Source organism: Buttiauxella cochleicola (assembly GCF_021282405.1).
Lineage (GTDB): Bacteria > Pseudomonadota > Gammaproteobacteria > Enterobacterales > Enterobacteriaceae > Buttiauxella > Buttiauxella massiliensis.
In genome coordinates, this window is the sequence record NZ_JAJSOU010000019.1 from 1 (window position 1) to 57,671 (window position 57,671).

54 protein-coding genes (1 of these 54 running past the window's edge) are annotated in these 57,671 nt (G+C 49.3%); 21 read left to right on the forward strand and 33 right to left on the reverse strand.

The genetic code is table 11. The features are described 5' to 3' along the window. Positions 1–157: 157 nt before the first annotated feature. The 7 genes from murA to mlaF form a co-directional block, all read right to left on the reverse strand. Complete coding sequence (murA, locus tag LVQ79_RS19795) at positions 158–1,426, reverse strand: UDP-N-acetylglucosamine 1-carboxyvinyltransferase (RefSeq protein WP_034459732.1); 1,269 nt, start codon at positions 1,424–1,426, stop codon at positions 158–160. Positions 1,427–1,479: 53 nt separating this feature from the next. Then, positions 1,480–1,734, reverse strand: coding sequence for a BolA family iron metabolism protein IbaG (gene ibaG, locus LVQ79_RS19800; protein ID WP_151992983.1), 255 nt, complete (start codon positions 1,732–1,734; stop codon positions 1,480–1,482). 125 nt (positions 1,735–1,859) lie between these two features. After that, a complete protein-coding gene (gene mlaB / locus LVQ79_RS19805) occupies positions 1,860–2,162 on the reverse strand; it encodes a lipid asymmetry maintenance protein MlaB (protein ID WP_232866286.1) in 303 nt (100 codons plus the stop codon). Further along, positions 2,162–2,791, reverse strand: coding sequence for a phospholipid-binding protein MlaC (gene mlaC, locus LVQ79_RS19810; RefSeq protein ID WP_232866288.1), 630 nt, complete (start codon positions 2,789–2,791; stop codon positions 2,162–2,164). Before mlaC ends, mlaB begins: the two co-directional genes overlap by 1 nt. A gap of 18 nt (positions 2,792–2,809) precedes the next feature. Then, a complete protein-coding gene (gene mlaD / locus LVQ79_RS19815) occupies positions 2,810–3,361 on the reverse strand; it encodes an outer membrane lipid asymmetry maintenance protein MlaD (protein WP_134184814.1) in 552 nt (183 codons plus the stop codon). 4 nt (positions 3,362–3,365) lie between these two features. Then, positions 3,366–4,148: a lipid asymmetry maintenance ABC transporter permease subunit MlaE gene (gene mlaE, locus LVQ79_RS19820; RefSeq protein WP_232866342.1), complete on the reverse strand. Its 783-nt coding sequence runs from the start codon at positions 4,146–4,148 to the stop codon at positions 3,366–3,368. Positions 4,149–4,155: 7 nt separating this feature from the next. Continuing rightward, positions 4,156–4,971 (reverse strand): phospholipid ABC transporter ATP-binding protein MlaF, encoded by an 816-nt coding sequence (mlaF, locus tag LVQ79_RS19825; protein WP_064514090.1) that lies wholly within the window; start codon positions 4,969–4,971, stop codon positions 4,156–4,158. A gap of 229 nt (positions 4,972–5,200) precedes the next feature. Between mlaF and LVQ79_RS19830 the strand changes: the two genes are divergently transcribed. The 11 genes from LVQ79_RS19830 (at position 5,201) to npr (ending at position 13,191) form a co-directional block, all read left to right on the forward strand. Then, positions 5,201–6,178 carry a calcium/sodium antiporter gene (locus LVQ79_RS19830; protein WP_232866289.1) on the forward strand — a complete coding sequence of 326 codons (978 nt, stop codon included), beginning with the start codon at positions 5,201–5,203 and terminating at the stop codon, positions 6,176–6,178. Positions 6,179–6,193: 15 nt separating this feature from the next. Further along, on the forward strand, positions 6,194–7,180 hold the full coding sequence (gene kdsD / locus LVQ79_RS19835) for an arabinose-5-phosphate isomerase KdsD (RefSeq protein WP_151992978.1): 987 nt from the start codon (positions 6,194–6,196) through the stop codon (positions 7,178–7,180). A 16-nt stretch (positions 7,181–7,196) separates the two neighbouring features. Further along, positions 7,197–7,763, forward strand: coding sequence for a 3-deoxy-manno-octulosonate-8-phosphatase KdsC (kdsC, locus tag LVQ79_RS19840; protein WP_232866291.1), 567 nt, complete (start codon positions 7,197–7,199; stop codon positions 7,761–7,763). Beyond that, on the forward strand, positions 7,760–8,335 hold the full coding sequence (gene lptC / locus LVQ79_RS19845; protein WP_064514098.1) for an LPS export ABC transporter periplasmic protein LptC: 576 nt from the start codon (positions 7,760–7,762) through the stop codon (positions 8,333–8,335). The genes kdsC and lptC overlap by 4 nt, the downstream gene beginning before the upstream one ends. Further along, the gene (gene lptA / locus LVQ79_RS19850; RefSeq protein WP_151992975.1) at positions 8,304–8,864 is read left to right on the forward strand and encodes a lipopolysaccharide ABC transporter substrate-binding protein LptA; all 561 of its coding nucleotides are present in this window, start codon (positions 8,304–8,306) and stop codon (positions 8,862–8,864) included. The genes lptC and lptA overlap by 32 nt, the downstream gene beginning before the upstream one ends. 6 nt (positions 8,865–8,870) lie before the next feature. Next, positions 8,871–9,596, forward strand: a complete 726-nt coding sequence (lptB, locus tag LVQ79_RS19855; RefSeq protein WP_034459758.1) for an LPS export ABC transporter ATP-binding protein — start codon at positions 8,871–8,873, stop codon at positions 9,594–9,596. Positions 9,597–9,700: 104 nt separating this feature from the next. Next, a complete protein-coding gene (gene rpoN / locus LVQ79_RS19860) occupies positions 9,701–11,134 on the forward strand; it encodes an RNA polymerase factor sigma-54 (RefSeq protein WP_232866293.1) in 1,434 nt (477 codons plus the stop codon). Positions 11,135–11,156: 22 nt separating this feature from the next. Then, on the forward strand, positions 11,157–11,444 hold the full coding sequence (hpf, locus tag LVQ79_RS19865; protein WP_151992972.1) for a ribosome hibernation promoting factor: 288 nt from the start codon (positions 11,157–11,159) through the stop codon (positions 11,442–11,444). A gap of 78 nt (positions 11,445–11,522) precedes the next feature. Beyond that, on the forward strand, positions 11,523–12,014 hold the full coding sequence (gene ptsN, locus LVQ79_RS19870; RefSeq protein ID WP_151992971.1) for a PTS IIA-like nitrogen regulatory protein PtsN: 492 nt from the start codon (positions 11,523–11,525) through the stop codon (positions 12,012–12,014). A 53-nt stretch (positions 12,015–12,067) separates the two neighbouring features. Beyond that, the gene (gene rapZ / locus LVQ79_RS19875; RefSeq protein WP_034459766.1) at positions 12,068–12,922 is read left to right on the forward strand and encodes an RNase adapter RapZ; all 855 of its coding nucleotides are present in this window, start codon (positions 12,068–12,070) and stop codon (positions 12,920–12,922) included. After that, positions 12,919–13,191 (forward strand): PTS phosphocarrier protein NPr, encoded by a 273-nt coding sequence (gene npr, locus LVQ79_RS19880; protein WP_034459769.1) that lies wholly within the window; start codon positions 12,919–12,921, stop codon positions 13,189–13,191. The genes rapZ and npr overlap by 4 nt, the downstream gene beginning before the upstream one ends. A 1-nt stretch (position 13,192) precedes the next feature. Here the strand turns inward: npr and mtgA are convergent, their stop codons facing one another. The 4 genes from mtgA to mnmL all read right to left on the reverse strand — a co-directional run bounded on the left by mtgA (position 13,193) and on the right by mnmL (position 18,136). Next, a complete protein-coding gene (mtgA, locus tag LVQ79_RS19885) occupies positions 13,193–13,921 on the reverse strand; it encodes a monofunctional biosynthetic peptidoglycan transglycosylase (RefSeq protein WP_232866295.1) in 729 nt (242 codons plus the stop codon). Beyond that, positions 13,918–14,571: an isoprenoid biosynthesis glyoxalase ElbB gene (gene elbB, locus LVQ79_RS19890; RefSeq protein WP_232866297.1), complete on the reverse strand. Its 654-nt coding sequence runs from the start codon at positions 14,569–14,571 to the stop codon at positions 13,918–13,920. The genes mtgA and elbB overlap by 4 nt, the downstream gene beginning before the upstream one ends. 233 nt (positions 14,572–14,804) lie before the next feature. Further along, positions 14,805–17,153 carry an aerobic respiration two-component sensor histidine kinase ArcB gene (gene arcB, locus LVQ79_RS19895; protein WP_232866299.1) on the reverse strand — a complete coding sequence of 783 codons (2,349 nt, stop codon included), beginning with the start codon at positions 17,151–17,153 and terminating at the stop codon, positions 14,805–14,807. Between the two features lie 50 nt (positions 17,154–17,203). Next, positions 17,204–18,136, reverse strand: coding sequence for a tRNA modification radical SAM protein MnmL/YtqA (gene mnmL, locus LVQ79_RS19900; protein WP_232866301.1), 933 nt, complete (start codon positions 18,134–18,136; stop codon positions 17,204–17,206). A gap of 680 nt (positions 18,137–18,816) precedes the next feature. Here mnmL and gltB point away from each other — a divergent pair. Both gltB and LVQ79_RS19910 read left to right on the forward strand, forming a co-directional pair. Beyond that, on the forward strand, positions 18,817–23,274 hold the full coding sequence (gene gltB / locus LVQ79_RS19905) for a glutamate synthase large subunit (protein ID WP_232866302.1): 4,458 nt from the start codon (positions 18,817–18,819) through the stop codon (positions 23,272–23,274). Between the two features lie 9 nt (positions 23,275–23,283). Next, positions 23,284–24,702, forward strand: a complete 1,419-nt coding sequence (locus LVQ79_RS19910) for a glutamate synthase small subunit (protein WP_232866303.1) — start codon at positions 23,284–23,286, stop codon at positions 24,700–24,702. Positions 24,703–24,799: 97 nt separating this feature from the next. Here the strand turns inward: LVQ79_RS19910 and LVQ79_RS19915 are convergent, their stop codons facing one another. The 8 genes from LVQ79_RS19915 to zapE form a co-directional block, all read right to left on the reverse strand. Beyond that, the gene (locus LVQ79_RS19915; protein WP_232866305.1) at positions 24,800–26,299 is read right to left on the reverse strand and encodes an MFS transporter; all 1,500 of its coding nucleotides are present in this window, start codon (positions 26,297–26,299) and stop codon (positions 24,800–24,802) included. A 90-nt stretch (positions 26,300–26,389) separates the two neighbouring features. Further along, positions 26,390–27,289, reverse strand: coding sequence for an N-acetylneuraminate lyase (gene nanA / locus LVQ79_RS19920; RefSeq protein WP_232866307.1), 900 nt, complete (start codon positions 27,287–27,289; stop codon positions 26,390–26,392). A 180-nt stretch (positions 27,290–27,469) separates the two neighbouring features. After that, complete coding sequence (locus LVQ79_RS19925) at positions 27,470–28,252, reverse strand: transcriptional regulator NanR (protein WP_151992962.1); 783 nt, start codon at positions 28,250–28,252, stop codon at positions 27,470–27,472. Positions 28,253–28,423: 171 nt separating this feature from the next. Next, entirely contained in the window at positions 28,424–28,921 is a 498-nt protein-coding gene (gene sspB, locus LVQ79_RS19930; protein WP_151992961.1) for a ClpXP protease specificity-enhancing factor, read from the reverse strand. A gap of 3 nt (positions 28,922–28,924) precedes the next feature. After that, positions 28,925–29,566, reverse strand: coding sequence for a stringent starvation protein SspA (gene sspA, locus LVQ79_RS19935; protein ID WP_034498882.1), 642 nt, complete (start codon positions 29,564–29,566; stop codon positions 28,925–28,927). Between the two features lie 320 nt (positions 29,567–29,886). Then, positions 29,887–30,279 (reverse strand): 30S ribosomal protein S9, encoded by a 393-nt coding sequence (rpsI, locus tag LVQ79_RS19940; RefSeq protein WP_034459799.1) that lies wholly within the window; start codon positions 30,277–30,279, stop codon positions 29,887–29,889. 14 nt (positions 30,280–30,293) lie between these two features. Beyond that, positions 30,294–30,722, reverse strand: a complete 429-nt coding sequence (gene rplM, locus LVQ79_RS19945; protein ID WP_064514126.1) for a 50S ribosomal protein L13 — start codon at positions 30,720–30,722, stop codon at positions 30,294–30,296. Positions 30,723–30,970: 248 nt separating this feature from the next. Continuing rightward, positions 30,971–32,089 (reverse strand): cell division protein ZapE, encoded by a 1,119-nt coding sequence (gene zapE, locus LVQ79_RS19950; protein WP_232866308.1) that lies wholly within the window; start codon positions 32,087–32,089, stop codon positions 30,971–30,973. 180 nt (positions 32,090–32,269) lie between these two features. Here zapE and zapG point away from each other — a divergent pair, with 180 nt between their 5' ends. The 3 genes from zapG to degS all read left to right on the forward strand — a co-directional run bounded on the left by zapG (position 32,270) and on the right by degS (position 35,404). Beyond that, positions 32,270–32,671, forward strand: coding sequence for a Z-ring associated protein ZapG (zapG, locus tag LVQ79_RS19955; RefSeq protein WP_064514130.1), 402 nt, complete (start codon positions 32,270–32,272; stop codon positions 32,669–32,671). Positions 32,672–32,879: 208 nt separating this feature from the next. Beyond that, positions 32,880–34,250: a serine endoprotease DegQ gene (degQ, locus tag LVQ79_RS19960; RefSeq protein WP_232866310.1), complete on the forward strand. Its 1,371-nt coding sequence runs from the start codon at positions 32,880–32,882 to the stop codon at positions 34,248–34,250. An 86-nt stretch (positions 34,251–34,336) separates the two neighbouring features. After that, complete coding sequence (gene degS, locus LVQ79_RS19965) at positions 34,337–35,404, forward strand: outer membrane-stress sensor serine endopeptidase DegS (protein ID WP_232866311.1); 1,068 nt, start codon at positions 34,337–34,339, stop codon at positions 35,402–35,404. A gap of 70 nt (positions 35,405–35,474) precedes the next feature. On the opposite strand, the gene mdh is transcribed toward degS, so the two are convergent. Beyond that, the gene (gene mdh, locus LVQ79_RS19970; protein ID WP_232866313.1) at positions 35,475–36,413 is read right to left on the reverse strand and encodes a malate dehydrogenase; all 939 of its coding nucleotides are present in this window, start codon (positions 36,411–36,413) and stop codon (positions 35,475–35,477) included. A gap of 434 nt (positions 36,414–36,847) precedes the next feature. Between mdh and argR the strand changes: the two genes are divergently transcribed. The 3 genes from argR to yhcN (LVQ79_RS19985) all read left to right on the forward strand — a co-directional run bounded on the left by argR (position 36,848) and on the right by yhcN (LVQ79_RS19985) (position 38,342). Then, positions 36,848–37,318 carry a transcriptional regulator ArgR gene (gene argR, locus LVQ79_RS19975; protein WP_154150925.1) on the forward strand — a complete coding sequence of 157 codons (471 nt, stop codon included), beginning with the start codon at positions 36,848–36,850 and terminating at the stop codon, positions 37,316–37,318. Positions 37,319–37,704: 386 nt separating this feature from the next. After that, entirely contained in the window at positions 37,705–37,968 is a 264-nt protein-coding gene (gene yhcN, locus LVQ79_RS19980; protein ID WP_034459813.1) for a peroxide/acid stress response protein YhcN, read from the forward strand. A gap of 107 nt (positions 37,969–38,075) precedes the next feature. Beyond that, a complete protein-coding gene (gene yhcN, locus LVQ79_RS19985; RefSeq protein ID WP_064555458.1) occupies positions 38,076–38,342 on the forward strand; it encodes a peroxide/acid stress response protein YhcN in 267 nt (88 codons plus the stop codon). Between the two features lie 67 nt (positions 38,343–38,409). On the opposite strand, the gene LVQ79_RS19990 is transcribed toward yhcN (LVQ79_RS19985), so the two are convergent. The 5 genes from LVQ79_RS19990 to aaeX all read right to left on the reverse strand — a co-directional run bounded on the left by LVQ79_RS19990 (position 38,410) and on the right by aaeX (position 43,484). Further along, positions 38,410–38,682, reverse strand: coding sequence for a barstar family protein (locus LVQ79_RS19990; RefSeq protein ID WP_064561030.1), 273 nt, complete (start codon positions 38,680–38,682; stop codon positions 38,410–38,412). A 30-nt stretch (positions 38,683–38,712) separates the two neighbouring features. Then, complete coding sequence (locus LVQ79_RS19995; protein ID WP_232866314.1) at positions 38,713–40,167, reverse strand: NAD-dependent succinate-semialdehyde dehydrogenase; 1,455 nt, start codon at positions 40,165–40,167, stop codon at positions 38,713–38,715. 199 nt (positions 40,168–40,366) lie between these two features. Then, a complete protein-coding gene (gene aaeB / locus LVQ79_RS20000) occupies positions 40,367–42,328 on the reverse strand; it encodes a p-hydroxybenzoic acid efflux pump subunit AaeB (protein ID WP_232866315.1) in 1,962 nt (653 codons plus the stop codon). A 12-nt stretch (positions 42,329–42,340) separates the two neighbouring features. Further along, positions 42,341–43,252, reverse strand: coding sequence for a p-hydroxybenzoic acid efflux pump subunit AaeA (aaeA, locus tag LVQ79_RS20005; RefSeq protein WP_233338178.1), 912 nt, complete (start codon positions 43,250–43,252; stop codon positions 42,341–42,343). Positions 43,253–43,280: 28 nt separating this feature from the next. Next, complete coding sequence (gene aaeX / locus LVQ79_RS20010) at positions 43,281–43,484, reverse strand: p-hydroxybenzoic acid efflux pump operon protein AaeX (protein WP_034498893.1); 204 nt, start codon at positions 43,482–43,484, stop codon at positions 43,281–43,283. 159 nt (positions 43,485–43,643) lie between these two features. On the opposite strand from aaeX, the gene aaeR reads away from it, so the two are divergent. Beyond that, on the forward strand, positions 43,644–44,585 hold the full coding sequence (aaeR, locus tag LVQ79_RS20015) for an HTH-type transcriptional activator AaeR (protein WP_232866319.1): 942 nt from the start codon (positions 43,644–43,646) through the stop codon (positions 44,583–44,585). A gap of 64 nt (positions 44,586–44,649) precedes the next feature. On the opposite strand, the gene tldD is transcribed toward aaeR, so the two are convergent. From tldD to csrD, 8 genes are all read right to left on the reverse strand, one after another. Beyond that, positions 44,650–46,095: a metalloprotease TldD gene (tldD, locus tag LVQ79_RS20020; RefSeq protein ID WP_232866321.1), complete on the reverse strand. Its 1,446-nt coding sequence runs from the start codon at positions 46,093–46,095 to the stop codon at positions 44,650–44,652. Between the two features lie 74 nt (positions 46,096–46,169). Next, a complete protein-coding gene (yhdP, locus tag LVQ79_RS20025; RefSeq protein ID WP_232866323.1) occupies positions 46,170–49,970 on the reverse strand; it encodes an AsmA2 domain-containing protein YhdP in 3,801 nt (1,266 codons plus the stop codon). 59 nt (positions 49,971–50,029) lie between these two features. Further along, positions 50,030–51,499, reverse strand: a complete 1,470-nt coding sequence (rng, locus tag LVQ79_RS20030; RefSeq protein WP_151992950.1) for a ribonuclease G — start codon at positions 51,497–51,499, stop codon at positions 50,030–50,032. Then, positions 51,489–52,082 carry a Maf family protein gene (locus LVQ79_RS20035; RefSeq protein ID WP_232866325.1) on the reverse strand — a complete coding sequence of 198 codons (594 nt, stop codon included), beginning with the start codon at positions 52,080–52,082 and terminating at the stop codon, positions 51,489–51,491. Before LVQ79_RS20035 ends, rng begins: the two co-directional genes overlap by 11 nt. An 8-nt stretch (positions 52,083–52,090) precedes the next feature. Next, entirely contained in the window at positions 52,091–52,579 is a 489-nt protein-coding gene (gene mreD, locus LVQ79_RS20040) for a rod shape-determining protein MreD (RefSeq protein WP_034459838.1), read from the reverse strand. Continuing rightward, a complete protein-coding gene (gene mreC / locus LVQ79_RS20045) occupies positions 52,579–53,604 on the reverse strand; it encodes a rod shape-determining protein MreC (RefSeq protein WP_151992948.1) in 1,026 nt (341 codons plus the stop codon). The genes mreD and mreC overlap by 1 nt, the downstream gene beginning before the upstream one ends. Positions 53,605–53,672: 68 nt before the next feature. Continuing rightward, the gene (mreB, locus tag LVQ79_RS20050; RefSeq protein WP_000913396.1) at positions 53,673–54,716 is read right to left on the reverse strand and encodes a rod shape-determining protein MreB; all 1,044 of its coding nucleotides are present in this window, start codon (positions 54,714–54,716) and stop codon (positions 53,673–53,675) included. Between the two features lie 307 nt (positions 54,717–55,023). Beyond that, a complete protein-coding gene (csrD, locus tag LVQ79_RS20055) occupies positions 55,024–56,964 on the reverse strand; it encodes an RNase E specificity factor CsrD (RefSeq protein ID WP_232866327.1) in 1,941 nt (646 codons plus the stop codon). Positions 56,965–57,249: 285 nt separating this feature from the next. On the opposite strand from csrD, the gene msrP reads away from it, so the two are divergent. Further along, positions 57,250–57,671, forward strand: partial view of a protein-methionine-sulfoxide reductase catalytic subunit MsrP gene (gene msrP, locus LVQ79_RS20060; RefSeq protein WP_232866329.1) — the start only. The gene runs 583 nt beyond the window's last position; 422 of the gene's 1,005 nt are visible here — the first part of the coding sequence; the start codon lies at positions 57,250–57,252; its stop codon lies off the right edge, out of view.

Genomic DNA, 57,671 nt, shown 5'->3' on the forward strand with positions numbered 1-57,671 from the left:
CAGCAACGCAGCGATGCTAAAACTCCCCTCGAGGCGTGAGCGTGAATATGCAAGGGAAGTGAGAGAAAAAAGGTCGAAATATCCCTTAAAAAACAATGCCGGTCACCTTAAGTGACCGGCATTAGGCAAGCCCGGTTTTTCTTTTTAACAACGAATTTTATTCGCCGCTATTACCTTTCACACGTTCAATCTTCGCACCTAACGCCTGAAGTTTATCTTCAATGCGCTCGTAGCCACGATCGATGTGGTAAATACGATCAACCACGGTGGTACCTTCTGCGATACAACCCGCCAGAACGAGGCTTGCTGACGCGCGCAGGTCGGTTGCCATTACTTGTGCACCAGACAGCTTCTCAACGCCGTGGCAAATCACTGTATTGCTCTCAATCTCTGCATGTGCGCCCATACGGATAAGTTCCGGGACGTGCATGAAGCGATTTTCAAAAATAGTTTCAGTGATAACACCAGTACCTTCCGCCACGAGGTTCAACAAAGTGAACTGAGCCTGCATGTCAGTAGGGAAGCCTGGGTGCGGCGCAGTACGGATTGTCACGCCTTTCGGACGCTTACCGTGCATATCGAGGCTAACCCAATCTTCGCCAACTTCAACATCGGCACCCGCTTCGCGCAGTTTCGCCAACACAGCATCAAGCGTGTCTGGTTGAGCATTGCGGCAAACAATTTTCCCACCAGAAATCGCAGCTGCTACCAGGAAAGTACCGGTTTCGATACGATCCGGCACCACACGATAAACACCGCCACCCAGGCGTTCAACACCCTGGATAGTAATGCGATCGGTGCCTGCACCAGTGATTTTCGCACCCAGCGTGTTGAGGAAGTTCGCTGTATCAACGATCTCCGGCTCACGGGCTGCGTTTTCAATGATAGTTGTACCTTCAGCAAGAGTTGCAGCACTCATGATGGTGACAGTGGCACCTACGCTCACTTTATCCATCACAATATGCGCGCCCTTCAGACGGCCCTGAACAGAAGCTTTAACGTAGCCTTCTTCCAGTTTGATTTCCGCACCGAGCTGTTCAAGACCTGTAATGTGCAAATCAACCGGACGTGCGCCAATGGCACAGCCGCCAGGTAAAGAAACCTGACCCTGGCCAAAGCGTGCGACCAGCGGACCAAGCGCCCAGATAGAAGCACGCATGGTTTTAACCAGATCATAAGGCGCACAGAAGATATTTACTTCACTGGCATCAATCCACACTGAACCGTTACGTTCAACTTTGGTACCCAACTGGCTTAACAGCTTCATTGTGGTATCAATGTCTTTCAGTTTTGGAACGTTTTGAATCTCAACTGGCTCTTCGGCCAACAGTGCTGCGAAGAGGATCGGCAGCGCGGCGTTCTTCGCCCCGGAGATCGTCACTTCACCACTCAGTCGGGTTGGCCCCTGAACTCGAAATTTATCCATTGCAACTGCTCTCTATTAAATTCAAATCGTTACAACCCGCCGTGGCGAATTGCTCAAAGACCATTAAGTTTACGATCGCGATCCCACTCTTGCGGAGTATAGGTCTTGATGGAAACCGCATGGATACGGTTATCAGCAATCAGCTCCATCAATGGCGCATAAACTGTTTGTTGCTTCTTCACGCGACTTAACTCGGCGAATAACTCACCCACCGCAATCACCTGAAAATGGCTGCCATCGCCTGAGACGTGGACTTCCTGGAGGGGCAGTGCGTTCATCAGCACTGTCTGAATTTCATGATTTTCCATGGGATATAATTCGTCGGTTAAGGAAACAAGCCACACATCTTAGAGGAAAGTGGCGCAGGCTTAAATAAGCAAAAAGCCCCTGATCCAATTAGATCAGGGGCAATGATAGTAACGTTATGAAAACACTAGCCTGCAAATGCAGGAAGGATGTCTTCTGGCAGGTTATAAAGTTTAGTCAGCGTCTGTAAGTTCTCGCTGGCGCCCTGGAGTTCTATCTCGACATTTTGACACCTGGCGAAATCCACAAGATGAATCAAAAGCGCTAAACCTGAAGTATCAACACGCGATAAACCAGAGAGGTTCAACACTTTGATACCTGCCATGATTTGCTCACGCTGGCGCCATACTGACCCCACCGTATCGCTATCTAACTCACCCGCCAGGTGCAACGTTGCGGCTTCACGCTGCCAGTTAAGTTCGTCAGCCATTACTTTTTATTTTCCAGGGTAATTGGCAGTTTAGAGATTGATTGCAGCTGAGAAGTCAAACCATCAATCCCTTTGGTACGCAGGATATCGCTCCACTCGTTTTGCTTAGTGGTAATCATGCTGACACCTTCAGCAATCATGTCGTAAGCCTGCCAGTTACCAGTTTGTGTGTTTTTGCGCCACTGGAAATCAAGACGCACAGGTGGACGGCCGTTCGGATCAACGATCGTTACACGAATCGCCACAATGGTGGCATCACCCAGAGGCTGCTCAGGTGCGATTTGGTAGGATTGCCCGTTATACATCGCAAGCGCCTGGCCATAGGCCTGTTTCAGATACGCTTCGAACGCTTTGAAGTAGGCATCACGCTGTGCAGGGGTTGCATCTTTGTAGTAACGGCCCAGTACCAGTGCACCCGCGTATTTCACCTGCACATATGGCAGAAGTTCTTGCCCCACAACTTCACGCAAATAATCGGGATTTTGACGAATTTTAGGCTGCTCATTTTTCAATCGGTCAAATGTTTTTTGCGCCGCTTCGCCCATCAGTTTGTATGGGTTGCTTTGATCCGCAGCATTCGCCAGTGGTGCGATAACCAACATGGCAATCATAATAAGTCTTTTAAACATTAAACTTTTCCTCTTAGATTAGTGCGTCGTGCCAGGCTGTGGCGCTGCACTATTATTCTCTGAATCCTGCGATGAGGAATCCTCTGATTTCTGATTATCGCCATTACCGCTCTTATACAAGAATTGGCCAATCAGATCTTCCAGCACCAGGGCTGATTTAGTGTCCTGAATCGTGCCGCCCTCTTTAAGGATAGATGAACCGAGTTCAGGGTCATCAAAACCAAGGTTCAGTGCGAGGTATTGCTCACCGAGTAAACCTGAAGTGCGGATAGCCAACGAACTGGTGTCTGGAATATGGTTATAGCGTTCTTCGATATCCAGAGTGACTCGCGGTAAGTAAGTTTTTGGATCAAGCGTAATGTCATCAACGCGTCCAATCACCACGCCACCAAGGCGTAATGGAGAACCGGTTTTCAGGCTACCGATGTTATCAAACGTCGCGTAAACCCGATACGTTGGCTCACTGCGCAGCGAAGTGACATTAGCCACTTTGAGACACAAGAAGACGATGGCTGCCAATGCAATAATTAAAAATGCCCCAACCCCAGTTTCAAATTTCTTAGTTTGCATGAACTTAATTCCCAAACATCAGTGCAGTGAGCACAAAATCCAGCCCTAAAACGGCCAATGAAGCGTGCACAACGGTTCGTGTTGTTGCCCGGCTAATCCCTGCGGACGTAGGAATAGCATCGTAGCCATTGAATAACGCAATCCAGGTCACGGTTATCGCAAACACTACGCTCTTGATAACACAGTAAATCAGATCGGTACGCCAGTTGACGGCATCTTGCATGGCAGACCAGAAGAACCCAGAGTCGATTCCCTTCCAGTTCACACCAACCAGTGCCCCTCCCCATACCCCTACTGCGACAAAGATAAGCGTCAGTAATGGCAAGGAAATTACACCAGCCCAGAAACGAGGAGAAATGACACGGCGCAAAGGATCAACCGCCATCATCTCCATACTGGAAAGCTGTTCTGTTGCTTTCATCAGGCCAATTTCTGCGGTCAAAGCCGAACCTGCGCGTCCGGCAAACAACAGCGCTGCCACGACAGGCCCAAGCTCACGCAATAGAGACAAGGCAACCAGCATCCCCAGGCTTGATTCCGCACTATAAGTAGTCAGAACTAAGTAGCCCTGCAAGCCAAGAACCATGCCGATAAACAGACCAGAAACGATAATAATCAGCAGCGACAATACGCCGACGTTATACAGCTGGCGAATCAGCAATGGCGCATGTTTGCGGAATTCCGGTTTCCCCACCAGCGCATTAAAAAGCATTATCCCGGCCCGGCCGAATGACGCGCAGGTTTTCAGTCCCCGCTGCCCGAACGATGCCAGTGCATTAAAGAGCATGAGTAACTTAACTCCCTGTTTTTGATAATAAGTCATTCCGATAATCCGTTGCCGGATAGCGGAACGGTACTGGCCCATCGGCTATACCATCAAGGAACTGACGAACCCGAGGGTCACAATTTTCGCGCAAGGCGGTTGGAGTCCCTTCAGCGACGATATGCTGATCTGCTGCAATATAGGCGTAATCCGCGATGCTCAGCACTTCAGGTACATCATGCGAAACCACAATACAGGTCACACCCAGTGCGCTGTTTAATTCTGAAATGAGTTTAACCAGCACACCCATTGTAATAGGGTCCTGACCAACGAATGGCTCATCAAACATAATAAGGTCAGGTTCGAGAGCTATGGCACGCGCAAGTGCGGCTCGTCGAGCCATACCGCCAGAGAGTTCGTTTGGCATCAGTTTAGCGGCCCCACGTAATCCCACCGCCTCCAGCTTCATCATAACGGTGCTATGCAGCAACTCCTCCGGTAAGCGGCGATGTTCGCGAAGCGGATACGCCACATTTTCGAAGACGTTGAGATCGGTAAATAACGCGCCGGATTGAAACAGCATGCTCATACGTTTACGCACGTTATATAGTCGTGAGCGCGACATTGCCGGCACGTTTTCACCGTCGAACAGGATTTCGCCATTGTCAGGCTGAATTTGACCACCAATCAGCCGCAGCAATGTCGTTTTACCAATGCCCGATGGCCCCATGATGGCTGTAATTTTGCCACGGGGCACGTTCAGGGAAATATTGTCAAAGATGCGCCGACTGCCGCGAGTAAAACTAACATCGCGAATTTCGACCAGATTCGTCTGCGTCTGGCTCATCATCTTTCCTTTTATCAAGTTCACGGACGAAGCATTGGATAGCAACTCAGTTCCAACCCAACATTTTCACAGAATGTTATCAGCCCTGATTAGCGAAAACTGGCATTTGTTTTACTTTTCTGCCACATAAAGTCAGAATTAAGAATTCATCATGGCCTACAGATCTGTATGCTCTGCCGGTACTTTCACAGCAAGAGACCGGCGATTATACCTGAATAAAGGATTTTGCATGCTGTTAGCTACAGCTCTGTTAATTATCGGTTTGCTTTTGGTCGTCTATGGCGCGGATCGTCTGGTGTTCGCCGCCTCGATACTTTGCCGTAGTTTCGGCGTTCCGCCACTCCTTATCGGTTTAACCGTTGTTAGCATCGGGACATCCTTACCTGAACTGCTCGTCGCAAGCTCTGCTGCTCTAAATGGCCAATTGAATTTAGCGGTGGGGACAGCATTAGGTTCGAATATCACCAATATCTTACTGATTCTCGGCTTAGCGGCACTTTTGCATCCATTTACCGTGAATTCCGATATTCTACGGCGTGAATTACCCCTAATGTTAGTCGTCAGTGGCGTGATCGGCTGGCTTCTTTTTGATAACCAGCTTAGCCGCATTGATGGCGTAATACTGATTGCTGTCGCAGTAGCTTATCTGCTGTTTACGATTAAAATAGCTCGCCTTGCCGGAAATGAAGGTGCTGACAACCTGACCCGCGAACAGCTGGCAGAGCTTCCTCGTGAAGGGAGCCGTCCCGTCGCATTTTTATGGCTCGCCGTGGCTTTAATTATTATGCCGATGGCCACTCGCATGGTTATCGATAACGCCAGCGTACTGGCACATTACTTTGGCATAAGCGAGTTAGTGATTGGCCTGACGATTATTGCTGTGGGCACGAGCCTGCCTGAACTTGCAACGACCATAGCAGGTGCACGTAAAGGTGAAGATGATATTGCGATTGGCAATATCATCGGCTCGAACATATTCAATATTGTTTTGGTATTGGGTATTCCTGCCTTGATTGCACCGGGTGAAATTGACCCACATGCCTTTGCTCGTGACTATTGGGTCATGTTGGTAGTCAGTGCCATTTTTGCAGTACTTTGCTGGCGTAAATCACGCTCTATCGGCAAGGCAGCAGGTGCTCTGTTAACATGTAGTTTCTTCGTATGGATTGTGATGCTGTGGTTTATTGCATCACCTGTCGTAGGGTAAAGCGGAACGGAAATTATGTCACAGATAGAATTACAACCGGGTTTTGACTTTCAGCAAGCAGGTAAAGAAGTACTGAAGATCGAACGTGAAGGCCTGGATCAGCTTGGGCAATACATCAACACAGACTTCTCTGCGGCCTGTGAAAAAATGTTTTATTGCCAGGGCAAAGTCGTTGTCATGGGTATGGGCAAATCAGGTCACATCGGTAAAAAGATGGCGGCAACTTTTGCAAGTACCGGTACACCTTCGTTTTTCGTTCACCCAGGTGAAGCAAGCCATGGCGACCTCGGCATGGTTAGCACACAAGATATTGTTATCGCTATTTCTAACTCTGGCGAATCTAACGAAATTCTGGCGCTGATTCCGGTTCTTAAACGATTGCAGGTGCCACTGATTTGCATCACCAGTCGCCCGGAAAGCTCAATGGGCAAAGCGGCCGACGTCCATCTTTGTGTCAAGGTTCCCCAGGAAGCTTGTCCGTTAGGACTGGCTCCAACGTCCAGCACCACGGCAACGCTTGTGATGGGTGACGCGCTTGCTGTTGCTCTGCTGAAAGCTCGTGGCTTTACTGCAGAAGATTTTGCTCTTTCTCACCCAGGCGGTGCATTGGGACGTAAACTGTTATTACGTGTCAGCGATATTATGCACACTGGCGATGAGATCCCGCATGTCAGTAAAGATGCTTCATTGCGCGATGCATTACTGGAAATAACGCGCAAAAATATGGGTATGACCGTAATCTGTGACTCCCTGATGAAAATTGAAGGGATCTTTACTGATGGTGATTTACGTCGGGTCTTTGATATGGGCGTTGATCTCCACTCCCTGAATATCGCAGATGTCATGACTGTCGGCGGAATTCGTGTTCGCCCAACGTTATTGGCGGTTGATGCACTGAACTTGATGCAGTCCCGCCATATAACCTCAGTACTGGTTGCAGATGGCGAGCAACTACTGGGTGTGGTACATATGCATGACATGCTACGCGCAGGCGTGGTTTAACAAAGGATTAGCCTTAATGAGTAACCATGAAGCGTCTCTTGCCACTTGTTATGGGCCGGTAAGCACGCGCGTGATGGAGCAGGCAGCAAACGTGCGCCTGCTTATTTTAGACGTTGACGGTGTAATGTCTGACGGCCTGATTTATATGGGTAATAGCGGCGAAGAGCTGAAAGCATTCAACGTCCGTGATGGCTATGGAATTCGCTGTGCACTAACCTCTAATATCGAAGTGGCGATTATTACTGGCCGGAAAGCAAAACTTCTTGAGGACAGGTGCGAAACGCTTGGCATCACCCATCTTTATCAAGGGCAATCTGACAAGCTGCTGGCTTTTCAGGATCTATTAGATAAGCTCGCCATTCCAGCTGAGCAAGTGGCTTATGTCGGGGATGATTTAATCGACTGGCCTGTAATGGCTAAAGTAGGCTTGAGTGTCGCGGTTGCGGATGCTCATCCTTTACTTATTCCTCGTGCCGACTACGTTACACGTATTGCTGGCGGACGAGGAGCAGTACGCGAAGTCTGCGATCTCCTTTTACTGGCTCAAGGAAAGCTTGATGAGGCCAAAGGGCTATCTATATGAGTAAGACCAGACGTTGGGTTATCATCCTGCTTTCATTGCTGGCACTGGTATTGATTGGTGTAAATCTGGTCGATAAAGACACTGTTGCACCACAAACAGTGAATAGTAACGAGCCAACCTATAAAAGTGAACATTCTACGACCCTCGCCTACAGTCCTGAAGGGGCTTTAAATTACCGGCTGGTCGCAGAACACGTTGAATACTTTTCCGATACCGCTGTTTCGTGGTTCACCAATCCGGTGATGACACAGTACGACGAAAACAAAGTAGCAACCTGGTCATTACGGGCAGATCGCGCCAAACTGACTAACGATCGGATGCTGTATTTGTACGGAAATGTGGTGCTGACAGCCCTGACACCAGATTCACAGCTACGCAAAATTACCACGGACAATGCGCAGGTTAATTTAGTCACTCAGGATGTTGCCTCTGATGACCAGGTAACCTTGTACGGAACCAGCTTTAACTCTACCGGCCTCAAAATGCGTGGAAACTTACGCAGCAAAAATGCCGAGCTGATTGAAAAGGTTAGAACATCCTATGAAATCCAGAATAAACAAACTCAGCCGTAATTTAGTACTGACCAGTACGCTTTTAGCCGCCAGTTTTTCGGCATTTGCGCTGACCGGTGATACCGATCAGCCGATTCACATTGAATCTGACCAACAGTCGCTGGATATGCAAGGCAACGTCGTCACCTTCACCGGCAATGTGATCGTGACGCAAGGCAGTATCAAAATTAACGCCGATAAAGTCGTTGTAACCCGCCCAGGCGGTGAACAAGGCAAAGAAGTGATTGATGGTTATGGTAACCCCGCCACTTTCTATCAGATGCAGGATAGCGGTAAGCCTGTAAGCGGCCACTCAGCGACCATGCACTATGAGTTACAAAACGACTTTGTGGTTCTGACCGGTAATGCATATCTGGAACAGGTAGATAGCAATATCAAGGGTGACAAAATTACCTATCTGGTTAAAGAACAGAAGATGCAGGCCTTTAGCGAAAAAGGTAAACGTGTCACCACCGTTCTGGTTCCTTCTCAGTTGCAGAAGAAAGACGGCAAAGCTGCTCCAGCACCTGCCCCGAAAAAGAGTAACTAATTCGTTATGGCTACTTTAATTGCAAAACATCTCGCCAAAGCCTACAAAGGCCGCCGCGTTGTTGAAGATGTCAGCCTGACCGTTAAATCAGGTGAAATTGTCGGTTTACTTGGACCTAACGGTGCAGGCAAAACCACGACTTTTTACATGGTTGTTGGCATTGTTCCGCGTGATGCTGGCAACATCATTATTGATGACGAAGACATTAGTCTTCTGCCGCTTCATGCTCGCGCACGTCGTGGGATTGGGTATTTACCGCAAGAAGCGTCAATTTTCCGTCGTTTGAGCGTGTTCGATAACTTGATGGCAGTCCTGCAAATTCGTGATGACCTTAGCGCTGAACAGCGTGAAGACCGCGCGAATGAGTTGATGGAAGAGTTTCACATTGAGCATTTGCGCAATAACCTCGGGCAGTCTCTGTCTGGTGGTGAGCGCCGTCGTGTTGAAATTGCCCGCGCTTTGGCTGCAAACCCGAAATTTATTCTTTTGGACGAACCTTTTGCAGGTGTTGACCCAATCTCCGTCATCGACATCAAGCGGATTATCGAGCACTTGCGCGATAGCGGGCTTGGTGTGCTGATTACTGACCATAACGTACGCGAAACGTTGGCCGTGTGTGAACGAGCCTATATCGTAAGCCAGGGCCAGTTAATTGCCCATGGCACGCCTGCGGAAATCCTGGAAGATGAGCATGTTAAGCGCGTCTATCTGGGCGAAGAGTTCAGACTCTGATAGGGTAGGAAGTATAATTATTAATACTCTGGGTAATTCGAGTTGCCCACGTTCCTGCAACTTGAAGTATGCCGGGTATATACCTGAGGAAGCTCGCTCTGAATATGAAGCAAGGTTTGCAATTACGGCTTAGCCAACAACTTGCTATGACTCCACAGTTACAGCAGGCAATTCGCCTGTTGCAGCTGTCAACGTTAGAGCTGCAGCAAGAACTCCAACAAGCCCTGGAAAGTAACCCACTGCTTGAGCAAACCGATCTGCATGAAGAAATTGAAACTCAGGAAGTTCGTGAAAATGAAGCTTTAGACACTCGTGAGGCGCTTGAACAAAAAGAGATGCCTGACGAATTGCCGTTAGATACCAGCTGGGACGAAATCTATACCGCCGGTTCCCCATCGGGCGCCGGTTCAGATTATAGTGACGATGAGTTGCCGATTTATCAGGGGGAAACGACTCAGTCACTCCAGGATTACCTGATGTGGCAGGTCGATTTAACCCCGTTCTCTGATACCGACACTGCCATTGCGACATCTATTGTTGATGCCGTTGACGAAATGGGCTATCTCACGGTTTCGCTGGAAGAAATTCTGGAAAGCATGGGCGATGAAGAAATCACCATCGACGAAGTGGAGGCGGTACTTAAACGCGTCCAGCGTTTTGATCCTGTTGGAGTTGCCGCACGCGATCTACGCGATTGCTTACTCATCCAGCTTTCTCAATTTGCCCGTGAAACACCGTGGCTGACCGAGGCACGACTGATTGTCAGCGATCATCTGGATCTGCTCGCCAATCATGATTTCCGTAGCCTGATGCGCGTCACTCGCCTGAAAGAAGAAGTTCTGAAAGAGGCAATGTGCCTGATTCAGTCTCTTGATCCACGCCCAGGCCAATCGATTCAAACCAGTGAACCCGAATATGTCATTCCCGATATTCTGGTCAAAAAGATTCAGGGGCGCTGGACGGTAGAATTAAACGCCGACAGCATTCCACGCCTTAAAATCAATCAGCAGTACGCTGCGATGGGTACCAATGCCCGCAATGACAGCGACTCGCAATTTATTCGCAGTAACCTGCAAGAAGCGAAGTGGTTGATTAAAAGTCTTGAAAGTCGCAACGATACGCTGCTGCGCGTCAGTCGCTGTATCGTTGAGCAGCAACAAGGTTTTTTTGAGCACGGCGAAGAGCACATGAAACCGATGGTTCTTGCTGATATCGCCCAGGTAGTCGAGATGCATGAATCGACTATTTCCCGTGTGACCACGCAAAAATATTTGCACAGTCCACGCGGCATTTTTGAATTGAAGTATTTCTTCTCCAGCCATGTGAATACCGAAGGCGGAGGCGAAGCCTCCTCTACGGCGATTCGGGCACTGGTGAAGAAATTAATTGCTGCGGAAAACCCAGCGAAACCTCTGAGTGATAGCAAGTTAACGACTATGCTATCCGATCAGGGGATCATGGTGGCACGCCGCACTGTTGCGAAGTACCGAGAGTCTTTATCCATACCACCGTCAAATCAGCGTAAACAGCTGGTATGACTTAACCGATAAGGAAGACACTATGCAGCTCAACATTACAGGACATAACGTCGAAATCACTGACGCACTGCGCGATTTTGTGAGTACGAAGTTTGCCAAACTGGAGCAGTACTTCGATAGAATTAACCAAGTCTACATTGTGTTAAAAGTGGAAAAAGTCACGCATATTGCCGATGCAACGCTTCATGTGAATGGTGGTGAAATCCATGCAAGCTCTGATGGCCAGGATATGTATGCGGCAATTGATGGCTTAATTGATAAACTGGCGCGCCAGTTAACCAAACATAAAGATAAACTAAAACAACACTGATAATCCGGGCAACTGTTCCAGCATAGACGGCTCGTTACTTAACGGGCCGTTAGCATAACAGGGTGCTTAGGTGAACTTATGATGAACAACGATTCTGCTCTACAACTTAGTAATGTCCTGAACAAGGAATGTACTCGTACCAACGTACATTGCCAGAGTAAAAAACGTGCACTGGAAATCATCAGTGAGCTGGCAGCAAAGCAACTCGGCCTGCCACCACAAGTGGTTTTTGAAGCCGTGCTGACGCGCGAACGTATGGGGAGCACCGGTATCGGTAACGGTATCGCTATACCTCATGGGAAGCTGGAAGAAGATACCACCCGCGCCGTTGGGGTGTTTATTAAACTGGAGACCCCGATCGCATTTGATGCGATTGATAACCAGCCTGTAGACCTCATGTTTGCGCTGCTTGTACCTGCGGATCAAACAAAAACGCATTTGCACACTTTATCTCTGGTGGCAAAGCGTCTGGCAGACAAAACAATTTGTCGACGCCTGCGTTCTGCGCAAAGCGATGAAGAGCTTTATCAGATCATTACCGAAACAGAAAATGGTAGTGAAAGTGAATAATCTGGCTGTGGTTGTGTTGAAATCACAGCAAGAGAAGTTGGGGGAGTGAAAAAATGGTGCTGATGATCGTCAGCGGCCGCTCTGGTTCAGGGAAGTCTGTAGCCTTGCGTGCACTAGAAGATATGGGATTCTACTGTGTAGATAATCTACCAGTGGTGCTGTTACCTGATCTTGCCAAAACTCTCGCGGAGCGAAAAATTTCTGCGGCAGTGAGCATCGACGTGCGTAACATGCCGGAAAACCCGGAAATTTTTGAACAGGCGATGAGTAATCTGCCTGACTCATTCTCGCCACAATTGTTATTCCTCGACGCCGATCGCAATACGCTGATCCGTCGTTACAGCGACACGCGTCGATTGCATCCACTTTCCAGCAAAAATCTTTCATTAGAAAGTGCTATTGATGAAGAAAGTGACCTGCTGGAACCACTGAAATCCAGAGCTGATCTGATTATTGATACCTCTGAAATGTCAGTGCACGAACTTGCGGAAATGTTGCGTACACGTCTGCTCGGCAAGCGTGAGCGCGAATTGACTATGGTATTCGAGTCCTTCGGCTTTAAACACGGTATTCCAATCGATGCTGACTACGTGTTCGACGTGCGCTTCCTGCCAAACCCGCACTGGGATCCTAAGCTCCGTCCGATGACCGGTCTCGACAGACCCGTCGCTGCGTTCCTTGACCGTCACACTGAAGTGCACAATTTTATCTACCAGACACGCAGCTATCTTGAGCAGTGGTTACCAATGCTGGAGACCAACAACCGCAGCTATTTGACTGTAGCAATTGGTTGTACAGGCGGTAAACACCGTTCAGTTTATATTGCTGAGCAACTGGCAGACTATTTCCGTTCGCGCGGCAAAAATGTGCAATCCCGTCACCGTACGCTGGAAAAACGCAAAACATGACCGTAAAACAGACCGTTGAGATCACCAACAAACTGGGCATGCACGCGCGCCCAGCAATGAAGCTGTTCGAACTGGTGCAAAGCTTTGATGCCGAGGTGATGCTGCGTAACGAGGCAGGCACGGAGGCGGAAGCCAACAGCGTGATTGCATTGCTGATGCTGGATTCCGCTAAAGGTGGACACATAGAAATTGAAGTTACCGGGCCTGAAGAAGAGCAAGCCTTGAATGCGGTTATCGCCCTGTTTAATTCAGGTTTTGACGAAGACTAATTTACTTCAGCTCATTGTGCGCCATGAATGACTCGCCACCCAACTGGCGCATCTGGCGCAATATCCATTGCTGCCGCTGGCGTACATAGCCAGAAGGTGCATTCGCTTTAAAGCGAATCGGATTGGGCAATACAGCAGCCAGTAATGCCGCTTCTGATGCCGTCAGACGGCTTGCTGGTTTGTGGAAATAGCGCTGTGAAGCGGCTTCGACACCAAAAATCCCCTCGCCAAATTCCGCGATATTTAGATAAACCGTGAGAATGCGGCGTTTAGTCCAGACGGCTTCCATTCCCAGCGTTAACCCAGCCTCAAGACCTTTACGGACATAGCTACGTCCATCCCATAAAAACAAGTTCTTGGCAGTTTGCTGAGAAAGTGTCGATGCGCCGCGAACGCGATTTTCATTACGTTCATTATGGGCAATGGCCTTTTCGATAGCATTAACGTCAAACCCCCAGTGGTCGGGAAATTTCTGGTCTTCTGCCGCAATAACTGCAAGCCCCATCAATGGTGAGATCTCATCCATGCTCACCCAATCCGAGTGAGCGACGTAACCAAAATCACCGCTAAACCAGGCGCTGAGCTGCCGCTCTACCATTACGGCTGAAAACGGCACAGGCAAAAAGCTAAACAGAATAATCCCCGCCAGCCAGACTCCAGCGAAAGCCAGTACACCGCGCAACAACCAGCGCTTCAGGGTACTCAAGAGCGCAATTCGCCCTTTCTTCATGCAGTCATATCCACAACGCGAGCGACCAATTTCTCGATGCCCAATGCGGCTTCATCAATACGTGTTGCCAACATATAAGCTGGCGTAGTCACTACTTTTTGCTCTTCATCAACCACGATATCATCCACCGGGCAAGGGACATGTTCTGCCCCCATCTCTTCAACGATTTCTGCGGTGTCGATATCCGTGCCAATGGTCAAACGCACTGGTACATCAAGAATCTTTGGCAACATCACAGGAGCAATACAGATAAAACCAAGAGGCTTACCCTGCGCGTGACAATCCCTGGCAAGGCGGCGTAAATCGCCATCAATCTGGCACTCACTACCTTTACAGGCAAAATCGCACAGATTTTTTGCCGCACCAAAGCCACCCGGAACAATCAACGCATCCAGTTCGTTGGCATCGGCCTGCTCCAGAGGGGTAATAGCCCCACGGGTAATTCGAGCAGCTTCAACCAGTACATTACGATGCTCATTAGACTTATTATTAGTCAGGTGATTAATAACATCTGCTTGAGGTTTATCAGGTGCAAAACAAACAGCTTCAGCGCCAGAGCGAGCGATTGCCAATAGAGTTATAACAGCTTCTTGAATCTCGCTACCGTCGTAAACCCCACTGCCACTAAGCACCACACCAATCTTCTTCATTCGCCATTCCTATTGATCATGCGATAATTATCATCAGTTATTATGATTTGATCGCTATGCTTCACACATTTTACTGATTCACGTAACAAATCATTTAAGATTTGCTATCTTAATGCCTGAGCAGCATACGAGATTATCGGCTGCGCCGACTGGATAAAAACTTATAACTTACGGCGCAACCGGGCTTTTCCCTGGTGTTGGCGCAGAATTCGCGCACCCCGGTTTATCCGGGGTCATTTTTTGGGGGCGTTCGCAACCCAGGCTTTCAGAACATCAACATCGTGTTGCCATTCCTGCTTCAATTCTTCAATCCACTCACCCACATTTTCTGACCAGGCTGGTAAGTCCGGCGACTGAATTTGCTGAGCAACTTGCTGCAAATGACGTAGCCCAATAGAGCCCGCAGCACCTTTAATTTTATGGCCTTCTTCCACCACACCTTTCTGGTCGCGAGCGGTCATATTGGAATCCAGCACACTCAGGTAACCCGGCATCATTTTTTCGAACATCGCCAGTCCATCAGTAATCAGTTTTGGTCCTACTAAGTCCATGTACTGCTCAAGCATCGGAATATCGAGCAAGGCTTGTTGCTTTTCACTATTAACTTGAGACATTGGAGACTCCTTTTCAGACTCTGACTTTTGGTTGTCCCAGAATTTTTGGATCATCGCCATCAACGCCGGAACTGCGAGTGGTTTGCTCAGCACGTCATCCATGCCAGCATCCAGATACTCTTTTTTATCTTTCAATACGTTAGCCGTCAAGGCCACCAGCGGCGGTAAATCTTCGCGGGGGTAACGAGTTGTCAGCTGACGGGAAATATCCAGCCCCGTCATATCAGGCAACTGAATATCCAACAGCACCAGGTCATATTCTCCTGGGGTGAATTTTTCTAACGCCTCTTTGCCCGTCATTGCGACATCTACGCTATTACCGAGCTTCTCAAGCACCGAGCGTGCAACAATCACGTTGAGCTCAATGTCTTCCACCAGCAACACGTGCAACGCTGGCAGCGGCATTTCGTCGTCTTCGAGGGTATCTTCAACTTCATCCGCCACACGCGGTGCCTGAATAGTCAGGGTAAACAGAGAGCCTTCACCCGGCTTACTGCTAACGGTAATATCGCCACCCATGCTCTTAGCCAGACGGCGCGATACCGCAAGACCAATCCCCGTACCGGTTGCTGGTTTACCACCATGGCTATCTTTCACCTGATAATACATGGCGAAGATCTTGTCCTGCTCATCCTGAGGAATACCAATGCCGGAATCCTGCACTTCAAAGCGCAGCGTATTTTCTTCTTCATAACGCACACGAACCGCTACCAGTCCGCCTTTCGGCGTAAACTTCACCGCATTGCTAATCAGGTTCCAGAGAATCTGGCGCAAACGCGTACCGTCCGTCACCACTTTATGCGGCAACGGCAAGGTTGGGTTCATTTCGAGCGTCAGCCCCTTTTGCTGCGCCTGCAAGCCGGAGAGGTTTTCAAGATCAGCAAGGAAGCTGGTGAAATCAATCGGTTGGTTATCAAGCTGAACCTTACGGCGCTCAAGCTTATCCATATCAATGATATCGTTGAAAATATTACCAAGCGTAATCGCGGATACGTGGATGGTTTTAAGGTAGTTCGTTTGTTCAGGATTGAGCTCGGTATCAAGCAAGATACGGCTTAAACCGACTATACCGTTCAACGGTGTACGTAGTTCGTGGCTGATCGTAGAAATGAAGGTAGTTTTGTCACGGCTGGCGCGCTCAAGCGCATCCTGATAACGCTTACGCTCAGTAATATCGCGACCAAAGCCCATCAAGCCATGGCGTTTGCCGACACGGTCGTAGTAGGGAACTTTACGGATTTCAAAACAGGCTTTACGCCCATCAGGGTAATCCAGCCATTGTTCGTAGGTGAGGGAAACATTATGACGGAATACTTTCTCGTCGGTTTCGATAACCTTCTGCGCCGCTTCTGGCGAATAAACATCTTCCGGTTTCAGGCTAATCAGCTGTTTTTCGCTTTTGCCCGTCAACAGTTCCATCGCACGGTTACAACCGGAAAACTCTTTGTCTTCATTACGATAAAAAACAAGGTCAGGAGATGCGTCGAGAAATGAGCGTAAAAACGACGATTGCTGCTCAAGCTGTAGTTGCGTCTCTTCACGTTCCTGCATCTCAACTTTAAGTTGCTCCAGCATCGTCTGGCGTTCATCTTCCGCTTTAACGCGGTCGGCGATTTCCTGGTTCAGTTGGGCAATATTGTCTTTGAGCTGCACATTGAGTTTTAGATCTCGTTCGCGCATCTCCTCGAGTTTTTGCACAAGCTTAGAAAGCCGCTGGCGCGACTCTTCAAGTTGCTCAACCACCACAGAAAGGAAATAGACGGCCCAGGGAGTAATTAGCAGGCCAAAGAAGATAGAACGGACGACATCAATACTTTCAACCTGGCCGCGTAATAACATCGTCACGGCCATTTGTACCACGATAGCCAACACCACCAGGGCTGAGGCCAGTAACAAAGAGAAGCGCACTAATCCGAGCTTCACCATCAAATCAACGTAATATTGCGCCAGTAACCGGATTTGCTTCATGGAACGTTTCCCTCGTCATCAATCAGCTAAATATACCGCACGCTTAGGGATTACAACAGAATTGCCGGGCTCCATGGTGTACCTATCGCCGAACCTTGTGTGCCATGCTCAGTCAGATACTTATCGATAGCGCCCATCCCGGCCCAACGATTCTCACACCACAGTGGTGCCAACAGGGTTGGTTGCCGAGCGTTAGCCGAAATTCGGTGGAACACGACATCAAGCGGGGTATGGCGAATCATTTCACCGGCCGTTGTCGCATACTCTTCTAATTCAATCGCCTGCAAGCGTCCTGCCTGCCAGCTTTTGGCCATCGTGCTGCCGTTGACGATATGCAATGGGTGGAGTTTGATACCGTCCACGCCTGTCTCAACGACTTTTTCCAGCGTCTCCATGGAGTGTGATTTCGTTTCACCCGGCAAGCCGACAATAAGATGACTGCAAACTTTCAACCCACGTGCTCGTGCTCGGCGTGTGGTTTCCTGGTAACAGGCAAAATCATGCCCACGATTAATACGATGCAATGTTTTGTCATGAGCCGTCTGTAAACCTAACTCCAGCCAAACTTCGTAGCCTTTATCGTGATACTCACTTAACAGATCCAGCACACTATCCGGTACGCAGTCAGGACGAGTCCCCACGCATAAACCAACGATACTGGCCTTGCTGACCGCTTGTTGGTACATCGAACGTAGAACCTGAACTTCAGCCCATGTGCTGGTGTACGCCTGGAAATAGGCCAGATAATGTTGAGCACGATTCACTAACTGTGATTGGCGCTCCAGTTGGTCGGCGATAGAGTGGTTTTGTTGGGTTTCATCGGCAAAAGAGGCAACATTGCAAAAAGTACACCCCCCACGCCCAATGGTGCCGTCGCGGTTTGGGCAACTGAAACCGCCATGCAGCACGAGTTTATGGACCTTATGGCCATAACGACGCTGAAGATCGCCACCAAACATATTGACTAATTTTTGTAACTGCATAATCTGATGGGCCGCCCTGTAAAAGGGACGTAGCCTGCCATTATCTGCCCAATTTAGCGATGACCTGGATCAATCGCTTTGGCGCAGCTTTATCCATTGCATAACAATGCAAAATTAGTGCAAGTTTACGCACGCAAAAGATGATTACTTTTCCTTATGTTGACTCCCTATTTTTAAAGAATATGTGACCTTGTGAAAAACAGTGTCATACAACACGCCAACCCGCATTGATAGCACAAGATCCTGCCAACTTAGATATTGCCAGCACGGTCTGGAATTTTGCAGCCCGCCAGATAGTGAGAGAGATCACAATACCCAAGCGATTCCCCTGCCGCTTAAATACGATAAAAATGATAATAAAATGTTTACATTCATGATGTTAAATACCATTTAGCACATAATCGTATAAATAAGAATGCCATTTGACCTGTGTGCGCTTTCCCGATAACTTGGAAATCCGCTGGAAGCTTTCTGGATGGGTACTGTGCCCATCATATTTATGCAGTAATTTAGATTCCCTCTAAAGCAAGTCCTCAACACTTGTGAAACCGGATGCGTTAGACATCAAGAGGGCGACACACGCGGTAAGCGTAGATTCGCAAACCCCGTCGCCATGCCCTTGCTGCGTCTGGACGCAAACGGTATCGGGAATCACGTAGAGCCTGGGGAGGTTCACTGATATGTTGTACGATAAATCCCTTGAGAAGGATAACTGTGGTTTCGGCCTGATCGCCCACATAGAAGGCGAACCTAGCCACAAGGTAGTGCGTACTGCTATTCACGCACTGGCCCGAATGCAGCACCGTGGAGCAATCCTCGCCGATGGTAAAACCGGTGATGGTTGTGGCCTGCTGTTGCAAAAACCTGACCGTTTCTTCCGAATCGTTGCGGAAGAACGTGGTTGGCGTTTGGCAAAAAATTATGCGGTAGGCATGATTTTCTTAAACAAAGACGACGCGCTGGCAAGTGCAAGCCGCCGCATCGTTGAAGAAGAGTTGCAAAACGAGACCTTGTCGATTGTCGGCTGGCGCGAAGTGCCAACCAATGAAGACGTACTCGGTGAAATCGCCCTCTCCTCAAAACCTCGCATCGAACAAATTTTTGTTAATGCTCCGGCTGGCTGGCGCCCACGTGATATGGAACGTCGCCTGTTTATCGCCCGTCGCCGCATTGAGAAACGCATCCAGGATAAAGAATTCTACGTTTGTAGTCTCTCCAACCTGGTTAACATCTATAAAGGTCTGTGTATGCCGGCAGACTTGCCGCGCTTTTACCTGGACCTGGCGGACTTACGTCTGGAATCAGCTATTTGCCTGTTCCACCAACGTTTCTCCACCAACACAGTGCCACGCTGGCCGCTGGCTCAGCCGTTCCGCTACCTGGCGCACAACGGTGAAATCAACACCATCACCGGTAACCGCCAGTGGGCACGCGCCCGTACCTACAAGTTCCAGACTCCATTGATTCCGGACTTGCATGACGCAGCACCATTCGTGAATGAAACCGGTTCCGACTCAAGCTCCATGGATAACATGCTCGAGCTGCTATTAGCTGGCGGTATGGACATCGTTCGCGCCATGCGTTTACTGGTTCCACCAGCCTGGCAGAACAACCCGAACATGGACCCAGAGTTGCGCGCCTTCTTCGACTTTAACTCCATGCATATGGAGCCATGGGATGGCCCGGCCGGTATCGTTATGTCCGATGGTCGCTATGCGGCTTGTAACCTGGACCGTAACGGTCTGCGTCCAGCACGCTACGTCATCACTAAAGATAAGCTGATCACTTGTGCTTCTGAAGTTGGGATCTGGGATTACCAGCCTGACGAAGTCCTCGAGAAAGGCCGTGTCGGTCCTGGCGAGTTGATGGTTATCGATACGCGTATTGGCCGAATTCTGCATTCAGCTGAAACCGATGCCGATTTGAAGAGTCGCCACCCGTATAAAGAGTGGATGGAAAACAACGTCCGTCGCCTGGTGCCGTTTGAAGATTTACCAGACGAAGAAGTTGGCTCCCGTGAAATGGATGACGATACCCTCGCAAGCTTCCAGAAACAGTTTAACTACAGCGTAGAAGAGCTGGATTCGGTGATTCGTGTGCTGGGTGAGAATGGCCAGGAAGCTGTGGGTTCAATGGGTGATGATACCCCGTTTGCCGTACTTTCTAGCCAGCCACGCATCATTTATGACTACTTCCGTCAGCAGTTTGCGCAGGTAACTAACCCGCCAATCGACCCGCTGCGTGAAGCGCACGTTATGTCACTGGCAACCAGCATTGGCCGTGAAATGAACGTCTTCTGTGAAGCAGAAGGCCAGGCACACCGCCTGAGCTTCAAATCGCCAATTCTGTTGTGGTCTGATTTCCAACAGCTGACAACGCTTGAAGAAGAGCATTACCGCGCTGACACGCTGGACATCACTTACGACGCTTCCACCCAGTCGCTACACGAAACCGTCAATGCACTGTGCGACGAAGCTGAACGCATGGTTCGCAACGGCACCGTTTTGCTGGTGCTGTCTGACCGTAACATCGCGAAAGATCGCCTGCCAGTTCCGGCTCCGATGGCGGTTGGCGCGATACAGACTCGCCTGGTCGAGAAAAATCTGCGTTGCGATGCGAACATTATCGTCGAAACGGCAAGTGCGCGTGACCCGCACCACTTCGCTGTTCTGCTCGGTTTTGGCGCAACGGCGATCTATCCATACCTCGCCTACGAAACACTGGCGAAGTTAGTCGACAGCACGGCTATCGAAAAACCGTACCGTGAAGTGATGCAGAACTACCGCAACGGCATCAACAAAGGGCTGTACAAGATCATGTCCAAAATGGGCATCTCGACTATCGCCTCTTATCGTTGCTCGAAACTGTTTGAAGCGGTCGGCCTGCATAAAGAAGTTTCTGAGCTGTGCTTCCAGGGCGTTGTCAGCCGTATCGGTGGCGCAGGCTTTAATGACTTCCAGCAAGATTTGCTGAACCTGTCCAAGCGCGCGTGGTTAGCTCGTAAACCTTTGGATCAGGGTGGTCAACTCAAATACGTCCACGGTGGCGAATATCACGCTTACAACCCTGACGTGGTTCAGACGCTGCAAAAAGCCGTAAACAGCGGCGAGTACAAAGATTATCAAGAATACGCGAAGCTGGTGAACGAGCGTCCGGTGGCAACGCTGCGCGATATGCTCGCACTCGACCCGCAAGGCGAAACCGTTCGTATTGAAGACGTTGAGCCAGCAACTGAACTGTACAAACGCTTTGATACCGCGGCGATGTCTATCGGTGCGTTAAGCCCGGAAGCACACGAATCGCTGGCAGAAGCGATGAACAGCATCGGCGGCAACTCCAACTCCGGTGAAGGTGGTGAAGACCCTGCGCGTTACGGCACCAATAAAGTGTCGCGTATCAAACAGGTGGCTTCTGGTCGCTTCGGTGTGACCCCGGCTTACCTGGTGAACGCCGATGTTATCCAGATTAAAGTCGCGCAGGGTGCAAAACCGGGTGAAGGCGGTCAGTTACCGGGTGATAAAGTTACACCGTATATCGCCAAGCTGCGTTATTCCGTGCCTGGCGTTACGCTGATTTCACCTCCGCCGCACCACGATATTTACTCTATCGAAGACCTGGCGCAGCTGATTTTCGACCTGAAACAGGTCAACCCTAAAGCGATGATCTCCGTCAAACTGGTTTCCGAACCAGGCGTTGGCACCATCGCAACGGGTGTGGCAAAAGCTTATGCCGACCTGATTACTATCGCCGGTTACGACGGTGGTACAGGTGCAAGCCCACTGTCATCAGTGAAATATGCTGGCTGCCCATGGGAACTGGGTCTGGTGGAAACACAACAGGCACTGGTTGCGAACGGCCTGCGTCATAAGATTCGCCTGCAAGTTGATGGCGGCCTGAAAACTGGCTTAGACATTATCAAAGCCGCGATTCTTGGCGCAGAAAGCTTTGGTTTCGGTACTGGTCCAATGGTTGCATTGGGTTGTAAATACCTGCGTATTTGCCACCTGAACAACTGCGCAACCGGTGTTGCAACTCAGGATGAAAAACTGCGTAAAAACCACTATCACGGCCTGCCATTCAAAGTGACAAACTACTTTGAATTCATTGCCCGTGAAACGCGTGAGTTGATGGCGCAGTTAGGCGTGAAGCGCCTGGTTGACTTGATTGGTCGTACTGACTTGCTCAAAGAGCTGGACGGTTTCACTGCCAAACAACAAAACCTGGATCTGTCGAATCTGCTGAAAACAGCTGAGCCTATGCCGGGCAAAGCAGTCTACTGGACCGAAACGAACCCACCATTTGATAAAGGTGACCTGAACGCTCAACTGCTCGCTCAGGCGAAGCAGTATGTGGATGACAAGCAGAGCAAAACGTTCTGGTTTGATATCCGCAACACTGACCGTTCAGTCGGTGCCACATTGTCTGGTTATATTGCACAGCACAATGGCGACCAGGGGCTTGCAGCGGATCCGATTAAAGCGCATTTCAGCGGTACTGCCGGGCAAAGCTTTGGTGTATGGAACGCCGGTGGCGTTGAGTTACACCTGACTGGCGATGCCAACGACTATGTCGGTAAAGGTATGGCTGGCGGTTTGATCTCACTGCGTCCTCCGGTCGGTTCATTCTTCCGCAGCCACGAAGCAACCATCATAGGCAACACCTGCTTGTACGGTGCAACAGGCGGCAAACTTTATGCTGCAGGCCGTGCGGGTGAGCGTTTCGCTGTGCGTAACTCCGGTGCGATTACCGTTGTAGAAGGCATTGGCGATAACGGTTGTGAATACATGACTGGCGGTATTGTCTGTGTCATCGGCAAGACGGGCGTGAACTTTGGTGCAGGTATGACCGGTGGTTTCGCTTACGTGCTTGATGAAGATGGTGATTTCCGTAAACGCGTTAACCCTGAGTTGGTTGAACTGCTCAACGTTGATGAGCTGGCTATTCACGAAGAACACCTGCGCGGGATGATTACCGAGCATGTGCAACTGACGGGTTCCCAGCGCGGCGAAGAAATACTGGCTAACTGGCCGGAATTTGCCTCAAAATTCACGTTGGTTAAACCGAAGTCCAGTGATGTTAAAGCATTGTTGGGTCACCGCAGTCGTTCCGCAGCTGAGCTGCGGGTGCAGGCGCAGTAAGAGGTCACGATGAGTCAAAACGTTTATCAATTTATCGACTTACAGCGCGTTGATCCGCCAAAGAAACCGCTCAAGATCCGTAAAATTGAATTTGTGGAAATTTACGAGCCGTTCTCAGAAGGCCAGGCCAAAGCACAGGCAGACCGCTGCTTGTCTTGCGGCAACCCGTACTGTGAATGGAAATGCCCAGTTCATAACTACATTCCAAACTGGCTGAAGCTTGCCAACGAAGGGCGCATTATTGAAGCGGCTGAACTGTCTCACCAGACAAACAGCCTGCCGGAAGTGTGTGGCCGTGTTTGCCCACAAGACCGTCTTTGCGAAGGCTCTTGTACGCTGAACGACGAGTTTGGTGCCGTTACCATTGGTAATATCGAGCGCTATATCAACGATAAAGCGCTCGAGATGGGCTGGAAACCAGACCTGACGGGCGTTAAGCAAACCGGCAAACGTGTTGCCATCATCGGTGCTGGCCCTGCTGGGCTGGCATGTGCTGATGTGCTGGCACGTAACGGTGTGAAAGCTGTGGTTTACGACCGTCACCCAGAAATTGGTGGCCTGCTGACCTTCGGTATTCCAGCGTTCAAGCTGGAAAAAGAAGTGATGACCAAACGTCGCGAGATCTTCAGTGGCATGGGCATCGAATTCAAACTGAACACTGAAGTAGGCCGTGACGTTCAGATCGACGAGCTGCTGAAAGAGTATGATTCCGTGTTCCTGGGTGTTGGCACTTATCAGTCAATGCGCGGTGGTTTAGAGAATGAAGATGCGACAGGCGTATTCGACGCACTGCCGTTCCTCATCGCTAATACCAAAAAGATCATGGGCTTCGGCGACTCACCAGAAGAGCCGTATGTGAATATGGAAGGCAAACGCGTTGTGGTACTTGGCGGTGGTGATACCGCGATGGACTGCGTACGTAGTTCTATTCGCCAGGGTGCAACGCACGTCATCTGTGCTTACCGCCGTGATGAAGAGAACATGCCGGGTTCTAAACGCGAAGTGAAAAATGCGCGTGAAGAAGGAGTCGAGTTCCAGTTCAACGTGCAGCCACTGGGTGTCGAAGTGAATGGCAACGGTCGCGTATCGGGTGTGAAAGTGGCTCGTACTGAACTGGGTGCGCCGGATGCAAATGGCCGCCGTCGCCCGGAAATCGTTGCGGGTTCCGAGCACGTAGTGCCTGCCGATGCGGTGATTATGGCGTTTGGTTTCCGCCCACATGCCATGCAGTGGCTGGAAAAACACAGCGTTGAGCTGGACAGCCAGGGCCGTATTCTGGCACCGGAAGGTAGCGATAATCCATTCCAGACCAGCAACCCGAAAATCTTTGCTGGCGGTGACGCCGTTCGTGGTTCCGACCTGGTGGTTACAGCGATTGCTGAAGGCCGTAAAGCGGCTGACGGGATCCTGAACTTCCTCGAAGTGTAATTTGTCTGTCAGGTAGCTATCCGCTTACCTGACTTATCAATACGAAAAGCCCGGTGATATGAAAATCACCGGGCTTTTTATGTTTTATCAGACTGCTTTATTTCACTGCTTTGTGCATCATCGGCCCCTTAACCGCCCCTTCTTTAACAACACCAGCCCCACTAAACGGTTTCCCATCTATGGCATCGTGAGTCCGTACTGCTTCAGGGTGAATCCAGCGCTGGATCCGTGATGGCATATCCAGGCCAATCAACAGAATGACTACAAAGGTCAGGCTGAATGAGAGCGACGCCAGTGCAGTGCCTAAATCGAGACGCTGAGCGATAGTGGCGCCAATTATCGGAGCCAGTGCACCACCCAGCGCACCAACGTTATAGGTAAAGCCCAGACCCGCGGCACGCTGTTCGGTATCGAAATAACCACCAATCAGTTTTGGTAAAATCCCCGCGATCCCTTGCCCCAACATCTGCTGTAAGAACAACAGCAGACCCAGCACCCAAATGTTACCGCCACCGATGGCAAATACCGGAATAATCAATAATTGCGACGCCAGGAGGCTGCAGACATAAGCTTTGCGTGTTCCTAACCAATCACCGAGGAAACCACCTACGCAACAACCAACTGCAGCACCAAAACCGCTAAAGAACAGAATATGTGCAACGGTTTTTGGGTCGTAGGCCAGCTCAGTTTTAAGATATGTTGGTAACAATGCCTGAATAGGCCATGAATAAAGGAAGGCAAAGAACACCACGACCATCAGTGTGACACCTGTTGGCCAGCGCTTACCGCTGCTCTGAACCATGAAACTGATGAACACTGCAGCACATATCAAACCCAGTACAGCAATAAGTACCGCGTTGCCAAGGTTACCGGCAAAGCAGAAGTAAAGCGCCGTTGCGACGACAACTGTCAGGCCAATATTAATAAACCGATGCTCGCCACGGTACAAAATATCCACCATGGTTTTGGTTGGTTTTGTATCAGCAAACTTCTCTTTCCAGTCTTCTGCTTCCGGAATATTTTTACGCAGCCAGAGCGCAAAGATAATAGGCAAAATGCCGATGAAGAACAGCGCACGCCAGCCCCATGCCGGTACCACAACGCTATATACTTGAGCTGCAATCACTGCTCCTACAGAGAAGCCTGAGATAAGAAAGCCACTCGCCTTATTACGCATATGTTTCGGCCAGCTTTCGATGACATAGGTGGCACTAGACCCATATTCGCCAGCCATCCCCATGCCAATCAGCAGACGAGCAAGAAACATCGTCGTAAAACCCGGAGCAAAGCCACACGCCAGCGTACCGAACGAAAACAACACGATGCTGGTTATCATCGCAAGCTTGCGACCATAACGATCGCCCATTGCACCTAGAACCAGGCCACCAAACCAGCGCGAGATAAAGGCCGCAGAGATCAAACTCGCCGCCTGAACAGTGGTAAGGCCAAATTCACTTTGAATTTCAGTTAGTACTAATGCTATCAAGACAAAATCAAAACCATCCAATAAGTAGCCAATCCAGGCAGCTGAAAATGCTTTCCATTGCGGCTTAGTCAAATGGCGATACCACGGGATCCTTTGGGCAGTGTTGTTCATAAAGCACTCCCGGTACGAGTTCGTTAAAACCCGTCCTTTTGTTGGGTCTGATTAGGTATGGTTTACAGCACCATGGTTTATTTATGTCATTCAGAACGCTGCACGTTCTTCCTGAAGCTGGACTGCGAGTGCTTTAAGCTCTGGCAGATAATGCTCTTCCACTGGCGAGAATGGTTTGCGACACAGCGGTACAGCAACAACATCCATGTAATGCAGTAAAGTTTTCAGTCCACGGAAAACACCCACTTTAATCAGTACATCAATAACTTTATTACATTCACTTTGAAGCAGGCTGGCACGTTGCATATCCCCGCTCTGAACCGCTTGCTTAATTGCCTGGTAGCGCCACCCCATTACGTTGTAAGTACTACCAATCCCACCATCGGCTCCTGCAACCAGCCCAGATGCGAAGATCTCGTCATAGCCGTTGTAGAGCACAAGATCCGGATGAGCGCGACGGATCTGTTCCATTTGGTAGAGATCGCCAGAAGTCTGTTTTAATGCTCCCACACCCGGTAAATTGATTAAGGTATCAATTTGCTCGAGAGTGAGTTTCACGCCACTTAATGCAGGTATGTTGTAAACCACCATTGGCAAACCGTCAGATGCATCAATTACTGCGCGGTAGTGATCGCAATGTTCATTGAAACTAAACGGATAATAGAATGGTGTTACGGCAGAGACAGCATCAAAACCGTAGCGGTGTGCGGCACTCGCCAGCACCTGGCTCTCATGAGTACTGATACTGCCTACGTGCGCAATCAGAGTTACTTTCCCTCTGGCTTCTTCAGCAACGATTTCCAGCACTTGCTCACGTTCCTGTGCACTTTGTAGAAAGGCCTCTCCGGTCGAACCACCTACGTAGATACCATCAATACCCTGCTCAATATTGAAACGAACCAGACGGCGCAAGCTGTCGGTATCTACCTGTTGTTGCTTATTGAATGGAGTAAGCAGTGCGGGCATCACACCGCGAAGATTCTGTGTCATATACGCCTCTATTGTTGTCTGGTTTCTTAACATAACGATATACCTTTATACCTGTTATACCAGATCAAAAAGTAAACACCACATCACTAAGCGCTCAGGATGCGATCTTGGTCATATGAAATTATGATGGCTAATGAGACGTACTAAAAATTCGTGCGAGGGATCTCAGATTAAAGTTGGTTACTTTTTGGAAGTGCGTTTGCGCGGCGTGGGATAGTAGGAGGCGAATACGCTTTTCAAATGAGCTTTTAATGCCGCGTCAGCAGCATCAGGATCACGAGCCTGAATCGCGTTATAAATCTCAATGTGCTGTTGATAGCTAATATTGTTGTGAGCATGAAGAACGTCCTGAGAAACCGTTGGGCGTGCCGCAATCAACCAGTCTAGCAATGCGACATGTACTGCCATAAAGATCGGATTATCAGGGATCTCCGCTAATTCCCGGTGGAATTCGATATCGGATCGAATAAACAGATCGTTATCATCCAGGGCCTGGTTGTTCATCTCCAGCGCTTTCCCAAGCCGAGCGATTTGCTCGTCTGTGGCAAACTCAGCGGCATAGCGAACCAGGCTAGATTCAAAGAACATACGCAGTTGTTCAAAGTGCGCAATCCCGCCTGGGCGCGAAAGGAAATCTTTTGCTACCCCAGACAACTCACCAATGATGGTATCTGCAGAAGGACGAGAAACGCGAGCGCGCTCTCCGTTACTAATTTGCACCAGACCTTTTCTTTTAAGTGCCGCCAGTGCTTCACGAACTGAAGGACGACCAACATTGAAAAAGGCCATAAGTTCGCGTTCGGAAGGCAGTTGTTCACCTTCAGCAAACTCTCGTCTGCGAATCATTTGCTCAAGCTCTTCTTCCACCATTTCAGAGAGTTTTTTACGTGCAAGCGGGCGACGTCGCATCGTATGTCCGATGGTTTCAGTCGTCTCAGGTGGTTGCTCGTCAAATGTACTCATAGCGTCAGAATCGGCCGTTTATGGAAGAAGCATCGCAAATAATATAGCCGAATCATAACACAGCAAATCATGTCTTACGTAAAGATGCAGTCTGTCGGCTTGTTTAAGACAATAAAAAGCCAGTCATATGACTGGCTTCGATTTGCTCTTTGACGGGCATGATTTCGCGAGTTACTTCACTACGCGTAATGCCGGACGGCCACCACGTGGAGGGGGTTCGTCATCCGGACCATCGTCATCTTCATCATGATCGGGGCGTGAGCCATCGATCACCTGCATCACCATTTCTGAATCCGATGGTTGCTGCTCATTATCGTTATGACTTTCGCCATCTTCGTCATAGCTGGCTTCCGGCTCGAACATGGTGCCAGCACCATTTTCACGCGCGTAAATAGCCAGAACCGCAGCCATAGGAACAAACACCTGACGTGGCACACCACCGAAACGCGCATTAAAACGCACATCACTGTTGGCTAACTCCAGGTTTCCTACCGCACGCGGCGCGATATTGAGGACAATTTGCCCGTCACGTGCATATTCCATAGGCACATGCACGCCTGGCAATGTCACATCCACAACCAAGTGCGGTGTGAGCTGGTTATCCAGTAGCCACTCGTAAAAAGCACGAAGCAGATAAGGACGACGTGGTGACAATTGCGACATTTCCATCAATTAGCCCCGGGTCTGAAGACGCATTTCGCGCTCAGGTTCGGTCAAAGAAGCGAGGAATGAATCACGCTCAAACACGCGAGTCATATAACCTTTCATCTCTTTAGAACCCGCGCCTGTCAACTCAATACCCATCTGCGGCAAACGCCACAGCAACGGTGCCAGGTAGCAATCTACCAGGCTGAATTCATCACTCAGGAAGAACGGTTTCTGAGTAAATACAGGTGCGATGGCCAGCAGTTCTTCACGTAATTGCTTACGTGCAGCATCAGCTTCTTGAGCAGAACCGTTCATCACGATGTGCATCAGTGAATACCAGTCTTTCTGGATACGATGCATGTACAGGCGACTTTCACCACGTGCAACCGGATAAACCGGCATTAATGGTGGGTGCGGGAAACGCTCATCAAGATATTCCATGATGATGCGGGATTCCCACAGGGTAAGTTCGCGGTCAACCAGGGTCGGTACGCTGTGATTTGGGTTGAGGTCAATCAGATCCTGAGGCAGGTTATCCGTTTCCACATGCTCAATTTCAACGCTAACACCTTTTTCAGCCAGTACGATACGCACCTGGTGGCTATAGATGTCAGTAGGACCGGAAAACAGCGTCATCACCGAACGTTTGTTGGCAGCGACAGCCATGAAAACCTCCAAGTTTATCAGAAAATTACTGCTAATAGCCGCAAGCGGCAACTAACCTGACCGTTTGATACCCAACGACGCCGGAACACCACCAGTTGCCAGAAAACGAGGCGAAAACAAACTGATGCCGACATGAGGGCAGAAAATTGGTTGATAGTTTACCAGATTTTACGGGTTTTGTGGGGGACGGATCTGGATTTTGACTGAAAAGCTAGTGCTATCAAAAAGTTAGCGGCACTAAATATAATTTTCAGGCATAAAAAAACCCGGTACAAGACCGGGTTTTTTCGCAAATTGTATTCTGCAAAAGCAGAGGACAATTAACGTTTGGAGAACTGAGGACGACGACGTGCTTTACGCAGACCGACTTTCTTACGTTCAACTTCACGAGCATCACGAGTAACGAAACCAGCTTTACGCAGTTCGCCACGCAGGGACTCGTCGTACTCCATCAGAGCGCGGGTGATACCGTGACGGATCGCACCAGCCTGACCAGAAGTACCACCACCTTTAACAGTGATGTACAGATCGAATTTCTCAACCATATCAACCAATTCCAGCGGCTGACGAACTACCATGCGGGCAGTTTCACGACCGAAGTACTGTTCCAGAGAACGTTGGTTGATGATGATTTTACCGCTGCCCGGTTTGATAAAAACGCGAGCTGCAGAACTTTTGCGGCGACCAGTGCCGTAGTATTGATTTTCAGCCATTGCCATAATCCCGATTAAATGTCCAGAACTTGCGGTTGCTGTGCCGCGTGGTTGTGCTCGGTGCCCGCGTAAACTTTCAGTTTACGGAACATAGCACGGCCCAGCGGGCCCTTTGGCAGCATGCCTTTAACCGCGATTTCAATCACACGCTCAGGATGGCGAGCAATCATCTCTTCAAAGGTCGCTTGTTTGATACCACCGACGTAGCCGGTGTGGCGGTAATACACTTTGTCAGTACGCTTGTTGCCGGTTACAGCAACTTTTTCTGCGTTCAGAACGATGATGTAATCACCAGTATCAACGTGCGGAGTGTATTCCGCTTTGTGCTTACCGCGCAGACGGCTAGCCAATTCAGTAGCCAGACGACCTAAGGTCTTACCGTCAGCGTCAACAACGAACCAGTCGCGCTGTACGGTTTCTGGTTTAGCTGTAAAAGTTTTCATTAAAAGCTTACCCAATATATAGTTACACGTAGGTGTTCACCCAAACGTTTAAAATCAGTTCAAGGTTCACACGACAAAGTCCGGCAAACCTACCCCTTCGAATAGCCAATGCCAGCACGACCAAGTTTTGGGAAAAAAACTTTGGTTGTAACGTGGGGTCGCAAGATTATAGGGAAGTCGCCCCTAAAGGTCGAACCTTTTTGTCGTTTTTGTCTCACTTTGTAGTTAGCCCCGGCCTCAATTGCGGTTTAAGGCATATGCGACAAACGCAAATATTCCTCACTTTGCATTTCCTGCAAGCGCGACAGGCAGCGCTGGAACTCAAAGCGCAATCTTTCTCCCTGATAAATCTCGAATAGAGAAACTTGCGCTGATACCACCAGCTTGACGTGACGTTCGTAAAACTCATCTACCAGTGCGATGAAGCGACGCGCTTCATTTTCATTACGCGTATTCATTATCGGTACATTAAACAACATTACGGTATGGAATAGACGCGAAAGTGCGATGTAGTCATGCTGGCTGCGAGCATCGACACACAACGTATTGAAATCAACTGCAAGCGTCTGATTGGCAAGACCTAAAGTGGCTAATGGACGATGATTAATTTCCAGCACTGGCTCCCCTTCCCGCACCGCACCGGCCAGAGCTGAGTAGAGTTTTTCCATTTGCCCTGCGGTTTCGTCGTTAAGTGGAGAAAGCCATAAATGGGCCTGGGTCAGCGTTCTCAAGCGGTAATCGATACCCGCATCAACATTCATGATTTCACAGTTGCGCTTTATCGCGTCAATCGCAGGGATAAATCTCGGCCTCTGTAGACCGTTACGATACAGATCATCCGGCGGAATATTGGATGTAGCCACAAGCGTAATACCGCGAGCAAACAGCGCTTGCATTAGCGTGCCAAGCAACATCGCATCGGTGATATCCGACACGAAAAACTCATCAAAACAAAGAATGTCCGTCTGGGATTTGAAGCGGTCTGCAATGACTTCCAGTGGATCTATTTGCCCCTGTAACTCAGCCAGTTCTTCATGTACGCGCAGCATGAATCGATGAAAGTGCAACCGCAGCTTGCGTTCGCCAGGTAAACTCTGAAAAAACATGTCCATTAACCAGGTTTTCCCTCGCCCCACTCCACCCCACATATAGAGTCCACGGACAGGCTCCTGATTTGTCGAAGCACTACGTTTACCAAAGAGTTTGCCAAAGAAACTACCGCTTGCTGCCGCACCTGACGTTTGACTGGTTAATGCCTGCCAAATGGCGTCCAGTCTGGCGACAGCCTCACGTTGCACATCATCCGGTTGATAGCTGCCCTCGGTCAGGGCTTGTTGGTAGCGCGATGCAGGGGAGAGATTTTGCATGGTATTATGGTATTCCCTTAAAAATCGGATTGCCGTTTACTTAATGCTCAAAAAAGGACGGTTGTCGAAAAAAAGGCCGTTCTACCCTAAGCGATGCTGCGTCAGGATTCCACTTCTCTTAGGTTAACGGTTATAGTGGCTACATTACCCTACGGAAACACAATACAACGGGAGAAGTTCATGACCTGGGAATATGCGCTAATTGGGTTAGTTGTTGGCATCATCGTTGGTGCAGTTGCTATGCGTTTCGGCAACCGCAAGCTGCGTCAGCAGCAAGCTATGCAGTACGAGATTGAGAAAAACAAAGCAGAACTTGAAGAGTATCGTGAAGAGTTAGTTAGCCATTTTGCACGTAGTGCCGAATTGCTCGATAACATGGCTGATGATTACCGCCAGCTTTATCAACACATGGCAAAAAGCTCCAGCAGCTTGTTGCCAGAAATGTCAGCAGAAGCGAATCCATTCCGTAACCGCCTCGCTGAGTCTGAAGCCAGCAACGATCAGGCACCGGTGCAAATGCCGCGTGACTATTCCGATGGCGCATCCGGTTTGCTGCGTACCGAACGCGCAAAACGCGATTAATCACAATTCTGTATTTTTTTCCTGGGGTACGGTTTTCGTACCCCAATCTCTCTCACGCACAGCTATCATTTACTAGTATCTCATCACTCTATAACAACATTGTTACCCGGTTGATATTTCAATAACATCGGAGTGTCACCCCCTGTAGCTTGATAGATGACAGGTCGGTCGGGTTTTCCTTTTTCCAGGTTACGAGAGCAAGCCACCAATGAAGAAACAAACACTGTTGTTGAGTGCATTAGCGATAAGTGTCGGACTAACGTTCGGTATTGCATCGCAGGTAAATGCGGCGTTGCCAGCACAAGTTCCGGGCCAGGCAGCAATACCAAGCCTTGCACCAATGCTGGAAAAAGTATTACCCGCTGTAGTCAGCGTGCAGGTAGAAGGCACAGCTGCAGCACCGAGCCAGAAAGTCCCAGAAGAGTTTAAAAAGTTCTTTGGTGATGACATGCCACCATCGGAAGCTCAGCCATTTGAAGGTCTGGGCTCTGGCGTCATTATTAATGCAGAGAAAGGCTATGTGTTAACCAATAATCACGTCATCAACCACGCCGAGAAAATCAGCGTGCAGTTAAATGATGGGCGTGAGTTTGATGCCAAATTAATTGGCGGTGATGACCAAAGTGATATCGCACTGATTCAAATCCAGAATGCGAGTGGCCTGACGCAAATCGCCGTGGCTGATTCAGACAAGTTGCGCGTTGGTGATTTCGCGGTAGCCGTAGGTAACCCATTTGGCCTCGGGCAAACAGCCACATCAGGTATCGTTTCAGCACTGGGTCGTAGTGGCCTTAATCTTGAAGGATTGGAAAACTTTATCCAGACAGATGCTTCCATTAACCGTGGTAACTCCGGTGGCGCGTTGCTGAACCTGAACGGCGAGCTTATCGGCATAAATACCGCGATTCTCGCGCCAAGCGGCGGTAGTGTCGGTATCGGTTTTGCTATTCCAAGTAATATGGCGCAAACCCTGGCTAAACAACTGATGGAATTTGGTGAAATCAAACGCGGCTTGCTCGGTATTAAAGGTACTGAGATGAGTGCGGATATCGCTAAAGCCTTTAACCTCACAACTCAGCGTGGCGCGTTTATCAGCGAAGTCTTACCGCAATCAGGTTCAGCAAAAGCAGGCGTGAAAGCCGGTGATGTGATTACCAGTTTGAATGGCAAAGCCATCAACAGTTTTGCAGAGCTGCGAGCAAAAATCGCCACAACTGAACCAGGAACTGTAGTGAAACTGGGCTTGCTGCGCGATGGGAAACCATTAGAGGTGAGCGTGACGCTGGATAAAAGCACGGCATCATCAGCTAACGCAGAACTGATTATGCCAGCCTTACAAGGCGCAACCCTGAGTGATGGCCAGCTAAAAGATGGCACCAAGGGCATTAAACTCGACAGCGTTGAAAAAGGTACGCCTGCGGCACAAGCCGGCTTACACAAAGATGATTTCATCATTGGCGTGAACCGCGAGCGGGTCTCAAGTATCGCGGAAATGCGTAAGGTTCTGGAAAGCAAACCAGACGTCATTGCATTGCATGTGGCGCGTGGTGAAGAGAGCATATATCTGTTAGTTCGTTAATCTGCTCAGTAATCGGACATCTGTGTACGATGTCCGATTAACTCATGCTATTCTGCTTCCGGCTTATTATTAACTAATTCAAATCCATGTTTCTAAAGATATTACGCTCGGTGGTAATTGGCCTGATTGTGGCTGGATTGTTGTTGGTTGCATTACCAACGCTGCGCCAGAAAATCGTCCCTTTAGCCCCCTCAAAGTTTGACAGTGCTGATGAAACTCCGGTGAGCTACAACTCTGCGGTGCGACGCGCTGCGCCTGCTGTGGTGAACGTATACAACCGCAGCATCGGTAACAATTCACAAAATCAGCTAGAAATTAAAACTCTCGGTTCAGGCGTCATCATGGACGAGCGTGGTTATATCATTACCAATAAACACGTCATTAATGATGCCGAACAAATTATTGTTGCACTGCAAGATGGCCGTGTGTTTGAAGCGCTACTGGTTGGCTCCGACAGCCTTACCGACCTGGCTGTATTGAAGATCAATGCCACCAGCCTCCCCGTGATTCCTATCAACAATAAGCGGGTGCCGCATATTGGTGATGTCGTAATGGCGATTGGTAACCCGTATAACCTTGGGCAGACCATTACGCAGGGGATAATCAGCGCGACAGGTCGTATTGGCCTTAGCCCTTCAGGCCGCCAGTCATTCCTGCAAACTGACGCCTCAATTAACCACGGCAATTCCGGCGGTGCGCTGGTTAACTCACTCGGTGAGTTAATGGGTATTAACACATTGTCGTTTGATAAAAGTAATGATGGCGAAACCCCGGAAGGTATCGGCTTTGCAATCCCGACTCAGCTTTCCACCAAAATCATGGATAAGCTTATTCGCGATGGCCGCGTGATTCGTGGCTACATTGGTATCGGTGGGCGTGAGATAACACCATTGCATGGCCCGGCTACCGGCATTGATCAGATTCAGGGGATTATCGTTAACGAAGTTTCACCTGGCGGTCCGGCAGCGAAAGCAGGTCTTCTGGTTAATGACGTGATTATTTCGGTGAATAATAAACCAGCCATTTCAGCATTAGGCACGATGGACCAAGTGGCAGAAATTCGCCCAGGGTCAGTCATTCCGGTTGAAGTGATGCGCGATGATAAGAAGCTAATATTACAAGTGACGATTCAGGAATACCCAGCCACTAACTGATAAATGCTGAATCGCAGGCAATAAAAAACCGGAACTTAGTTCCGGTTTTTTTATCTCTGAAGCCTGGTGTTTACTTGTTAACGAACTCTTCACCAAGAGTAATATCTTTCTTCAGGGTATCCAGCATACCTTCCAGCGCCTGGTGCTCAAACGCACTCAGTTTGCCGTAAGATTTGATCTCTGCAATACCGTTTTTACCAAGCAGCAGCGGCTGAGAGAAGAAACGAGCGTGCTCGCCATTCCCTTCAACATACGCACATTCAACCACATTGCTTTCGCCTTGCAGCGCGCGAACCAGAGACAGACCAAAACGTGCGGCAGCCTGACCCATTGACAGGGTTGCAGACCCGCCACCAGCCTTCGCTTCTACAACTTCAGTACCCGCATTCTGAATACGCTTAGTTAAATCAGCAACTTCCTGCTCAGTGAAGCTTACGCCTGGGATCTGAGACAGCAGTGGCAGAATAGTCACGCCAGAGTGTCCGCCAATAACAGGGACTTCGATATCGGTCGGCAGTTTACCTTTCAGTTCCGCAACAAAGGTGTTGGAGCGGATGATGTCCAGCGTAGTTACGCCAAACAATTTGTTTTTATCGTACACACCTGCTTTTTTCAGCACTTCCGCTGCAATAGCAACGGTGGTATTCACAGGGTTTGTGATAATACCGATACAGGCTTTAGGGCAAGTTTTAGCAATCTGTTGAACCAGATTCTTCACGATTCCCGCATTGACGTTAAACAGGTCAGAACGGTCCATACCTGGTTTACGTGCTACACCGGCAGAGATAAGCACCACATCCGCACCAACCAGTGCAGGAGTTGCATCTTCACCACAGAAACCTTTGATTTTTACATCTGTCGGGATATGACTCAGATCGACTGCAACACCTGGGGTTACAGGTGCAATATCATACAGAGAGAGTTCTGAACCTGAAGGCAGCTGGGTCTTGAGTAGAAGGGCAAGCGCCTGGCCGATTCCGCCTGCTGCGCCGAGGACTGCAACTTTCATCCTAAACTCCTTATTATGGTTAGCAAATAGGTGCCGTAACTCCATGCGGTGGCGACCATAATCCAGAGAAGGGGTAATTACAATATTCCCGCTCAAGGTTTGCGAAGTTACGCAATCCTGAAACGTTACTGCTGCATTTACTCGCCGGGTGGAAACGACGCCTTAGCGCCCGGTCACAACCTGATGTTGTCACATCAACAGGCGGTTACATTACCCCTCCCTACGCAGCAAAACAACATCATTTTGATAACATTTAATTTACCTAACAACTTATTTTCGAGTCGTGACGAAGGCATGTTTCTCGATAACAAAATTTGATAAAATCAGCCCCTTTCATAACATTATTTCAAGCTTACACCCAGCCATTGATTTGCATAAAAATTCATTTAAATGCATAATAATGTTATCTTTGTTGACCTGAATATGGGTGACCTATGCGTGTTTCCTCAAAACAAGAAGAATTAGTCAAAGCATTCAAAGCATTATTGAAAGAAGAGAAATTTAGTTCTCAAGGCGAGATCGTCCATGCCTTGCAAAATGAAGGTTTCGAAAACATTAACCAGTCCAAAGTATCCCGCATGCTGACCAAGTTTGGTGCGGTGCGTACTCGCAATGCAAAAATGGAAATGGTGTATTGTTTGCCTGCTGAATTGGGCGTGCCGACCACATCAAGTCCGTTAAAAAATCTGGTACTGGATATTGATTACAACGATGCCGTTGTCGTTATCCACACAAGCCCGGGTGCTGCACAGTTGATTGCACGCCTACTGGATTCTTTAGGTAAAGCTGAGGGGATTCTGGGCACGATTGCCGGAGACGACACTATCTTTACTACGCCTGCCAAAGACTTCACGGTTAAAGAGCTTTATGAAGCGATTCTGGTACTCTTCGAACAAGAGCTTTAAGTCTTAAAACGGCTGTTCCTGCTGTTATTGAACGGCGGGAACACCGTACTGATAACATCCTTCTATTTCCTTATGCCTGCCTGCAAATCTCATTCTTCACATCTACTCCTGCTTTAAAAACCGAACCCATCAGCAAGTTATGTGATGAACCGCACAAAAAGTCAAATTCTGATATCTCATTGTTTTTACTTATATTTAACATAGATAAAGCAATAAAAGATCATTTTTAATAACTTTACGTAATAAAGAAAACCTCTATTATTGTAAAGTTTCATAGAGAATAATTAGCGTGGTATTAATTTTCCACGTTATTAGTGTATACTTGATTTTGTGATGAGGGTCACGGAATGAGGACCCAAATAAAAGAATACGACGAGGTAAAAATTATGAACATGAAATCAACAGTAGTAGCCGCCAGCCTGCTTTCAATGCTGTCATTTGGTGCTTTCGCAGCCACATCTGTTAACGCAGAACAGGCACAGAATCTTCAGCCGATGGGCACAGTTTCTGTAAGCCAGATAGGTAGTGCACCAATGGATATGCACCAAATGCTGAATGAAAAAGCTGAAGCGAAAGGGGCATCTTCTTATCGCATCGTTGAAGCACGTTCTGGTGATGCATGGCACGCCACTGCTGAGCTGTATAAATAAGCCTGGCAGGTATAAGTAACACCGATTAATCAAAACGACGGCCCCAAGAACAATAAATGCAGGTAAGCCCTTCCGGTCGTTGAGAACATAATTCAGGAGTAGACATCATGAAAACCAAATTAACCATCGCAGCACTGAGCCTTTTCTCTGTTATCTCTTTCGGCGCTAACGCAGCCGCGCATCAGGTAAACAGCGAACAAGCACAAAACATGCAGTCTATGGGTAGCATTTCTGTCAGTCAGACTGGCAGTGCTCCAATGGATATGCGTCAGGAATTATCACAGAAGGCGACTAAAGAAGGTGCATCGGCTTATCGCATAACCGAAGCACGTACTGGCGATACCTGGCACGCAACCGCTGAACTGTATAAATAAACCCTCGTCGTCAAATTCTGACGACTTTGCCCCCGCTCGCGGGGGCTTTTTTATATCTAAAATAGTGTTAACCGCGCACGTTAAAGCGCAACTGCCCTTCCAGTTCTTCCTCTGCTTCGTCAAAAAGCAAAATCAAAGCCCCGTAACGCCGCCGTTGCATTTCTGGTAAATGAACAAACTCGATTTCCGCCGGGAGCGGTAAAGTGCCCCCGACGACCACATCCCATAAGCTGTCGAGATCGTGAATCTGTTTTTTCTCGAGTTGAAATGCCTGGGTAAAGTGACGATAGAATCCAGGCTGGTCTTCTATCTGACTAAAATCAAAGGTGTATTTTTTCATTGCTTGCCACCTTAACCAGAACGAATCGTTCTACAACCCACCAATATGCAAGGTTTTGACTTCCAGAAACTCATCCAGACCCAATACAGAACCCTCACGGCCAAGCCCGGACTCTTTCACGCCACCAAATGGCCCCAGCTCAGTCGAAACTGCGCATTCGTTAATCCCTATCATCCCGCTTTCAAGCGCCTGAGAGACACGGAATACGCGCGCCAGGTTCTGAGTATAGAAGTAGGCAGCCAGACCAAATGGCGTATTGTTCGCCCGCTCAATCACTTCCTCTTCGGTTTTGAAACGGAAGCAGGCGGCTACCGGGCCAAAAGTTTCTTCCTGCGCCAGTTTCATGTCGTCGTTAGCATCGACAATCACCGTTGGCTGCCAGAAGTTACCACCCAGCTCATGACTCTTGCCACCAACCAACACTTTGCCACCCTTCGCTTGCGCATCTTCCACGTGTTCACGGACCTTATCGACTGCGGATTTCTCAATTAATGGCCCGACGACGACGCCCTCTTCCAGGCCATTCCCAACTTTCAGGGCTTTGACCGCCTCCGCTAGCTTGTTGACGAACTGGTCGTAAACCCTTTCCTGAATAAAGAAACGGTTAACACTGACGCACACCTGGCCTGCGTTACGGAATTTGTTGGTAATAGCACCTTTCACGGCTTCGTCGATATCAGCATCGTCAAAGACGATATAAGGCGCATTACCACCTAATTCCATGGAGACTTTTTTCATGGTTTCAGCGGCATTGCGTACCAGCGTTTTGCCGACGGCGGTGGAGCCAGTGAATGAAATTTTCCGCACTTCGTGGCTCGCCATAATGGCGTCGCTGATTTCTTGCGTATTACCGGCTACAGCATTTAGCACGCCATCAGGCACGCCTGCTTTTTTCGCCAGCGCCAGTAAAGCAAATGCCGATAGCGGCGTGTTATTAGCAGGCTTGATAACACCGGTACATCCCGCAGCAAGTGCCGGACCGAGTTTACGAGTCAGCATCGCCATCGGGAAATTCCACGGCGTGATAGCGGCGACAACGCCAATAGGTTCCCGCGTGGCCAAAATACGGGAGCCAGGTTTCGCCGGAGGAATGATTTCACCGTTGGCCCGTTTGGCCTGCTCGGCGAACCACTGGATAAAACTCGCGGCGTACTCGACTTCCCCTTCCGCCTCTTTCAGTGGCTTGCCTTGTTCGGTTGTCATCAAGCGCCCGAGCCAGGCTTTGTTCTCAATAATTAACTGGAACCAGCGATAGAGAATGGTTGAACGCTCTTTGGCGGTTTTTGCACGCCATGCAGGGAAGGCTTTAGCGGCAGCGGCGATAGCTTCTTCAGCCTCTTTTTTACCAGCCTTTGCGACTTTGGCGACAACCTCGCCCGTTGCGGGGTTAAGAACATCGAAAGTTTCACTCAGCTTGCGCCATTCCCCATTAACCAGATAACCGGTGTTAAATAATTCACTGTCCTGGAGTGCCTGATTTGTCATTGTTTTCTCCTGTTATGAATTGGGCATCTGATATACCCAAAATAATTCGAGTTGCAGGCAGGCGGCAAGCGAGTGAATCCCGATGAGCTTACTCTGGTAAGTGATTCGGGTGAGCAAACGCAGCCAACGCATCTGCAAGTTGAAGTATGACGGGTATAAGTATAGATACAAAAAAGCCGACGCATTGCGTCGGCTCGGGTCAGGCAGTGATGAAAGCGTGCTGGTATTTATGCAGCACCTCCGCTAGCCGTTTCACCGGTTCGGTGACCTGCAACGGCGCCTCCCATATTCGTAATTTCTCCTGGTAAACCTCGAGTTCTTCCAGTAATTGCTTAAAGTAACGCTGTTTCTTGTCGTCGCTGGAGGCTGATGTCACTTTATCTGCGGTTTTTCGCAGTTGGCGATGGTATGCCGAGAGATCGTCGTTCACCGGTATCGGCGCATCTCGCAGACGCTGGTGAGCAATAATTAAGGTCAGCGCCAGGCGATAACGAGGGATATCACCGGGGAACATATTCAGCAGCAGGAAAAGTTGCTGATAGAGCGCGGGCAAATGGTTTTCTTTGCGACGCGCTTTATTGGTTGTGAGCGCGGAAACTGCGGCGGAAACAAACTGGTTCAGCAAGGTACGACCGGTACGCTCTTTGGAATTATCGCGAATCAGCAGGATCACCATCATGGCCAGGAAGCAGCCCACGAGCTGGCCGAGGGCGCTGTCGAGGAAAGAGCTGAAGTGGAATGTCATTGGGTTGTCTAACACGATGACATTGATGGTTCCCGCCAGGGCGCTCATTGAACCCAGACGCCGTTTCTGTACTTCTATACCAATAAAGAACGCCAGAAGCGCGAGACTAATAGAGAGCAACACCATACTTTGTTGGGTGTTCGGCAGGATAACTAAAAAATAGAAAGCGCCAATCGGCAAGGCGGCAATCATGCCGTAGAGGAAATCAACAGCCACCATACGCGGGTTCGGCAGACGCATCGCCAGAGAAGTAACAACAGCAATCATCACCATTGCACCACTGCCGGATGTCCAGCCAGTTGATAACCAGAACAAGCTACCCAGCAGGCAAGCTACAGTCGTGCGCCAGAAGTTAATCATCGCGTGATGGCCTTCAGCGGATTGCACTTTTACCACGACTTCCTGGTTTAAAATCTCTTCTTCAATCGCGCTGATACGGGTATTGCTGATCACGCCCCGTTTCAAAACTAAATAACGTGTCGCTTCATTGACCCAGCTACGAATAGTCACCGGGGTGTATTTTTCACCGGAAAACGACATCACTTTTCGGATAATCTTTAGCTGTTGATGCACATCAGCAGCGGTTTCTACCGGAGCGTCGAATAACTCGCGAAATTCTGGAGTCACAAATTCAGGGCGCGTGTTTTGAATCAGGAAGGTTTCACACGCCTGGGTAATTAACGCCAGGGAAACGGTGTTAAGTGCTTTGAGGCGACGGTTCGCACGACTCCAGCGAGCCGATTCAATCTTCAGGTTATTACGCATTCCTTCCAGCACAGTGGTGCGCTGAACCAGGCTTGCCCAGGCTTTATCCACCTCTTCTTTATCACCATGCGCAATACACAACTGCATCAAGCGATAGTGATCCACCAACAGGCTATCGAGTTGCCTGTCGATCTCTTTCTTGATGGAACGTGGGGAGAAAAGTAAGTCCGCAATGATAGCGCAGACAATACCGATGACAATTTCGCTACAACGCTCGACGGCGAATTGAGGAGCAACTAGCGGGTTGGCCTGAATGGTGACGATAATAATCAACGCCGTGTAGCCAGAAAGCCCCCAGGCGTAAGAGTTTTCGACCTTAACCAGCGAGGAGATCCAGGTACAAAATCCCGCCCATATGCAGCACACCAACAACATAACGGCCGGTGCACGGATAAAAGTAGTGATAATGAATAACGCGGCAAAACAGCCAATAAATGTACCGACAATTCGCAGCATGCCGCGATAACGAATCGCGCCAGAATACGGCTCGCCACCTGCCGCAAAAGCAGGGCCAGCGGCAACTAACACTGAAGTCAGCACCGCCCAGCGAGGGGTTTCAAGCTCAAAATGGAAACCGACCCACAACGCCAGCACGATGGCAAAAGCCAGTTTGAAGGCGAAGCGTAAATGTAACCGCGAAATATAATACATATCGACCTACGCTTAACCGAACTCACGCAAGCGATGCATGAGTTTAATAAATACTGATTCGTGGTCAGTATCTCTGTCTTTTTCCCCTGTCACCACGACGGTCGCCGTTGTCCCGGCGGGATAAAGATTGGCTTGTTGCTCATCAAGGTGAATTCGCACCGGCACACGTTGCGCCAGACGCACCCATTCCAGATTGGAGTCGACGGTCGCCATCCCTTTGCTGTCTCGGGTGCTGCTGGCATTAGTCACACCGGCAGAAAGGCTGTCGACGGTTCCACGTAATACACGGTTACTACCCAGCGGCGTGATTTGCACCCGGTAACCTGGACGAATACCGTCGAGCTTGGTTTCTTCCATATAGGCCAGGATGTAGAACGTACCGCGTTTGACCAGCGCCACAGCGGTTGATCCACGAGTAATAAACTCACCGGTATAGACATTCAGGTTGGTGACCCAACCTTCTGCGGGTGCACGAATAACGGTACGTTGTAGGTCCAGTTGAGCTAAATCACGTGTCGCTTCAGCCTTTGATAATTGATGCATGACCGTCTGCAACACATTGTTGGACTGTTCAATTTCTTCACGCGACATGGCCTGCGTACCCAACGAATTGCGGCGTCCGGCTTCACGACGTTTTTCCCCGGCCAGAGCCTGGTAGTAGGCAACATCGGCCTGTGCTTGCTCGAGCGCTTTCTGATAACGCGGCTGGTCGATGGTGAATAGGATCTGATCTTTCTTCACCAGTTGGTTGTCATGCACCTTCACGTCGGTAATTAAACCGGACACGTCCGGCGCAATCGCGACCACATCAGCGGTAAAACGAGCGTCACGCGTCCACGGGGATTCGGTATAAAACACCCAGGCACGGTAGATAGCGATGAAAGCCAGCAGCACAAGAATTAGCGTGATGGCCGTGCGGATCATTTTTGTTGTAAGTGCTTTCACATCAACCTCAAACAAACAGGCGCGAGATCAGATAAAACAGACAGCAATAAAGCGCTGTATTAAATAATGCCGGGTGCCAGACAAAATCATAAATTCCCGTCGGAGTCAGCAGACGGCGAACCAACCAGAACAGCGCCAGCGATAGAATTAGCTCGAAGAATATCGGCGGAAAAGAAAGACCGAATATCACGATAACGGGAAATAGACTCATGTTAACCTTGCAGAAAATACAGAAGACACAAACCCTGGTTCAGCCAGAAACGCTGAGCTAACGAGTGGTACAGGTTGTGCTGAGAATAATATATTACCGTAATTGTTAGCCGGTTATCTATAATATGTGATCTAAATCACTTTTAAGCCAGAGTGAACAATGGAAAGACTTAAACGCATGTCAGTTTTTGCAAAAGTTGTCGAACTCGGTTCTTTTACCGCCGCCGCCAGACAGCTAGAAATGAGCGTATCGTCTATAAGCCAAACCGTTTCCAAATTAGAAGACGAGTTACAGGTCAAGCTGCTAAACCGCAGTACTCGCAGCATTGGGCTCACTGAAGCCGGTAAAATTTACTATCTGGGCTGCCGCAAAATGCTGCACGAAGCGAAAGAGGTGCATGAGCAACTTTACGCTTTTAACAACACGCCTATTGGCACACTGCGAATAGGTAGTTCTTCAACTATGGCACAAAATGTCCTCGCGTCCATGACGGCGGACATGCTCAAAGAATACCCGGAGTTGACCGTAAACCTGGTCACCGGCATCCCCGCGCCGGACTTGATTGCCGATGGTCTGGACGTGGTAATTCGTGTCGGCGCTTTGCAGGATTCAAGCCTCTTCTCAACACGCCTCGGCTCGATGCCGATGGTGATTTGCGCCGCGAAAAGTTACCTGCAACAAAACGGCACGCCAGAAAAGCCTGCCGATCTTGCCAGCCATTCCTGGCTTGAATACAGCATTCGCCCGCACAATGAATTTGAGTTGATCGCCCCGGAAGGCCTCACCACGCGCATGATCCCGCAAGGTCGTTTCGTCACAAATGATCCTATGACCTTAAGCCGCTGGCTAAAAGTCGGCGCCGGGATCGCCTATGTTCCACTGATGTGGGTGATCGATGAGATCAATGACGGAACGCTTGAGATCTTATTGCCGAGCTATCAATCCGATCCGCGTCCGGTATACGCGCTGTATACCGAAAAGGACAAATTGCCTTTGAAAGTGCAGGTTTGTATAAACTACCTGACCGAATATTTCGTGAAGGTTTCGCATCTTTTTCAAGGAGTTCGCGAGAACAAAGGACGTGTAAAAGATATCGAATAAATGGCGAGAAATTGAAACAAAACAGCCGGGATTTACCCGGCTGTTGGACTGTAGGAATGAGCTGTTAAGCTGTGCCACCAACGGTCAGATTGTCGACTTTAAGCGTTGGCTGGCCAACTCCGACTGGCAGACTCTGCCCTTCTTTTCCACAAACGCCGACACCGTTATCCAGCGCCAGGTCATTACCGACCATGGAAACTTGCTGCATGGCTTCGATACCGGAACCAATTAACGTTGCGCCTTTTACCGGCTTAGTCACTTTTCCATTTTCGATGAGATAGGCTTCGGAAGTTGAGAACACAAACTTACCAGAAGTGATGTCTACCTGACCGCCACCAAAGTTAGGAGCATAGATACCATACTCAACGGATTCGATGATCTCTTGCGGAGTAGACTTACCGGCCAGCATATAAGTATTGGTCATGCGCGGCATTGGCAGGTGCGCATAAGATTCGCGACGGCCATTACCTGTTGGCGCAACACCCATCAAGCGAGCATTAAGCTTATCCTGCATGTAGCCTTTCAGGATGCCGTTTTCGATAAGCACATTGTACTGACCCGGCACACCTTCATCGTCAATAGCCACTGAGCCACGGCGGTTTGCCATGGTGCCATCATCGACAATTGTACAAAGTTCAGAAGCAACTAACTGGCCCATTTGACCGCTAAATACCGAAGTACCACGACGGTTAAAATCACCTTCCAGACCGTGACCGACTGCTTCATGCAGTAGCACGCCCGGCCAACCTGCACCCAGCACCACCGGGAACGTACCGGCAGGAGCCGCAACGGCAGAAAGAGTCACCAGCGCCATACGCACGGCTTCTTTAGCCCAGGCATCTGCACGAACTTCGCCATCAATTGTTTCGAGGAAATAGTCATAACCGAAACGACCGCCACCACCGCTTGAACCGCGCTCGCGTTTGCCGTTATCTTCAACTTGAACGCTGACAGAAAGACGAACCAATGGGCGAACATCTGCCGCCAGAGTGCCGTCAGTTGCCGCCACGAGAATCAATTCATAAACGCCAGTCAGGCTGGCAGTCACTTCCTGAACACGCTTATCTGCCGCACGAGCAACGCTATCTACACGTTTCAGGATGTCGAGTTTCTCTTCACGGGTCATGCTTTGTAGCGGGTCAGCACTGGTATAAAGCGCGCTATGTTGCACAGCACCTAACGTCTGTACACGGCCATTTCCTTTATCCTGCACGATACTTCTTGCCGCATGAGCACTTTGTTCTAGTGCCAGTAAGCTGACCTGGTCGGCATAAGCAAAACCGGTTTTCTCACCGCTGACCGCACGCACGCCAACACCCTGATCGATGTTGTAAGAACCATCTTTAATGATGCGGTCTTCCAGTACCCAGGATTCGTGATAACTGGACTGGAAATAAAGATCACCATAGTCGAGTCGGCGCTCAGACAATTGCCCCAAAATGGAAAACAGATCTTGATGGGTTAAGCCATTCGCAGACAGCAACTGCTCACTTACCAGGTTCAGACTCATCGTTTCGCTACTCTTAATTGTCTATCGATTGGAGATATCTATTGAGCTTGAGGTAATTCAAGACTCCCGTCAAATCACTTAGCGTCGTTAACTCTCGGCTGACGAAGCACTTCGTTGATTTGTGGTTGGTCGACCGGCCCAGTGATGTGGTAGCGCAACACGGAGATTTTGCTCCACAAAGGCCCTAACACTTTGCTGGCCGCAAACACAGCGGCACCAATAATTGGGTTAACCACAAAGGCTGTTGCCACCCCGACAGTCGCGGAAATTTCAGGTGCTATAACTGCTTCAACATCGACGCGGCGTCTAACCAAATCGACAGAACCTTTCAAGCCGATGTCGGCTTCCAGGCCATCCACCAGCGTATCGTCGCTATGCAGCACGCCATCTTTGATCCAGGCCGTACTGCGAATGGAGTCAAAATAGAAACCATCACCGAAGGTATCGCTGAAATCGAAACGCAGCTTACGCATTAGAGCGTCAACACTCACCAACCGCAGCAATTGCCCGGCGTGTCCCGTGCCCAGATCCGCAATCTGACCTTTACCCAATTTGGTATGCAGGATTCCGTTAAGTGAAGCAAAGTCTGGCTGCCAGGGTTTATCACGCCAGTGCAAATCATAATCCGCATCAAATGATGAACCCTGAATTGGCGTTTTAACCCCAAAGAAATTGGTTGCGGCATCAAGCTTACTACCATGAAGTTTACCTTTTATGGAGGTACGCTCTTCTGCTGGACTGTTAACCCATTGACCACTGCCGGTTAGTCTTGCAAACCCTGAATCGACTAAGCCATTTTCTAATTCCAGCGTGTTCCCTTTAACAGCGAGATCACCTTCAATACGGCCATATTTTTGCCCCCACAGCCAACATTCGGCACAACGCAGTTGCAGATCAGGCCAGCTGCGGAAATCAATTGAAGTATTGTCTCCCAGTGGAGAAGCGCTGGTCGTTTTGGCAGTGCTATTACCCCAATCAGGGTTGAAATAGAGGTATTTGATTGCTGCACGCCACGGCGCATTATCTTGCATCGTCAACGAGCCATTCACTTCACGACCCTGTGCTTCAACACGCGTACCGCCAGGTATCGCGTGGGAAACGAGACTCAGGTTATTCCACTGCTGCCCAGCGAAAGTCAGCGAAGGCGTGCGTAACGTAATATCTGATGGGAATGATGCAGAGTTACCAACACTTTCCGCCGCCCCCTGGCTAAAGAGCGCTAACCATTGCGCACCGTCCATCGCAGGGAGATCAAGCTCAACACCCGGATTGTCAGGTAACGGTGGAATTGTGTGGCTGTTCGTTGCCCAAATAGCGCGATCCAGCGTCAGTTTCTTATTCAGTAACCAGCGGCTGGAGAAGTGATTTGTCGGCCCGGCATTACCCGTCAAATTAAAGCTATTCAGGTCGCCTTTCACTGCGATTTTCAATGGCAGTGCCTGACCCGCTGATTTATTAACTGGGGCAGGTAAGTGGCTACTCACATTTTTCAGATCTGCATCCACATTGACCTGATAATTTGCCTCTCCGCGATAAGGAAGCGTAATCGCCACATCACCTTTCCATGGGACGTTACCGCTCAACTCTTTATTAACCGGCTCAGGCAAAACACCCATTTTTGTTGGCTGCCAGTCGCCCAGCAAATTGACGCCAATCTTGTAATCTTTCTCACCAGTTTTGGTATTAAAATCAATACCTACGGGTTGGTTAAACCAGGTGGCTTTTAATGGTTCGCTTTTCAAATCGCCGTTCACAAAACTGAATTTACCCGTCAGGTTGTTCAGAGTGCTGGAGAGCGGTTTTATCAGCAGCGTATTGTTGTGAAGCTGGACGTCACCTGAAGCGGTGGTCATATCGCCATTGAATGGGATATCCAGATGTAAGCGAGCATTCACATCCCCACCAATCTGGAGTTCATCAAGAGCAGCAGACAGCGAATCTTTTAGAGGTGTTTCTTTGAAATACGGACCTACGGCACTTCCAGGGCCGCTGATATCAGAATCAATCAACAGTTTTTCTTTCGAGTAATCCGGGATAATCGCCGTGAGGTTGCGCCCAGTAACCCCCCCGAGTTTCACCTCATCAGACTTCATCCATAAACCGTCATTGATGAAATCAAGCGTGATATTCAGGTTCTCTAATGCCGGCCAGTCAGGCTGGAAAGCAAATTTAGCATTGCGTAGCGGAACGTAGACCTCAAACTGCCCTTCGTTATGCAGATACGGGAAGAGATGAGGATTACCGCCGTAGACCAGCGTCGCGTTTTCAGCTTCACCGCCCTGAATAGCGCCACTGAGGTAATCAACCAGTTCTTTGCCCATCAGATTTTCAGGGAAATAACGCCAGGCATCAGCACCGTTGTTAGTACTGATTCCGGCTAAAATGCCTAACCATGGGTCACCACCCTCAGGCTGGTAATAACGGAAATCGCCTGCCGCCCATACCGAGCGAGCTTTTACATCAAGATTTTTGCCATCAAGCTGGAAACCAGAAGCATTTTTCCGCCACTCAAGCGTTGCGTCGCCATGTTCAATCTCCAGCGGCGCGCGGAATACACCTTCATAAGGCATTTTAGCATCGAGGATCTGTGCATTAAGCTGCCCGTGGGCAACGCTACCGGTAATTGAACCTGCGAAGTGTTCGACACCGGGAAGCATTTTCCATTGATTCCAACTCACATCTTTCCAGCGCCCTTGCATACGGGTGTTTTCCGTTTGCTGGAGCGGGATATCCAGTGCCAGCACATCAATGTGCCCGCGAGGTTGCAAGGAGGTCCAAATATCGCCTATATCAGGTGAGATTTTCTCGGCAATCGGCAGTAAACCAGTGAAGCTTTCCAGTTCCATATTTGTGGCGCGTACCCGCAATTCGTCACCACGAGTATTCCCTTTCCCCCCCACATCCTGCGGAGCAATCCACGCTAACGATAGCGAACCTTTTGGCCAGGTTTTACCATCAAGGGTGATATTGGTTGAGGGAATAGCAAGATTCCAGCCTGCTTCTGAACGTTCGACACGGGCCATCAAATTATCTACTGATAACTGGTGTGCAGCGCTTTTCCCCGCCCAGCTTGCACCGCCTTGCTTCAGCCAGATATTACCACCAGCAATATCGCCCTCTTTGATATCCATCCATGCTTCGAGGGTGAATTTGGCAGTCTGTAAATTAACATTGTCCTTCATCCAGCGGCCGAGCCACGGTTTTACGTCAACGTTATCAGCCTGTAGCCAGACTTTGCCGATATTCAGTAGGCCATTTTCATCCCGTAAATCCATCCGTACTTTTGCCAGACCGTGCTGTCCGGTAAAGCTCGACAGACTGACCAGTCCTTCAGCACGGTGACGGTTTTTGGTGTTAAGCCAGGTAAGTTGTGGGATCGTGAGTTCGGCACGTTGGCCAGATAGAGTCAGGAAACTAAGGGAGCTGTCGCGCAGATCAAAGTGATCGAACTGCCGTAAAAAGAGATCGCTGATTTTACCCGGCTCAAACTTACCGTCCCCCTGATTCTGGCTCAGTGGGGTATTGGTGCGCATCTGTAACTGGTAAAAAGTGAGGTCGCGGAATTGCCAGCGCGCATGCAAAATACTTTGCCAAAGGTCGAGCGCCAGCGTCACGCGCTTAACGCTCAACTCACCGCCGTCTTTCAGACCAGCTTTAACATCGCGCACATCCAGAGTAGGGCCAAAGTTTTCCCAACTTGCCTTTATCTGGCTGGCATCGACAGGCGTGCCAGTCATCGCTTCAATTTTATCTAACAAAGCCGGGCGCCAGGCATCGAGATGCGGCAAAACCAGCCGCAAACCACTCACCAGCAGTGCGACGATAACGATAAGCGTTGCGCCAGTGAGTAGCAGAATGCCGGGCAGTCGCCTCACGTATATCTCCTTGTTAGCCGCCGGAGCGGAACTCGAACCTGCGCCAACCGCACAGAGAGCTACATCATAACGACGTCAAACTGCTCCTGATTATAGAGCGGTTCGATCTGTACTTTGACTTGCTTGCCCACGAAAATTTCAACTTCGGCCAGTGAATGGGACTCTTCACTTTTCAGTGCTTCCCCCACGGCTGGTGAGGCATAAACCAGGAAGCGGTCAGAATCGTAAGCATGATGCACGCGGACAATTTCACGCATAATTTCATAACAGACCGTTTCAACCGTTTTCACGGTACCGCGGCCGTGGCAAGTTGGACAATCGTTGCACAGCACATGTTCAACGCTTTCGCGCGTGCGTTTACGTGTCATTTCAACCAGACCAAGCTGCGAGAAACCATTGATACTGGTTTTCACCCGGTCTTTGCTTAACGCTTGCTCAAGAGAATGCAACACACGACGACGATGATCTTCATTACTCATATCAATGAAATCAATAATGATAATGCCGCCCAGGTTACGCAAACGTAACTGACGGGCAATCGCCTGAGTCGCTTCAATATTAGTATTGAAAATAGTATCGTCGAGATTGCGATGACCAACAAATGCACCCGTGTTGATATCCACGGTAGTCATCGCTTCAGTCTGATCGATGACCAAATAGCCACCCGACTTCAGTTCAACTTTTCGTTCCAGCGCCCGCTGAATTTCATTTTCAACATCGAAAAGGTCAAAAATTGGCTGGCGACCGCTGTAGTGTTCGATCTTGTTGTGTATTTCCGGCATGTATTCTGCGGTGAACTCCAGCAGCATGTCGAAAGTCAGGCGTGAGTCGACACGAATTCGATCGAGTGCCTCATCAGCAAAATCACGCAATACGCGTTGTGCCAGCGCGAGTTCACCGTAAAGCTGACAACGAGTTTTATTACGCTTTTTGCGTTCGCTGACTTTTGTCCAGACACGCTTTAGGTAAGCTGCATCTGCGGCCAAATCATCTTCACATACACCTTCTGCCGCAGTACGGATGATGAATCCGCCTTGCTCGTCGCAATATGCGTTAACCACGCGTTTAAGGCGTTCACGCTCAGCTTCACTTTCAATGCGTTGCGAAACACCCACATGCGAGGCTCCTGGCATAAAGACCAGGTAACGAGACGGCAGTGTGATATCAGTAGTCAGGCGCGCACCTTTAGTACCCAGCGGATCTTTCACCACTTGGACCATCAGGTCTTGCCCCTGGCGCACCAGTTCGGAGATATCGCGTACTGTGAAGTTTTTTCGCTCTTCACCAGCCACACATTCGGTATGGGGCATGATGTCAGAAGCGTGAAGAAACGCTGCCTTATCAAGGCCAATATCTACAAATGCCGCCTGCATTCCCGGAAGTACCCGGCTTACACGACCTTTGTAGATATTCCCTACGATCCCGCGACGTGCTTCGCGTTCAATATGGATCTCTTGCAGTATTCCACCATCAATGTAAGCCACCCGAGTTTCCGATGGGGTCACGTTGACTAATAATTCAGCCGTCATGTTTTCCTCGTCCATCACGCAAAGCGTGAAAATTACTCAGCAATTCATAGGTTTCAACTAGCGGTAAACCGACTACAGCATGGTAGCTGCCATTAATCTTCCTGACAAAACAACCACCAAGCCCTTGAATACCGTATGCACCTGCTTTATCCATGGGTTCACCGCAGGCCACGTAGCCGGCGATATCCTGTTCTGATAATGCGCGAAATGTCACTTCGGTCGTCACCAGGCAATCCAGTAACGATTCGCGATCGGCTAACGCAACTGCCGTCATCACTTGATGCTGATTCCCGGACAACATGCGCAGCATCTGCGCAGCATGTTGTTTATCTTTAGGTTTTTCCAACACGTTGCCATTGTAGATAACAATAGTATCTGCACCTAAAACTGGTAAGTCATGTTGCGCTAATGCAACACCTGCCCGCGCTTTATCTCGCGCCAGGCGCACAACATATTGCTGCGCACTCTCACCGCTAAAACGCTGTTCTTCTACATCGGTAATAATGCGCTCAAATGACACACCCAACTGAGTCAGAAGTTCCTGACGACGTGGAGAACCCGATGCCAGATACAAAGATGTCATGTTAAATCCTATTGCACAGCAAATTGTTGGCGAATTTTACGCATCAGCAAAAATATCCATGGCCACAGCACGCCGTTAACCACGCTACTCCAGAAAATTTCCGGACGGAAAGATACGTTGATGACTAAAAATTCTGACCAGAAAACAATGACATCTGTCATCAATGACAACAGCATAACCACTAAAGCCTGTTGCCAAAGCGCGAGATTGCGGAATAGCTGGTATTTCAACGCCACCAGGTAAGCAACGATACTCAGAGATAACGCTCGCACGCCCAGGGTGGACCCGCTGATCAGATCCAGTATGGCACCCACCACAAAACCTGTGCCAACATTTACGCGGTGGGGCAACGCCAGAATCCAGTACAGCAGAATAAGTAAAACCCAGTCCGGACGATAGATTTTTAAATCGTCAGGCCAGGGCATTACCTGTAACAACAAGGCGACAAGGAAAGAGAGCCAGATTACCCAACGACCCTGACTACGGTAACTCCCCACTACTGCCCTCCCTGGGTAGCAGATGCAGGAGAAGCGGAGTTCCCTGCAGGAGCCTGAGTCATTCCCGTTGCCGGAGGTGGAATCGGAGCTGGGGCTGGCGGGCCAACAGAATCAGCCGGAGGCAATACCTGCGGCATCATTTGCATCAAACGCTCATTAGCTACACGATGAACCTCTTCCGGTGGCATTGGGGTTTTGCCTTCACGATCCGCTCCCCACAGCAGCAGCAAATAACGCAGACGTTGTAAGCCAGCAGTTGGGCGAGCCTGAATAACTGTGTACGCGCGTTGAGTATCAAGTTTCACAGAGGAAACGACACCCACCGGATAACCTTCAGGGAAGCGACCACCTAAACCAGACGTCACCAATACATCGCCTACGCGAATATCGGTATTTGCGGGTAAATGTTCCAGTTGCAGATCGTCAGTACAGCCGTTGCCCGCCGCGATAACGCGGATGTCATTGCGCAATACCTGAATCGGTAGCGCATGAGTCGCATCACAGATCAGCAAAACACGGCTGGTGAGTTTAGCCACCGCAATGACCTGACCTACGACACCTTTATCACTGATGACTGGCTGACCTTCATAGACCCCATTCACGCTCCCTTTATCAATGACAACCTGGTCACTGTAAGGATCGTTAACGGTAGAGATAACCTGAGTCACCATTTTTTGCTCGTCCTGACGCAACGGTGAGCCAAGCAATTCGCGCAGACGTGCGTTTTCCTGACGATATTGACCCATCATCAGTAATTCGCTGTTTTTCAGGATCAGTTCCTGACGCAGTGCACGATTTTCGAGTTCTAGCTGATCGCGTGATGCCAGTGTTTGCGAGACGCTGTCGAGCAATTCACGGGGACCATTTGAGACAAAATAGAAAGGGCTGACGGCAGTATCCATATACGTTCGGATCTGACTAAACGTACCCAGACGGCTATCGGCAATAATGACACCAATCGCCACCAGCACCGCCAGAATGAGGCGAAACTGCAACGAAGGGCCACGGCTAAAAATTGGCTTCATAGGCTATGCGTATTCCAGGGCCAGCAAGGAAAAGGCAGTGATAGTCACTGCCTTTTACGTGTGGCTGATTACTCTTCGCTGAACAAGTCGCCGCCGTGCATGTCGATCATTTCCAGTGCCTTGCCACCACCACGGGCTACGCAAGTCAATGGATCTTCTGCAACTACTACCGGAATGCCTGTTTCTTCCATCAGCAGACGGTCGAGGTTACGCAGCAATGCGCCACCACCAGTCAGAACCATACCGCGCTCAGAAATGTCAGAAGCCAATTCTGGTGGGCACTGCTCCAGTGCAACCATTACCGCACTCACGATACCGGTCAAAGGCTCTTGCAGGGCTTCGAGGATTTCATTGGAATTCAGAGTAAAGCCGCGTGGAACACCTTCAGCCAGGTTACGACCACGAACTTCGATTTCACGCACTTCATCGCCTGGGTAAGCAGAACCGATTTCGTGTTTGATCCGTTCAGCGGTTGCTTCACCAATCAGTGAACCGTAGTTACGGCGCACATAATTAATGATGGCTTCATCAAAGCGGTCACCACCAATACGAACGGAAGAGGAGTAAACCACGCCGTTCAGAGAGATAACGGCAACTTCAGTAGTACCACCACCGATATCCACAACCATAGAACCGGTTGCTTCAGAAACTGGCAAGCCTGCACCGATAGCCGCAGCCATTGGTTCTTCAATCAGGAATACTTCACGAGCACCTGCACCTTGCGCAGATTCACGGATAGCACGGCGTTCAACCTGAGTTGCGCCAACTGGCACACAAACCAGAACACGCGGGCTTGGGCGCATAAAGCTGTTGCTATGCACTTGTTTGATGAAGTGTTGCAGCATTTTTTCGGTCACGAAGAAATCGGCAATAACGCCATCTTTCATCGGACGGATAGCTGCGATATTGCCAGGGGTACGACCCAGCATCTGTTTAGCATCATGACCTACGGCCGCAACACTTTTAGGTGAACCGGCACGATCCTGGCGGATGGCCACGACAGATGGCTCATTCAGTACGATGCCTTGTCCTTTTACATAAATCAGGGTATTCGCGGTACCCAGGTCAATGGACAGGTCATTGGAAAACATGCCACGAAATTTTTTCAACATACTAAGGGATAATCCTGAAAGCTGGGGCGGAAACAAAATCCGCTTACTTTACCAACCACTCATTGCAGCGACAAGGCGCATAAATGTTCTGCAATGGTGAAAAATTGTGCAGTTTACTACGACCGTTACACTTTCGGCACGTCTATCCTCGAACCGCAGAGGAATTAAACAAACGCTGTAGGTTAAACGAACAGTGCAAGGAAGCAAACTGGGTTCATTCGTGCTTTAACAATCTGGTCAGCAGGCGTATCCGCCCCCTTGAGATGCAGCGCGCGTTATTCTACGTGAAATATTTATAAACGGCAGGTTAAACCGAGTATCTTTGCGAATATTTTTTCACGTTGCTATCGAGCGGTTCAGAGGCCGCAAAAAAATCCCCCTGAGCACCCGCCACGCCTTTCTCTACCAGTGTCTGCCATTCACTTCGCGTTCTTACACCGACCGCAAAAACTTGTGTCTGAGTCCCGTTACAAGCCTCAACCAGACTCTGTACAAACAGCTGATTTTCGGTTCGTTTCTCAATGTTACGCACAAGCCCTGGATGCAGTTTTATCAACTCTACATCCAACTCTTTAATATAAGACGCACTCACTACGGTTAAACCTGCCTGGGAAACTGCAATACGTACGCCCAATGCTTTGATCAAACGAATCACAGGTTGCAAACGGCTGATGTGTTGACAAACATCTGCCTCTGCAAGTTCAAAAAGAATACGTCGTCGAAGTGATTTTTCAGATTGCATTAACGCATCACGCAACCAACGCTGGAAAGGTGCCCGAATCAATGATTCAACCGACACTTGAATGGCTAGCGTTTCTTCAGGCCAGAATCCTGCTAACGGCAATAGCCGAGCGATGATTTGTCGGTCATATTGCTCCGATAAACCAAACTGCTTAACCATCGGCAAATACTCTGCCGCCAATACTTCTTGTTGACCGTCGAAAATCCGACACATAATTTCACGATGATGCACATAACCATCGCGCTTCACAGACGGTTTTTGGTAGAAGCGTGGACCGCCGCGTTGCAACACCTGCTCAATGAGCGTACGCCATTTAACGTTACCACGCCCTTTTTCCGGCAAACTATCGTCATATACCGACCAGCCGTTGGTTCCTTGCAGGGAAGCATTACGCGTCGCCACCTCTGCATTCTCCATAACTTGCTCTTTGCTTTGCCCGCTACGCCATGCACAAATACCGATATGCATCATGTCATTACGATCAAGCATCCGCGTTGGAGGCAGCGAATCGACAGCCTTCAGTAATTGATTAGCAATGCTATCGGCTTCTTTCAATGTGCGGTGCGGCAACAAAACGGCAAAGTCACTACGGAAATAGCGTGCCAGCAAAGCCCCCGGATAGCGCATCACAAATGTCGATAACATATTAATAATCGTAAACAAATACTCTTCTACCGCGTTGCGCCCCCACGTTTCGTGCAGCGTTTCAAAATCCGGTAAACGAATAATCATCACCACACCATGCGCGCCAACTTGCTCCTGCTCATCGAGTAAAGTTGCCAATTGGTTATCAAAGAACAGGCGATTATTCAGACCCGTTTTCGCATCTTGCGCGGCGAAAGCACGAATCAGTGTATCCATTCGGCTACGTTGTTCGCTGGCGTTTTGCAGATCTGAAAGCAACACATCAAGCGCACTACTGGCTTGAGGAGGCCATTCCAGAACTGAACCGCGTATATCTACACCTCTTTCACCATTCAGAATGCGACGCGCGCGACTTTCCAGTAACTCTTGCCCGGCGAGCTGTTTTTTCATCCAGCGGATCGCAAAGAACAGCACGATAAGCATGAGTCCAATCGTGATAGAAAGAGGTACCGTCGCGAAAAGAGAGTTGTAGTAATCCGCTACCGGATCGCGATAGGTCAAACTGAGAAACATGCCGGGATACTTCATTAATTCAACAGTCACGGTGCGGAAACTGTAGCTGTTTCCCAGCAAGCGATAGGTTTGGGTCAATTGGTGCTGATAAACGGTGTTATCGCCAATTTTGAAATCGACCGCGATGATATCAATCGGAACCATCACTTCATTGAGGCGCTTGATCAGAGCTTCTGGTGAGCTGGAAACTAAATCGTTATCAATAATGGTGGCAACAGCAACCACACGCTGATGCACTTTATAATGCATCGCATTAAAGAAGCTTAATGAACAACCAACGAGTGTCACAAAAATAGCGAGCCCCGTCAGCAATGTCATAAAAGCAGAAAGTTTCGTCGTTAATCGCATCCTTGTGTTAACTCCGTTTGGTGAAGATATACCAAGCCTGACCTGATGCGGCATTACATAGCAAAAGAGGTGCCCTGGCAAACACAGTGAACATATTCTCACCCTTTGTTGCAAAGCGAGTGTTTTGCACACTGAAACTCAAGTATAGCTGCTGACAACCCTCCCCCTATTAACAAATATTCAACAAGCCTGGAACTATGTTTAAGTTTCAATTTTTCGTGACAAATTCGCAGGGTTTAGCGTTCTCCGTCATGCTTACGGAATAAAGCCACGCTGGAGTATAAGATGAAGAAGGTCACCCGCTTCACAGAAGCTGATGTCACAGCTGAATCCGTTTTTATGATGAAACGCCGCCAGGTACTGAAGGCACTAGGTATCGGTGCGGCTGCCCTCTCGCTTCCTCAGACTGCAAATGCAGATATTCTTTCCTGGTTTAAAGGTAATGACCGGCCACCAGCACCTTCAGGGAAACCTTTGCAATTTAGTAAACCCGAACAATGGCAGGCTAAGCTCGCCATGACCCCGGAAGATAAAGTCACTGGCTACAATAACTTCTACGAGTTTGGTCTGGATAAAGCCGACCCTGCGGCAAACGCCGGGGGTCTGAAAACCGATCCGTGGAAAATCACAATTAGTGGCGAAGTGGCAAAGCCACTGACACTGGATTACGACGATCTCTACAAAAAATTCCCGCTTGAAGAGCGGAT

What these genes read in the sequence shown, in the direction of transcription:
- murA (WP_034459732.1), bottom strand. Translation starts at nt 1,426, where the DNA reads ATGGATAAATTTCGAGTTCAGGGGCCAACCCGACTGAGTGGTGAAGTG.
- ibaG (WP_151992983.1), bottom strand. Translation starts at nt 1,734, where the DNA reads ATGGAAAATCATGAAATTCAGACAGTGCTGATGAACGCACTGCCCCTC.
- mlaB (WP_232866286.1), bottom strand. Translation starts at nt 2,162, where the DNA reads ATGGCTGACGAACTTAACTGGCAGCGTGAAGCCGCAACGTTGCACCTG.
- mlaC (WP_232866288.1), bottom strand. Translation starts at nt 2,791, where the DNA reads ATGTTTAAAAGACTTATTATGATTGCCATGTTGGTTATCGCACCACTG.
- mlaD (WP_134184814.1), bottom strand. Translation starts at nt 3,361, where the DNA reads ATGCAAACTAAGAAATTTGAAACTGGGGTTGGGGCATTTTTAATTATT.
- mlaE (WP_232866342.1), bottom strand. Translation starts at nt 4,148, where the DNA reads ATGCTCTTTAATGCACTGGCATCGTTCGGGCAGCGGGGACTGAAAACC.
- mlaF (WP_064514090.1), bottom strand. Translation starts at nt 4,971, where the DNA reads ATGAGCCAGACGCAGACGAATCTGGTCGAAATTCGCGATGTTAGTTTT.
- LVQ79_RS19830 (WP_232866289.1), top strand. Translation starts at nt 5,201, where the DNA reads ATGCTGTTAGCTACAGCTCTGTTAATTATCGGTTTGCTTTTGGTCGTC.
- kdsD (WP_151992978.1), top strand. Translation starts at nt 6,194, where the DNA reads ATGTCACAGATAGAATTACAACCGGGTTTTGACTTTCAGCAAGCAGGT.
- kdsC (WP_232866291.1), top strand. Translation starts at nt 7,197, where the DNA reads ATGAGTAACCATGAAGCGTCTCTTGCCACTTGTTATGGGCCGGTAAGC.
- lptC (WP_064514098.1), top strand. Translation starts at nt 7,760, where the DNA reads ATGAGTAAGACCAGACGTTGGGTTATCATCCTGCTTTCATTGCTGGCA.
- lptA (WP_151992975.1), top strand. Translation starts at nt 8,304, where the DNA reads ATGAAATCCAGAATAAACAAACTCAGCCGTAATTTAGTACTGACCAGT.
- lptB (WP_034459758.1), top strand. Translation starts at nt 8,871, where the DNA reads ATGGCTACTTTAATTGCAAAACATCTCGCCAAAGCCTACAAAGGCCGC.
- rpoN (WP_232866293.1), top strand. Translation starts at nt 9,701, where the DNA reads ATGAAGCAAGGTTTGCAATTACGGCTTAGCCAACAACTTGCTATGACT.
- hpf (WP_151992972.1), top strand. Translation starts at nt 11,157, where the DNA reads ATGCAGCTCAACATTACAGGACATAACGTCGAAATCACTGACGCACTG.
- ptsN (WP_151992971.1), top strand. Translation starts at nt 11,523, where the DNA reads ATGATGAACAACGATTCTGCTCTACAACTTAGTAATGTCCTGAACAAG.
- rapZ (WP_034459766.1), top strand. Translation starts at nt 12,068, where the DNA reads ATGGTGCTGATGATCGTCAGCGGCCGCTCTGGTTCAGGGAAGTCTGTA.
- npr (WP_034459769.1), top strand. Translation starts at nt 12,919, where the DNA reads ATGACCGTAAAACAGACCGTTGAGATCACCAACAAACTGGGCATGCAC.
- mtgA (WP_232866295.1), bottom strand. Translation starts at nt 13,921, where the DNA reads ATGAAGAAAGGGCGAATTGCGCTCTTGAGTACCCTGAAGCGCTGGTTG.
- elbB (WP_232866297.1), bottom strand. Translation starts at nt 14,571, where the DNA reads ATGAAGAAGATTGGTGTGGTGCTTAGTGGCAGTGGGGTTTACGACGGT.
- arcB (WP_232866299.1), bottom strand. Translation starts at nt 17,153, where the DNA reads ATGAAGCAAATCCGGTTACTGGCGCAATATTACGTTGATTTGATGGTG.
- mnmL (WP_232866301.1), bottom strand. Translation starts at nt 18,136, where the DNA reads ATGCAGTTACAAAAATTAGTCAATATGTTTGGTGGCGATCTTCAGCGT.
- gltB (WP_232866302.1), top strand. Translation starts at nt 18,817, where the DNA reads ATGTTGTACGATAAATCCCTTGAGAAGGATAACTGTGGTTTCGGCCTG.
- LVQ79_RS19910 (WP_232866303.1), top strand. Translation starts at nt 23,284, where the DNA reads ATGAGTCAAAACGTTTATCAATTTATCGACTTACAGCGCGTTGATCCG.
- LVQ79_RS19915 (WP_232866305.1), bottom strand. Translation starts at nt 26,299, where the DNA reads ATGAACAACACTGCCCAAAGGATCCCGTGGTATCGCCATTTGACTAAG.
- nanA (WP_232866307.1), bottom strand. Translation starts at nt 27,289, where the DNA reads ATGACACAGAATCTTCGCGGTGTGATGCCCGCACTGCTTACTCCATTC.
- LVQ79_RS19925 (WP_151992962.1), bottom strand. Translation starts at nt 28,252, where the DNA reads ATGAGTACATTTGACGAGCAACCACCTGAGACGACTGAAACCATCGGA.
- sspB (WP_151992961.1), bottom strand. Translation starts at nt 28,921, where the DNA reads ATGGAAATGTCGCAATTGTCACCACGTCGTCCTTATCTGCTTCGTGCT.
- sspA (WP_034498882.1), bottom strand. Translation starts at nt 29,566, where the DNA reads ATGGCTGTCGCTGCCAACAAACGTTCGGTGATGACGCTGTTTTCCGGT.
- rpsI (WP_034459799.1), bottom strand. Translation starts at nt 30,279, where the DNA reads ATGGCTGAAAATCAATACTACGGCACTGGTCGCCGCAAAAGTTCTGCA.
- rplM (WP_064514126.1), bottom strand. Translation starts at nt 30,722, where the DNA reads ATGAAAACTTTTACAGCTAAACCAGAAACCGTACAGCGCGACTGGTTC.
- zapE (WP_232866308.1), bottom strand. Translation starts at nt 32,089, where the DNA reads ATGCAAAATCTCTCCCCTGCATCGCGCTACCAACAAGCCCTGACCGAG.
- zapG (WP_064514130.1), top strand. Translation starts at nt 32,270, where the DNA reads ATGACCTGGGAATATGCGCTAATTGGGTTAGTTGTTGGCATCATCGTT.
- degQ (WP_232866310.1), top strand. Translation starts at nt 32,880, where the DNA reads ATGAAGAAACAAACACTGTTGTTGAGTGCATTAGCGATAAGTGTCGGA.
- degS (WP_232866311.1), top strand. Translation starts at nt 34,337, where the DNA reads ATGTTTCTAAAGATATTACGCTCGGTGGTAATTGGCCTGATTGTGGCT.
- mdh (WP_232866313.1), bottom strand. Translation starts at nt 36,413, where the DNA reads ATGAAAGTTGCAGTCCTCGGCGCAGCAGGCGGAATCGGCCAGGCGCTT.
- argR (WP_154150925.1), top strand. Translation starts at nt 36,848, where the DNA reads ATGCGTGTTTCCTCAAAACAAGAAGAATTAGTCAAAGCATTCAAAGCA.
- yhcN (WP_034459813.1), top strand. Translation starts at nt 37,705, where the DNA reads ATGAACATGAAATCAACAGTAGTAGCCGCCAGCCTGCTTTCAATGCTG.
- yhcN (WP_064555458.1), top strand. Translation starts at nt 38,076, where the DNA reads ATGAAAACCAAATTAACCATCGCAGCACTGAGCCTTTTCTCTGTTATC.
- LVQ79_RS19990 (WP_064561030.1), bottom strand. Translation starts at nt 38,682, where the DNA reads ATGAAAAAATACACCTTTGATTTTAGTCAGATAGAAGACCAGCCTGGA.
- LVQ79_RS19995 (WP_232866314.1), bottom strand. Translation starts at nt 40,167, where the DNA reads ATGACAAATCAGGCACTCCAGGACAGTGAATTATTTAACACCGGTTAT.
- aaeB (WP_232866315.1), bottom strand. Translation starts at nt 42,328, where the DNA reads ATGTATTATATTTCGCGGTTACATTTACGCTTCGCCTTCAAACTGGCT.
- aaeA (WP_233338178.1), bottom strand. Translation starts at nt 43,252, where the DNA reads ATGATCCGCACGGCCATCACGCTAATTCTTGTGCTGCTGGCTTTCATC.
- aaeX (WP_034498893.1), bottom strand. Translation starts at nt 43,484, where the DNA reads ATGAGTCTATTTCCCGTTATCGTGATATTCGGTCTTTCTTTTCCGCCG.
- aaeR (WP_232866319.1), top strand. Translation starts at nt 43,644, where the DNA reads ATGGAAAGACTTAAACGCATGTCAGTTTTTGCAAAAGTTGTCGAACTC.
- tldD (WP_232866321.1), bottom strand. Translation starts at nt 46,095, where the DNA reads ATGAGTCTGAACCTGGTAAGTGAGCAGTTGCTGTCTGCGAATGGCTTA.
- rng (WP_151992950.1), bottom strand. Translation starts at nt 51,499, where the DNA reads ATGACGGCTGAATTATTAGTCAACGTGACCCCATCGGAAACTCGGGTG.
- LVQ79_RS20035 (WP_232866325.1), bottom strand. Translation starts at nt 52,082, where the DNA reads ATGACATCTTTGTATCTGGCATCGGGTTCTCCACGTCGTCAGGAACTT.
- mreC (WP_151992948.1), bottom strand. Translation starts at nt 53,604, where the DNA reads ATGAAGCCAATTTTTAGCCGTGGCCCTTCGTTGCAGTTTCGCCTCATT.
- mreB (WP_000913396.1), bottom strand. Translation starts at nt 54,716, where the DNA reads ATGTTGAAAAAATTTCGTGGCATGTTTTCCAATGACCTGTCCATTGAC.
- csrD (WP_232866327.1), bottom strand. Translation starts at nt 56,964, where the DNA reads ATGCGATTAACGACGAAACTTTCTGCTTTTATGACATTGCTGACGGGG.